Origin of the sequence: Pseudoalteromonas phenolica (assembly GCF_005886345.1) — a bacterium.
Lineage (GTDB): Bacteria > Pseudomonadota > Gammaproteobacteria > Enterobacterales > Alteromonadaceae > Pseudoalteromonas > Pseudoalteromonas phenolica_A.
This window is the reverse complement of sequence record NZ_PNEC01000021.1, coordinates 230,687-288,357: the sequence shown is the minus strand read 5'-3', so window position 1 is coordinate 288,357 and position 57,671 is coordinate 230,687. Positions and strand designations below refer to the sequence as shown.

44 protein-coding genes, 1 tRNA gene and 2 pseudogenes (1 of these 47 cut by a window edge) are annotated in these 57,671 nt (G+C 40.8%); 39 read left to right on the top strand and 8 right to left on the bottom strand.

Going from position 1 to position 57,671, the window contains the following annotated elements; all coding sequences use genetic code 11:
* Positions 1–229 precede the first annotated feature (229 nt).
* From CWB72_RS10965 to CWB72_RS10935, 7 genes and pseudogenes are all read left to right on the top strand, one after another.
* Positions 230–850 carry an MlaC/ttg2D family ABC transporter substrate-binding protein gene (locus tag CWB72_RS10965; RefSeq protein WP_138631339.1) on the top strand — a complete coding sequence of 207 codons (621 nt, stop codon included), beginning with the start codon at positions 230–232 and terminating at the stop codon, positions 848–850.
* 297 nt (positions 851–1,147) lie between these two features.
* Positions 1,148–1,948, top strand: a complete 801-nt coding sequence (locus CWB72_RS10960; RefSeq protein WP_138631337.1) for a PhzF family phenazine biosynthesis protein — start codon at positions 1,148–1,150, stop codon at positions 1,946–1,948.
* A gap of 283 nt (positions 1,949–2,231) precedes the next feature.
* Positions 2,232–2,593 (top strand): annotated as a pseudogene (locus CWB72_RS21135) (cache domain-containing protein); the annotation flags it as partial.
* Between the two features lie 66 nt (positions 2,594–2,659).
* Positions 2,660–3,715 carry a methyl-accepting chemotaxis protein gene (locus tag CWB72_RS10950; protein WP_252371535.1) on the top strand — a complete coding sequence of 352 codons (1,056 nt, stop codon included), beginning with the start codon at positions 2,660–2,662 and terminating at the stop codon, positions 3,713–3,715.
* 82 nt (positions 3,716–3,797) lie between these two features.
* Positions 3,798–4,344, top strand: a pseudogene (locus CWB72_RS10945) (TIGR00645 family protein).
* A 269-nt stretch (positions 4,345–4,613) separates the two neighbouring features.
* Positions 4,614–6,614, top strand: a complete 2,001-nt coding sequence (locus tag CWB72_RS10940; protein ID WP_138631330.1) for a methyl-accepting chemotaxis protein — start codon at positions 4,614–4,616, stop codon at positions 6,612–6,614.
* Between the two features lie 126 nt (positions 6,615–6,740).
* Entirely contained in the window at positions 6,741–8,762 is a 2,022-nt protein-coding gene (locus CWB72_RS10935) for a S9 family peptidase (RefSeq protein WP_138631328.1), read from the top strand.
* 36 nt (positions 8,763–8,798) lie between these two features.
* Here CWB72_RS10935 and CWB72_RS10930 read toward each other — a convergent pair whose 3' ends face one another.
* The 4 genes from CWB72_RS10930 to CWB72_RS21025 all read right to left on the bottom strand — a co-directional run bounded on the left by CWB72_RS10930 (position 8,799) and on the right by CWB72_RS21025 (position 10,837).
* A complete protein-coding gene (locus CWB72_RS10930; protein WP_138631326.1) occupies positions 8,799–9,752 on the bottom strand; it encodes a GGDEF domain-containing protein in 954 nt (317 codons plus the stop codon).
* Positions 9,753–9,762: 10 nt separating this feature from the next.
* Complete coding sequence (locus tag CWB72_RS20730; protein WP_212747886.1) at positions 9,763–9,987, bottom strand: hypothetical protein; 225 nt, start codon at positions 9,985–9,987, stop codon at positions 9,763–9,765.
* Positions 9,988–10,528: 541 nt separating this feature from the next.
* Positions 10,529–10,693: a hypothetical protein gene (locus tag CWB72_RS20725; RefSeq protein WP_212747885.1), complete on the bottom strand. Its 165-nt coding sequence runs from the start codon at positions 10,691–10,693 to the stop codon at positions 10,529–10,531.
* Between the two features lie 18 nt (positions 10,694–10,711).
* Positions 10,712–10,837, bottom strand: coding sequence for a hypothetical protein (locus CWB72_RS21025; RefSeq protein WP_289508447.1), 126 nt, complete (start codon positions 10,835–10,837; stop codon positions 10,712–10,714).
* A 315-nt stretch (positions 10,838–11,152) separates the two neighbouring features.
* On the opposite strand from CWB72_RS21025, the gene CWB72_RS10920 reads away from it, so the two are divergent.
* The 3 genes from CWB72_RS10920 (at position 11,153) to CWB72_RS10910 (ending at position 12,582) form a co-directional block, all read left to right on the top strand.
* Positions 11,153–11,428: a hypothetical protein gene (locus CWB72_RS10920; RefSeq protein WP_138631324.1), complete on the top strand. Its 276-nt coding sequence runs from the start codon at positions 11,153–11,155 to the stop codon at positions 11,426–11,428.
* Positions 11,429–11,662: 234 nt separating this feature from the next.
* Positions 11,663–12,115 carry an Hsp20 family protein gene (locus tag CWB72_RS10915; protein WP_130254521.1) on the top strand — a complete coding sequence of 151 codons (453 nt, stop codon included), beginning with the start codon at positions 11,663–11,665 and terminating at the stop codon, positions 12,113–12,115.
* A gap of 125 nt (positions 12,116–12,240) precedes the next feature.
* Positions 12,241–12,582 carry an HIT domain-containing protein gene (locus CWB72_RS10910; protein WP_138631322.1) on the top strand — a complete coding sequence of 114 codons (342 nt, stop codon included), beginning with the start codon at positions 12,241–12,243 and terminating at the stop codon, positions 12,580–12,582.
* On the opposite strand, the gene barA is transcribed toward CWB72_RS10910, so the two are convergent.
* The gene (gene barA / locus CWB72_RS10905; RefSeq protein WP_138631320.1) at positions 12,572–15,340 is read right to left on the bottom strand and encodes a two-component sensor histidine kinase BarA; all 2,769 of its coding nucleotides are present in this window, start codon (positions 15,338–15,340) and stop codon (positions 12,572–12,574) included. The genes CWB72_RS10910 and barA overlap by 11 nt on opposite strands.
* Positions 15,341–15,421: 81 nt before the next feature.
* Here barA and rlmD point away from each other — a divergent pair, with 81 nt between their 5' ends.
* The 12 genes from rlmD to CWB72_RS10845 all read left to right on the top strand — a co-directional run bounded on the left by rlmD (position 15,422) and on the right by CWB72_RS10845 (position 36,340).
* Entirely contained in the window at positions 15,422–16,735 is a 1,314-nt protein-coding gene (gene rlmD / locus CWB72_RS10900; RefSeq protein ID WP_138631318.1) for a 23S rRNA (uracil(1939)-C(5))-methyltransferase RlmD, read from the top strand.
* Positions 16,736–16,740: 5 nt separating this feature from the next.
* Positions 16,741–18,897, top strand: coding sequence for a GTP diphosphokinase (gene relA, locus CWB72_RS10895; protein WP_138631316.1), 2,157 nt, complete (start codon positions 16,741–16,743; stop codon positions 18,895–18,897).
* A 69-nt stretch (positions 18,898–18,966) separates the two neighbouring features.
* Positions 18,967–19,767 (top strand): nucleoside triphosphate pyrophosphohydrolase, encoded by an 801-nt coding sequence (mazG, locus tag CWB72_RS10890; RefSeq protein WP_138631314.1) that lies wholly within the window; start codon positions 18,967–18,969, stop codon positions 19,765–19,767.
* Between the two features lie 165 nt (positions 19,768–19,932).
* Complete coding sequence (locus CWB72_RS10885) at positions 19,933–21,567, top strand: CTP synthase (protein WP_058030295.1); 1,635 nt, start codon at positions 19,933–19,935, stop codon at positions 21,565–21,567.
* A gap of 228 nt (positions 21,568–21,795) precedes the next feature.
* Positions 21,796–23,088, top strand: coding sequence for a phosphopyruvate hydratase (gene eno, locus CWB72_RS10880; protein ID WP_130254514.1), 1,293 nt, complete (start codon positions 21,796–21,798; stop codon positions 23,086–23,088).
* 136 nt (positions 23,089–23,224) lie between these two features.
* A complete protein-coding gene (locus CWB72_RS10875) occupies positions 23,225–24,355 on the top strand; it encodes a sensor histidine kinase (RefSeq protein WP_138631312.1) in 1,131 nt (376 codons plus the stop codon).
* Positions 24,348–25,181, top strand: a complete 834-nt coding sequence (locus CWB72_RS10870) for a LytR/AlgR family response regulator transcription factor (RefSeq protein ID WP_138631310.1) — start codon at positions 24,348–24,350, stop codon at positions 25,179–25,181. The genes CWB72_RS10875 and CWB72_RS10870 overlap by 8 nt, the downstream gene beginning before the upstream one ends.
* A gap of 533 nt (positions 25,182–25,714) precedes the next feature.
* The gene (locus CWB72_RS10865; RefSeq protein WP_138631308.1) at positions 25,715–28,381 is read left to right on the top strand and encodes a glycoside hydrolase family 16 protein; all 2,667 of its coding nucleotides are present in this window, start codon (positions 25,715–25,717) and stop codon (positions 28,379–28,381) included.
* Positions 28,382–28,448: 67 nt separating this feature from the next.
* Positions 28,449–31,406 (top strand): TonB-dependent receptor, encoded by a 2,958-nt coding sequence (locus tag CWB72_RS10860; RefSeq protein WP_138631307.1) that lies wholly within the window; start codon positions 28,449–28,451, stop codon positions 31,404–31,406.
* A gap of 125 nt (positions 31,407–31,531) precedes the next feature.
* Positions 31,532–32,779: a sugar MFS transporter gene (locus tag CWB72_RS10855; protein ID WP_138631305.1), complete on the top strand. Its 1,248-nt coding sequence runs from the start codon at positions 31,532–31,534 to the stop codon at positions 32,777–32,779.
* Positions 32,780–32,783: 4 nt separating this feature from the next.
* Complete coding sequence (locus CWB72_RS10850; protein WP_138631303.1) at positions 32,784–35,330, top strand: glycoside hydrolase family 3 protein; 2,547 nt, start codon at positions 32,784–32,786, stop codon at positions 35,328–35,330.
* Between the two features lie 2 nt (positions 35,331–35,332).
* Complete coding sequence (locus CWB72_RS10845; RefSeq protein WP_138631301.1) at positions 35,333–36,340, top strand: glucokinase; 1,008 nt, start codon at positions 35,333–35,335, stop codon at positions 36,338–36,340.
* Between the two features lie 7 nt (positions 36,341–36,347).
* On the opposite strand, the gene mutH is transcribed toward CWB72_RS10845, so the two are convergent.
* Both mutH and CWB72_RS10835 read right to left on the bottom strand, forming a co-directional pair.
* Entirely contained in the window at positions 36,348–37,022 is a 675-nt protein-coding gene (gene mutH, locus CWB72_RS10840) for a DNA mismatch repair endonuclease MutH (protein ID WP_138631299.1), read from the bottom strand.
* A 96-nt stretch (positions 37,023–37,118) separates the two neighbouring features.
* Positions 37,119–37,928 (bottom strand): sulfite exporter TauE/SafE family protein, encoded by an 810-nt coding sequence (locus CWB72_RS10835; RefSeq protein ID WP_138631297.1) that lies wholly within the window; start codon positions 37,926–37,928, stop codon positions 37,119–37,121.
* A 476-nt stretch (positions 37,929–38,404) separates the two neighbouring features.
* Between CWB72_RS10835 and CWB72_RS10830 the strand changes: the two genes are divergently transcribed.
* The 15 genes from CWB72_RS10830 (at position 38,405) to CWB72_RS10760 (ending at position 53,674) form a co-directional block, all read left to right on the top strand.
* Complete coding sequence (locus CWB72_RS10830) at positions 38,405–39,379, top strand: DUF1852 domain-containing protein (RefSeq protein ID WP_138631295.1); 975 nt, start codon at positions 38,405–38,407, stop codon at positions 39,377–39,379.
* Positions 39,380–39,459: 80 nt separating this feature from the next.
* Entirely contained in the window at positions 39,460–40,488 is a 1,029-nt protein-coding gene (locus tag CWB72_RS10825; protein ID WP_138631293.1) for a methionine synthase, read from the top strand.
* 535 nt (positions 40,489–41,023) lie between these two features.
* Positions 41,024–41,551 (top strand): RNA pyrophosphohydrolase, encoded by a 528-nt coding sequence (gene rppH / locus CWB72_RS10820; protein WP_130254503.1) that lies wholly within the window; start codon positions 41,024–41,026, stop codon positions 41,549–41,551.
* A 15-nt stretch (positions 41,552–41,566) separates the two neighbouring features.
* The gene (gene ptsP / locus CWB72_RS10815; RefSeq protein WP_138631291.1) at positions 41,567–43,840 is read left to right on the top strand and encodes a phosphoenolpyruvate--protein phosphotransferase; all 2,274 of its coding nucleotides are present in this window, start codon (positions 41,567–41,569) and stop codon (positions 43,838–43,840) included.
* Between the two features lie 85 nt (positions 43,841–43,925).
* On the top strand, positions 43,926–44,738 hold the full coding sequence (locus CWB72_RS10810; RefSeq protein ID WP_138631289.1) for a sulfite exporter TauE/SafE family protein: 813 nt from the start codon (positions 43,926–43,928) through the stop codon (positions 44,736–44,738).
* Positions 44,739–44,747: 9 nt separating this feature from the next.
* Positions 44,748–45,536: a prolipoprotein diacylglyceryl transferase gene (gene lgt / locus CWB72_RS10805; protein ID WP_138631287.1), complete on the top strand. Its 789-nt coding sequence runs from the start codon at positions 44,748–44,750 to the stop codon at positions 45,534–45,536.
* 45 nt (positions 45,537–45,581) lie between these two features.
* Complete coding sequence (locus CWB72_RS10800; RefSeq protein ID WP_138631285.1) at positions 45,582–46,433, top strand: thymidylate synthase; 852 nt, start codon at positions 45,582–45,584, stop codon at positions 46,431–46,433.
* Between the two features lie 217 nt (positions 46,434–46,650).
* Positions 46,651–47,274, top strand: coding sequence for a FlgO family outer membrane protein (locus CWB72_RS10795; protein ID WP_130254498.1), 624 nt, complete (start codon positions 46,651–46,653; stop codon positions 47,272–47,274).
* 13 nt (positions 47,275–47,287) lie between these two features.
* Complete coding sequence (locus CWB72_RS10790; protein WP_138631283.1) at positions 47,288–47,962, top strand: FlgO family outer membrane protein; 675 nt, start codon at positions 47,288–47,290, stop codon at positions 47,960–47,962.
* 9 nt (positions 47,963–47,971) lie between these two features.
* Positions 47,972–48,634, top strand: coding sequence for a FlgO family outer membrane protein (locus CWB72_RS10785; RefSeq protein WP_138631281.1), 663 nt, complete (start codon positions 47,972–47,974; stop codon positions 48,632–48,634).
* 95 nt (positions 48,635–48,729) lie between these two features.
* A tRNA-Arg gene (locus CWB72_RS10780) sits at positions 48,730–48,804 on the top strand.
* 75 nt (positions 48,805–48,879) lie between these two features.
* Positions 48,880–49,464, top strand: a complete 585-nt coding sequence (locus CWB72_RS10775) for an ABC transporter ATP-binding protein (protein WP_138631279.1) — start codon at positions 48,880–48,882, stop codon at positions 49,462–49,464.
* A gap of 5 nt (positions 49,465–49,469) precedes the next feature.
* Positions 49,470–50,543 carry a DUF6136 family protein gene (locus CWB72_RS10770; protein WP_138631277.1) on the top strand — a complete coding sequence of 358 codons (1,074 nt, stop codon included), beginning with the start codon at positions 49,470–49,472 and terminating at the stop codon, positions 50,541–50,543.
* 154 nt (positions 50,544–50,697) lie between these two features.
* The gene (locus tag CWB72_RS10765) at positions 50,698–53,205 is read left to right on the top strand and encodes a TonB-dependent receptor (protein ID WP_171037274.1); all 2,508 of its coding nucleotides are present in this window, start codon (positions 50,698–50,700) and stop codon (positions 53,203–53,205) included.
* 79 nt (positions 53,206–53,284) lie between these two features.
* Positions 53,285–53,674: a MerC domain-containing protein gene (locus tag CWB72_RS10760; protein ID WP_138631273.1), complete on the top strand. Its 390-nt coding sequence runs from the start codon at positions 53,285–53,287 to the stop codon at positions 53,672–53,674.
* Positions 53,675–53,758: 84 nt separating this feature from the next.
* On the opposite strand, the gene fadE is transcribed toward CWB72_RS10760, so the two are convergent.
* Positions 53,759–56,209: an acyl-CoA dehydrogenase FadE gene (gene fadE, locus CWB72_RS10755; RefSeq protein WP_138631271.1), complete on the bottom strand. Its 2,451-nt coding sequence runs from the start codon at positions 56,207–56,209 to the stop codon at positions 53,759–53,761.
* 213 nt (positions 56,210–56,422) lie between these two features.
* Here fadE and CWB72_RS10750 point away from each other — a divergent pair, with 213 nt between their 5' ends.
* Both CWB72_RS10750 and CWB72_RS10745 read left to right on the top strand, forming a co-directional pair.
* The gene (locus CWB72_RS10750; protein WP_138631269.1) at positions 56,423–57,547 is read left to right on the top strand and encodes a 4-phosphoerythronate dehydrogenase; all 1,125 of its coding nucleotides are present in this window, start codon (positions 56,423–56,425) and stop codon (positions 57,545–57,547) included.
* Positions 57,548–57,558: 11 nt separating this feature from the next.
* On the top strand, positions 57,559–57,671 hold the start of the coding sequence (locus CWB72_RS10745; RefSeq protein WP_138631267.1) for an aspartate-semialdehyde dehydrogenase. It continues 904 nt past the right edge of the window; 113 of the gene's 1,017 nt are visible here — the first part of the coding sequence; the start codon lies at positions 57,559–57,561; the stop codon falls past the right edge of the window.

Here is a 57,671-nt window from a genome sequence, read left to right as displayed (position 1 = left end):
ATGTGAACCTCATCATTTCAATGAGCGTATTTTCACAAAGCTATTTGTGTTTATATGCAAACAAATGTGCACGATATTGATGCTGAAAACGAAACAAAAGTAAAACTAATTGAAATACATAGACTTTTTATTAGTGTGCATTTTTGGCAACAAAAGAGTGCAAAAGTGTGTCTTTTTCATCATTAAACAAACTCGTATCATGCACTCACTAACTAAACGGGGACACATTATGAAAACTGCAATACAGTATTTATTCTTTTCAGTATTAATTTTATTCAGTGCATACAGTGCTGGCGCGGGTTCTAAACAAGCAAATACCGAGACACCTTATACATTAATCAAATCAGTCGGTGATCAGCTGTTTATCGATATTGGTAAGTTGAAAGGTTTAGACGAAGACAAAAAACGTGCTGAACTTAAAAAGCTGGTGAGTGCTCAGCTGATGCCGCATATCGACATTAAATTTGTCTCTTTTAAACTGCTAGGCAAACACGTTAGAGAAGTAAAACGTGAGCAAGCGGTGAGTTTTATAGATGCGGTTGAACAATATCTGACGGGCACGTATGCCAATGTGTTAATGAGTTACAAGGGCCAAAAAGTACGCTTTATTGAACCCGTTTTAGACAGCAAAAGTAAGTTTGCCTCAGTTAAGTCTGAGATTGTAGAGCCGGGCGCTCCGAGTATCGACATTGTATTTAAGTTTAGAAAAAACAAGAAAGGCGAATGGCAAGTTTATGATTTAGTTGCTGAAAGTATTTCACTGTTGAATGCAAAGCAGAAAGAAATTGTGTCTCGCATTAGTGAAGTGGGTATAGATAAAGTAACTAATGAATTGATTGCTAAGAGCTAATTCAGTTTGTAGTCAGAAATAAGTGAGTATATTGAACTTGATTTTACAGAGTCAGTTACTTCTCATTAAGCCAGTTACTTATAAATTAAGTAACTAAATGAACTTAGTTCCATAGTTGTTATTTAACAACACTCTTCAAGCGGGCAGTCCCCTTTACTTGCACCCTTCGCAGTTTTGCCCGCTTATTTTCTTTTAATTTCTCATAATCATCAAAATTGTATGCATAACACTTAATCACTTCACTTGCCTTTTAATCTCAGCTAGTTTCTAGGTAATTAAAATAAAGTGAATGGAATTATGAAGTTAAATATCGACATTGTGGATGCTTTTACATCCACTCAGTTTGGTGGCAATTCAGCAGCAGTGATCATCACAGACACTTGGTTAACCGAGAACTTAATGCAGGCTATCGCTGCAGAAAATAACTTATCTGAAACAGCATTTTTAGTGCCTGTTGAAACGGGTATTTATGATATTCGTTGGTTTTCCCCACTGACCGAAATTGCATTTTGTGGTCACGCAACTTTAGCATCCGCGTTTGTGCTTTTTAATAAAAATCTAACTTTTCAGCAGGTAACACTGAGCGCGCCTGCGGTAGGCGCTATGCAGATCAACAAGTTGGATAATGGCTATATTGAAATGGACTTTCCGAGTTTTGCACCAGAAACCATTGCAGAGATACCCGAAGCGCTCATTGCTGGTTTATCGATAAAGCCTCAACAGGTATTAAAAAATCAGCAGGCCTATTTTGCTATATATAACAGTGAGTTTGACGTTAGAGCTGTCGAACAAAATACTGAGCAACTTAAACAATTGGCACCGTTGGATGTGGTTGTGACTGCACCAGGCGAAAAACATGATTTTGTGTCACGTTATTTTTGGCCGGCGAATGGCGGCGATGAAGATCCGGTAACGGGCTCTATTCATACGGGGTTAGCACCTTACTGGTCTCAAAGGCTGAATAAAACTGAGTTAAAAGCCTATCAGGCATCGAAAAGAGGTGGTGAGCTTTTATGTGTGATTGAAGGCGACAGAGTGAAGCTACGAGGGCAGGCTGTGCATTATTTATCGGGTTCAATTACAGTCGATGAAAGGTAAAATTTGTCATAAGTCAAAAGATGGGTTGATCACGCTTGTCGGAACAATCTAAGAGCTGTTAATTTAGTTTTCGTGTAGAAAAACATGCTATTAGAGCTACATTGAGCTCAGGGATTAATGCTTAAGGAAAATCATGGAAACAACACTGCGACAGCTCTCTGTTAAAACGCGACTGTGGGCGCAAGTTAGCGCTTGTTTTGCCGTTATTCTTGTCATTACTTTCTTAATGCTTAATTCGTTGTACAGTGAATTAAAGTAGTCTAAACAGCTTGAAACACAACACATTGTTGAAACTGCTGATGGCATAGTAAGTTTTTATGCAGAGCAAGTGGCAAGTTCAAAGATGACGCTGGAAGAGGCGCAAACTGAAGCCAAGCAAGTTATTGAAGCAATGCGTTACGCTGATGACGAGTATTTGTTTATTTTAGATAACCAGCACACCATGCTGATGCACCCGATTAAACCAAGCTAAATAGCACTAATTCTGCTGCTATGAAAGACCCCAATGGTGTGTATTTTATTCGAGAAATGGTCAGTGCAGCGACGCGCTTTGGGGAAGGCTCTGTGCAATACATGTGGCCAAAAACACCGAATTCGACGCCGATTGATAAAATCTCTTATGCAAAACAGTTTTCTCCTTGGGGTTGGGTGATTGCCACAGGTATCTATATCGATGATGTACAGGCGACGTTCTGGCAAGAAGTGTCGACCATGGTGGTGCTGATCATTGTTATTGCCGTCATATCAATCATTATCACAGTCAATGTATTACGCAGTATTATCAGCCCATTAGACAGAATAGGCAGCACCATTCATCGTCTTGAAGAGACGGGGGACCTTACGCTCGCGGTGGATACTCAAGGTAAAGATGAACTCACACAGATTGCTTTGGGACTGAATAATATGCTGTCCAGTTTTAGAGATATTGCCTTCAACAGTAATGCATCTGTCGAGCAATTGAATGTTTCTACTCATAGCCTAGAAAGTGTCGCCAACGATACCAAGCAAGCAATGGCCAATCAACAAATTGAAATTGAACAAGCCGCCACAGCCATGAACGAGATGACGGCGACCGTATCTGAAGTGGCGCATAATGTGGTTAACACTGCCAATGCCGCGCATAAAGCTCATAAAGAAGCGTGTGAGGGCATGGCGCTTTTAAATATTGCTATTGAGGCCATCAGCGGTTTAGCAAATGAAGTTGAAAAAGCGGCGGCGGTGATTCATAAACTGGGCTTGGTAAGTGAAGAAATTGGTAATGTAACCACAGTGATTAACGGTATTGCAGAGCAAACGAATCTACTCGCACTTAATGCTGCAATTGAAGCTGCAAGAGCAGGTGAGCAAGGTCGGGGCTTTGCGGTAGTTGCTGATGAAGTTAGGGCGCTTGCACAAAGAACCAAAGAATCGACTGAAAGCATTCAAGGCATGATTGAACAGTTGCAAAAGTATTCTCACAACGCCGTAGTCGTGATGGAAGAAGGCCAGGTTTATGCTGAGCGAACAGTTGAACAAGCTCAAAATGCTGATCATGCGTTAAAAGAAATTGTAGAAGACATTGCAGTTATAAATGAAATGAGCACGCAAATTGTGACGGCTTCTGAAGAGCAATCGGCTGTTGCTGAAGAAATTAATCGCGGGATAATTACGGTGAGCGATCATACTTCTAGCACCGTCGAAGCTACGCAGGAGATAGCGCAAGCAGGCTATGAGTTGAAGGCATTAGCCGTGGACTTACAGAAAAATGTGTCTAAATTTAAAGTTTAGGCATGGATAAATAGTAACACGGTCTAAATTATCGTATTCGTTACATTATCAAGTTTTATTCCAGTATGATATCTGCCATAGAATGAAAGGGGGAATAATGAGAAAGCACACCTCAATAGGAAATAAACTTGAATACAAATTAGAGTCAACTCTATTTAAAGGGGCGCTGGTTATTAGCGCCTTTCTTTTTAGGTTTGTTATTTGCTGTCTTACTTTTGCTAATTAAATTTTTCAAACAGCTATTTGTTATGACAATGACGGCCTTTGATACTGCTAATAATGATTTACTGGTCGGCATATTAACCTTAGTTGATACGGCTTTATTAGCCGGTCTATTATTAATTATAATTTTTAGTGGCTATGAAAACTTTGTTTCAAAACTGGATATTGATGATCATAAAGATAGACCCGCTTGGATGGGTAAAGTCGGCTTTTCGGGTTTAAAAATCAAACTTATTAGTGCGATCGTTGCGATTTCAGCTGTAGAGCTATTAAAAGTCTTTATTAGCTCGGAAACATTAACAAATACAGAGTTGGCTTGGAAAGTGGGTATTCACCTAACGTTTGTGATATCTGGCGTACTCTTTTCAATTACCGATTACATCAATAGCAAAACACATAATCATTAGTAAACAATTCTTAAAAACTGATCTTAGGCCACTTACTTTCAGTAAAGTTGAGTTGCCTTCCTAAATTTATCATCTTTGTATTTTTTGTTTATAAATTATTCATACAGAGCTGGTTTTTCTACCCTTTTTAAGTTTCTGAAGTAAAAGGCTTTACTCTTTGCTCGACTAAATACTAATATTATTTCATTAGGAATAATTGCTTCTAAATTGTGAGTTTAGCCTCTATATTTTAAAGCAGTTAACTTTTTATTAATAAATAAGTTGTCTCTATGTTTGTAGCTGTAGCCAAAAAGATATCAAGTCATCTCACGTTAGTTGTTCTTTTACCTTGCATTTTACTTGGTGCGATAATTACTTATGACATGAGTATGGCGTTCAAGAAAATGAATAATGCTTATGATGCTGAATATAACGCTTTTCTCAGTCACGCAGTGTTGAGCATTGTTCATGAGACACAAAAAGAACGTGAGCTATCAGGCTTTTATCTACAAGATAAGCAATCAAGACAGAGCGCTCAATTTAATAGTCAACAACGGTCAACGGATAATTTAATTCAAGAATTAGTCAAAAAGAAAGAAACATGGTCCTTAAGCAGTGCGATGCAGCAAGAGCTAAATGAGTTTTTACAGTTATTAAATAGAAGAAACTCGGTTAGAAATGGGGTTAATTCATCTTCAATTTCACCCGCAAACGTTGCTCAATATTACACAGATATCAGCTTGAAGGGTCTACATATTGTTATAAAGGCTTCAAGACTCAGTAATGATCATCTGATTGCAAAAGAATTGGTATCAATTTATAACTTTTCTAATGCCAAAGAGTCGGCCATGCTTGAAAGAGCGACGCTTTATGATGTGTTTAAAAAAGATAAAATGGCATATACAGATAAAGCGCTCTATATCAGGCTGCTCACTAAGCAAAGCGTTTATCTTGAAGAAGCCCTAGAGGCTGCACCTAAAGAGATGAAAGCTCTGTTTGATGAGGTAGTTTCTTCATCATCGTTTTCTAGTGTTAACCGCTTTAGACAGATTATTAAAAATAAAGATTCGGGTTATGAAGTAAATCCACAAACTTGGTTTAATGCAGCAACAACACGTATTGAAACGTTGAAACAAGCTGAAGAAAATGCACTAACCTTAGTTGATAAAACCGCCATCAAGATTCAACAAGATGCGGTTACTGTACTCGTAATCGAAGCAATCATATTTGTGGTTGGTTTTCTTATCACAGCGGCATTATTTTTATCTATTCAACTAAGACACCGTCAGTCAGAATTAATAACCAAAGGCATTGAGATAGCCATAAATGAACGTGATTTAGCTGATGAGATTGAAGTAGTCAGCTCTGATGAACTTGGTGAATCTGCAGACAAAATCAATGCACTAACTAAGCAGTTTGAAGAGGATTTAATTGAGCTTGGCTTAGTTTCTAAAAAAATCACAGTATCAATTCATGAAACCGCAGTGGCTATTAGTCAAAGTCAAGAAAACTTGGTTGAACAACAAATGGGGATCAAAACAATTGCCTCGGCTTCAGAGCAAATGACTGCGAATATTCAAGTTATTGCAAGCTCTATGTCTGATAATTCACAAGCTGCTAAAACAGTTGCCAATGAATCTCTAAATGGTCAAAAGGTGGTCAGTGAAGCGGTTGATGTAATACAAAGTGCATCAGACGATATGGCGCGCTCAGCACAATCGGTTGATACCTTAAATGAACGAGTAGGCAGCATTTCGAGTATGGTCAATATGATCCGAGAAATCGCAGAGCAAACGAATTTATTGGCGCTTAATGCGGCCATTGAAGCAGCTAGAGCAGGTGAGCAGGGAAGAGGCTTTGCGGTTGTGGCTGATGAAGTTAGAAGCTTAGCTAGTCGAACGCAAAAGTCGACTGAAGAGATATCCTCTTTAGTGGCAGAGCTTCAAACAAGCTCAAAGGAAGCATCAAGTATTATTACCCAAGGTAAAGACAATGCATTAGAGGCTGCTAATCGAGCAGAAGAAATTAAACAGGCTTTAGCAACCATAGTAGAACAAGCAAAGCAAGTTGAAGCGGTGACAGAAGCAGTTTCTTCAAATACTCAACAGCAGAGTAACGCGATTGAAGAAGTAAGCAAAAATATTGTTGATATTTATCAAAAAGCGACTGAAAACGTTGCTGGTGCAGAGGAAATTGCTAAGGCGGCAACCAATATAGCGGGCTCAGCAATCGATATGGATGAAATGATTGAACGCTATAAGGTCAGTAAAGAATGTAATTACGAGTATTAAATAAAACTTAGTCATTTAAAGATGCCCCGCTAGTGGGCATCACTTTTATTCACTTCATCGCTAAACCCATGACATTTCCTGCTGACTTTAGTATTCATAACCTAAATTTATTAATTAGGGATCACTATGGGTATTGGGATCAGAAAGACACTTTCAGCACTGGCGTTATTGCCTGTTTTTGCTCAGGCAAATTCAACATTTAATGCCAATGATATCTTCGCATTAGAGTATGCAAACGACCCACAAATTTCGCCAAACGGCAAGCAGGTCATTTATGTCAGAAATTCAAATGACATAATGAAAGACAGTACACGCCGTAATTTGTGGTTAGTAGACGTAAAAAGTGGTGAACAAACGCCGTTATTTTCAAATGAAAACCAATACCTTCACCCAAGATGGTCGCCAGATGGTAAAAAAATAGCATTCATTAGTAATGTTTCTGGTAGTTACCAAGTGCATGTGCATTACATAGAGCAAAATCGCACAGCGCTTCTAAGCCAGCTTCAATCAAGTGTGAGTAATTTAACCTGGTCTCCGGATGGCAAGTGGCTTGCTTTTAGTCAGCAGATTAATGAAAAGCCTTCTGTAATTGCGAAAATGCCAGCCAAACCAAAAGGTGCGACATGGTCAGAGCCTGCAATTGTTATTGATAAGGCCTATTACCAAGCCGATGGCAGAGGATTAGTTAAACCTGGCTACCGTCAAATATTTATTTTACCGAGTGATGGCGGCACGCCGCGTCAACTGACTTCAGGCAATTTTCATCATGGAGGTCAGCTTACTTGGCACAGTAACTCAGAAGAAATTGTATTCTCAGCGAATAAAATTAAAGATTGGGAATATAAGCGTTTAGAAGGTAATTTATTCAGTGTAGATTTAAAGGGCAAGCTAACTCAGCTCACTACTCAACCTGGTCGAGAGCATTCTCCGAGTTTTTCTAGAGACGGTAAGAAGCTAGCTTTCTTAAGTGCTTCTGGCAAGTTGAATCCTTATCGAAATCACAAGCTGAATATCATGGATTGGTCAGATAAAGAGTTTGAAATGGTGGGCAAAGATTTTGACCGCTCTATTCAAAACCCAACCTGGATCAGTAATTCAAGATTGGCAATTGCTTATGATGATTTCGGTAAGCGTAAGCTTGCAGCGATTTCTTTAAGCGGCAATATCAAAGACCTAGCTGACAGCTTATCAGGCACAACACTGGGTAGACCTTATATTAGCGGTCAATTCAGTGCGAATTACTCTGGTAAAATCGCCTTTACCCATGGCACAGCGCAAAGGCCAGCGGATGTAGCAATAGCATCGACTAAGGGGAATACCAAACAGTTAACTTCTTTAAACGAAGATTTACTTGCTCATAAAACACTAGGTAAGGTTCATGAAGTTACCTACAAGTCTTCCTTTGATGGTGAGCAAATTCAAGGTTGGTATATCACGCCCCCTAATTTTGACCCTAAGAAAAAGTATCCGCTATTGATTGAAATTCACGGTGGCCCACATCTCGCTTACGGTTCTCACTTTTCTGCTGAGTTACAGCGCTATGCAGCACAAGGGTATGTGGTGTTTTACGATAACCACCGAGGCAGTAGCTCTTATGGTGAGCGTTTCGCGATGCTGTTAAAGTATAAATACAGCTCGAAGGAAGACTTTGCTGATCACAATTCAGGCGTTGATGCCATGCTAGCTAAAGGCTTTATAGATAAAGACAATCTATTTATTGCTGGTGGGTCAGCGGGGGGCATTGCAACAGCTTACGCGATTGGCCTAACCGACAGATTTAATGCTGCTGTCGTCGTAAAACCTGTTATTAACTGGCTCAGTAAAGTACTGACCGCGGATAGTGGTTTAGTACAAATACCAACGCAATTTCCGGGTATGCCTTGGGAGCATGTTGAACATTACTGGCAACGCTCTCCGTTATCGTTAGTTGGCAATGTAACAACACCGACGATGCTAATGACAGGTGAGGAAGATTTACGAACGCCAATGGCAGAGACAGAGCAGTATTATCAGGCCCTTAAACTTCGTAAAATTGATACTGTGTTGGTAAAAATTCCTGGAGCCCCACATGGTATTGCCGGGAAGCCATCGCGAATGGTGAGTAAAATCGAGCATACTCTTGCTTGGTTTGAGAAATATAAAAAGTAGGACAATTCGATATAGTGTGGTTAGCTTGGTTTCAATTTAACCACACACAACCAAATTACGGCCAGATTGCTTTGCCTTATACATAAGTTCGTCGACTCGAGTGAGTATGGTTGTAAAGTTATGGTCTCTCTTGAATTGCGTTACTCCAAAACTGGCCGATAAAAGCTTATTGTTTGGAAATATAATGGTGTTTAATGTATTTTTGATGTGTTGAGCGATGTTGCAAGCATCTGTTAATGATATGTTTTTGACCACGATAAGAAATTCTTCACCTCCCCAGCGACCATACTGTGCGTAACTAAGTAAAAATTTCCTCATAATGTCTGTTGTTGCCATAAGCATTTCATCACCAAAAGTATGCCCAAATACATCATTGACTCTTTTAAAATGATCAAAATCGAACAGCATAACTGAGAAAGGCATGTCAGTATTTGCTGAATCGTTAATTAGTTCGCGCAAAGAGCGATTTATTTTCCTTCGATTATATAATTTAGTTAACTCGTCAGTGATTGCTTGTCGTTCTAGTTCTGTTGCTTGGTTAAACTCTTCAGTAATTTCTTGAATAAGTCCGACTGTTCGTAGTGGTTGTCCAATGCTATTTGTAAACGTATGACTAAAATGCTTAAAGTGGCGTTCTAATAGTTTATCGTCTAAAAATGTATGAACAATCGCAGGGTGTTCAACGTCTTCAAGTTGGATTAATTGTGTTTCAAGCGCCAAACATTTTTCAGGATCGATTAGATTAACGAACTCATTCCATTTTAATTTACAAGACGTCTTTGTTAACCCCAACATGTTCAATAGCTCGGGAGAGAGGCATACGTCATAGGTGAGGTGATTAAGTTTCCAGGTATCTACCTTCGCGACTTGCTGTATCTTAGACAAGGTAAACTGCTCAAACTGCCTTTGTCTAAGGTCTTTTTTGAGTTGGTGATTCTCCATCTCAAGATTGAGTTGATGTTGGTTAAAACTTGGCTCTATACTCGTCATGTTTGTTACTTTAACTTAACCCAAGTTTCATTTCTGCCAGTTTGGTTCCTTCTAATCTAGCTTTTATCTTTTGATATGCAACTTCTCTAGCTGTTGATATATCGTATGCAAAAGGAGAAAAGCCACAGTCATCTGTAGAGCCCAACTGTTCCACAGGAATATATTTCGCAGCAGTGAGCAATAACTCGTATACCGATTCAGGTGTTTCTATTTCTTTGCTGATAGGGTCTGTCACGCCTATAAAAACTCTTTGGTCTGGTTTTATCACATTTCCGAGTAAATAAAGTGCTTTTTCAGGTTCTTTCTCACCTCTATTTGCAACATAAAAGTTACCCGCATTGATTTCAAATAAAGAGTGTAGTAAATACTTGTAGTCGACTTCTGCACTGTGTGTTGAATCAATATCGGCTCCAGGGCAAGTGTGAACTCCTATACGCGCGATCTCGTCTTGATTGAAATGTGAAAGACATTTTTGATTAAATCGACAAATGAATTGAGTAACTCACCAGAGGGATCTAACTTCAGAGATAACCTTGCTTCTGTGAAATCGATCTGTACTTTGTGTGCTCCAAGCTCTAAACAGCGTGTCACTTCTCCTATGTGCTGTTGAACTAAGTCTTCGATGAATTGTTGATGGTTGTAATCTTTTAAGCCTGTATTCGGATAGACTTAGCATCGAAGGAGGGTCACAGCTTGTTTTACAGGTACGTTTGCGTGTTTTAACGCAAATTGCAAAAACTCATCTGCGGTATGCTCGTATTTAAATGGCGCAATTTTTAGATGGGGGCAAATACGCGAGAGTGACCATCTGAAAAATCAACGAATAAACCTTCGGAGTCGTAGCAACAAGAGTTGTGTAAGCAATAATGCGCAAAGCCATCAAACTTTCGCTGTTCGCCATCACTGATCACATCACAGCCTAAAGCCTCTAAGTCTTTCATTACTTGGATTGTTTCTGACTAGGCGATATCACATAAAGCATCATAACTAAGTTCGCCACATTTAAACAACTTATAGGCATCGATGAGCTCAGCAGTTCTTGGGATCGAACCTATTTGTTCAGAAGGAATTGCTAATTTATCCATGTATAACCTCATTAAAGCACTTCAAGCTAACAGGATTAAAAATATGTTTAAAACAGTTATTGAGCGCATATCTATAAATTTAGATGACTGAGATGAAAGCGCTAGTCGAATGCTTAGTTTTTGAATTTTAATATTGTTAATAGTTAAACAGTGAAATTTTTTATTCGAATGCATGAATGTATGATTATTTTCATAATATTCAATAATAGGTGGTGTTATCGTTACTTTTTAAACATTTTATTAACTTGATTCTTGATTTGTAAATAAAATGCAATTAACTTTAACAAAGTGATTATTACGTTTTTGGAATTGTATATGTTAAATGGATTTAGATTTATTTTACTTATAGGTGTGTTTTTAGCGATAGCTGGTTCAGTACAATCTGGTGATTGGCGTTATTCAATATGGATCTTAATTGCTCTTTTAAGTGTGTTAGGAGTGACGTTTAGAAACCCCAAATCCATACAGACTGCTGAAGAATCAGATAGCCTTAAAGATTCTTTTGTGTTGCTTTTATCTTCTAGCTCTTATTTTTCGGTTAATAAAGAAAAAAGTAGGTCAAGTCACTCACTCAATATAAAACGTTTATAATTTCAATAGTATTCCAACCAACAGTAAGTACACAAAGCCTGGGTTAAAGCTCAGGCTTTTTCTTTTAAATCAATCAATAAAAAATAATTCAAATCTATCTCTTGAAAAAATATGGCTTGGCCCTATTTATTATTGTGAAGGCGCCTTACAGGGTTTTCATCATTTTAAGTAATAGGCTTTCTTGCTCAATAGAGGAGAAGCCATCAAATTTATCGCTTTAAGAGGATATTTATTATGCGTACTGTAGATTTATCACCACTATACCGTTCATTCATCGGCTTTGATCACCTAGCACAGCTAATGGACAATGCTAGCCGCAATGCGAAACAATCAAGCTTCCCACCTTATAATATTGAGCTTCTAGCCGAAGATAAGTATCAAATTACTATGGCTGTTGCTGGTTTTATTGAGTCTGAATTAGAAATTCAAACTGAGAAAAATACATTAGTTGTAAAAGGGCTAAAAGAAACTAAGTCAGTTGATGGTGAGCGTTCATTTATTCATCAAGGTATTGCAGAAAGGAATTTTGAGCACAAATTTCAGTTGGGCGACCATGTGAAAGTCCGTGGAGCCTCATTAGAAAATGGTTTATTGAATATAGCTTTAGAGCGTGAGATCCCCGAGGCAGATAAACCTCGCACGATTGCAATAAATGGTTTGAATCAAGAGCGATTAAAAAGCGCTTAATCTTTTTAAAACATAGTCTCCCAATTAACGGCTTACCTTGGTAAGCCGTTTTAGTAGTTAAAATACCTAAGCTTACAGTAGCTGCTACACTATTCTTAATCGTAGTTTTAAGAAAAGAGAGGGCTATGGATAATTACACAGGTAAAGATTTTTATTGTGACATTGCGCTTGCAGGTAAAGTCGAGTTAGATGTTGTGTTTGAAGACGATCATGTATTAGCTTTTCATCATACCAGGCCTTTTTGGCCAGTTCATATTGTTGTTACTCCCAAAAAGCACATTCCTTCATTCACTGATTTAGGTGAACACGAACCCGAGCAATTAGTACATCTAATGATGGTTGTACAACATATTACACGAGAAGTAGAAAATGAATATGGGGCAGCCAGAGTGCTAACTAATCTTGGTGAGTATCAAGATAGTAAGCACTTGCACTTTCATGTTAATTTTGGGGGGCCTAAATGTTAGCAGTAGACTTTGAAACTTGTTTAAAGCTAGTAAGCTCGTCTAGTAGTTCAAAAATCTCAGGTTCTACATCGGCAATCGTCTGAGTGCGCTTTAAACCAGTTTCGATGGTTTCTGAAAGCAGCTTAAGTTTAGGCACGCCTGTATAGCAACAGGCTCCATGAAATTTGTGTATTACTGAAAGTAATAATGCAAAGTCATTGTTTTCCAGCGCCTGTTCGAGTTGCTCATGGGTGTCAGTTAGACTCTCTAACAACATATTTAGCATCTCTAGTGCTAGGTCGTTCTTACCTCCAGCGTGTCGAAGTGCCAATGGCCAATCTAACAAATGACTTTCAAAAGGGGGCGGACTAATAGGTTGCTCTTGAGTTCTTACTTTATTGTTAGTATTGACATTTGAGTTGCTGTAATCACAAATGGTTTGTTTAAGCATGTCTTCATCAATTGGTTTTGTTAAGTAACCGCTGAAACCATCTTTAAGTAACTGATCTTTTTCACCACTTAATGCGTGTGCAGTCACAGCGATAATAGGTGTATCTTCATTGAGAGAAGAGTCCAATATGGTCTTGCATGCAGTGATACCGTCCATAATGGGCATTTGAATATCCATAAAAATCAAATCATATTTATGTGTTTTACACAGTGCCACAGCTTGTGCACCATTATGCGCGGTATCAATTCCTTCGATTTGCTCTGATAAAAGAGTAGAAAGTAGTTTTAAGTTGGCATCATTATCATCTGCAATAAGTGCTTTCAATGGCAATATAGGTTGGTTATGTTCGTCGGTAGATACATCTGGGTGGTCTAAACGATATGGGGCTGCGAGCATTTCACACAGTTTACGATAATGAAGTGGTTTACTTGCACAAGCATCTGCTCCGCTCCCCACTAATGACTCGCGCATATTATGTGAAATGGTGCTGACCATAAGATATAAATAGTCAGCTAAAGGACGGGCTTTAGCGATATAGTTTTTAAGTACTGGCATTTGTTCTACATCAGCGGTATTGCCGATTAAACATATGTCAAAACTAAAATCTTGTTCTAGTGCTTGATAAAAAGTCTCTTCTGTTAAACATGGTGTTACTTGCATTTGCCATTCATGCAACTGCGCCAGAATTGCGTAATGAGTATGCTCCTGAGGCTCGAAAAATAGAATTCGTTTGTTTTCTATACTGTAGGTTGGTAAATCATTATTGAATGCACGTTTTGGCAATTCAAAAATAGCGTTGAATGTGAAACAGGTTCCTTGCCCGGGAGCTGAATTGAGGCTAATACTACCGCGCATAGCCTCAACAATGTGTTTGGTGATGATAAGGCCAAGACCTGTACCACCAAACTTTCGAGTGATACTTGAATCTGCTTGACCAAATGGGGTGAACAAAGCGTCTTGTTTTTCCATCGCAATCCCCACACCAGTGTCACTGACTGAAACGAGTAATGAGGCATAAGTTTGTTTGATAACCCTGTGCGTGATGTCAATTTTAACCGAGCCTTTTTCAGTAAACTTAATGGCATTACTGATCAGGTTTATTAGCACTTGTTTTAATCGGGTTGGATCTCCGACTAAGTTTTCTGGTACATGTGGGTGGACTGAAATGGATAGTTCAAGCTTTTTCTCATATGCACTTGGTGCTAATAATGTCATTACTTCGCTGATCACTTCCCGTAATGGAAAATGGATGCTTTCTAATTCCATCGCACCCGCTTCTAATTTTGAGAAGTCTAAAATATCACTGATGATAGTCATTAAACTATTCGCAGAAAGCTCAATGGTATCAAGGTATTCTTTTTGATGTTTATTTAGTGGAGTTTTATAAAGTTGCCTTGTGAAACCAATAACACCGTTTAAAGGTGTTCGTAACTCATGACTCATTTTTGCTAAGAAATCAGATTTAACACGGTTGGCATCTTGCGCTTCTTTTTTAGCAATGTTGAGCTGTATATTTTGTGTTTCGTACTGCTCTAGTGTTTCCCTGTAGTCACTGGTAGCTTGGTCGATATGTTTTTGCATTTCGTCGCGCTGGTTTGCCATCGCACCATTGATGGTATGCAGACCTTGACGCAGCAGTTCGAATTCTCCTTGCATTGGTGTTTGAATACCAATGTCTTGTTTACCTTCAACTAATTTATCTGTAGCAAGTAGTAGCTTAGATAGCGGCGCTACCAGTACTTTACTTATCCTTAGCGATAACACGCCACTTAATATTAAGGCGATCACGATAATACTGATGCTCATAATTAAAGTATGCTGTTGAGCAATAACGGCTTGGTCTTGACTCACTTCAATCGCTAATAGAGCCACAGGTGTAGCGTGAGTCTGTTGCCATTGTTCTGCAGGCTGAGAATGAAACTTAACTGGCGTGAAAAATACAAAAGTATCTTCTTTTTTGACCATTTTTGTGTGATGTAAAGTTTGAATATCGCCTTGAAAAGTTAAGTTTTTAAATTGCTCATGATAATTACTGGTTATCAATAATTCTTTGTCAGTGTCAAAAATTGCGATACTTTTTATAAGCGGAGAGTGCTTATTGTGCGTGGTGCTAACAATACGATTAAGTTGGGCTCTATCTTCTCTTAAAACAGGTTGCTCTAATGCGATTGCCAATGGTTCTGAAATACTACTTCCACGTTGGAAGAGAATTTCTTCAAGCTCAACATAACGATTTACTGTAAAATACCCTCCAAGAATTAAACCAATCAACATGGTAGGGATTAAAGTTAGAACGAGAATGCTATCGCGCAGGCCTAATCTGGTCATGAATGAACTATTTCTTATTAATATTCTAGCTTTAAGAGTATCGACTTAGACACGGGTTGGCAAACATTAAGGGGCATTCGTATGGCACAGATATTTCGTGCTAAAAAAACGTCAAATAAAGGCAAAGTACTGACTTTGGATGTAAAGTCACTTGATCATCAAGGTCGAGGTGTTGCAAATCACAATGGCAAGGTGTGTTTTATCGATGGTGCATTACCAAACGAGCAAATAAAAGCGCAAATTCTCGATGAAAAATCAAAGCTCATTGAGGCAAAACAAGTCAAAGTACTTACATCGAGTGAAGAGCGTGTCGCACCTTTTTGTCAGCATTATGGCGTATGCGGCGGGTGTCAGTTGCAGCATTTAAAAGTTGACAGTCAAATCACTTATAAACAACTAGCCGTCAGTAAACTATTTGAAAAGTTTGCTAAAGAAACGCATATAGCTTGGCAGCCAGCTATCATCAGTGATGATAAGCACTACCGTCGCTCAGCCCGAGTAGCTTGTATTGCAGATAAAAAAACGAAGCAATTTAAATTAGGCTTCAGAGCGCAAAAGAGTAAGCAAATAGTAGAAGTAGAAAGTTGCCCAGTTTTAAGTATTGCTTTTAAAGAACTATTTACGCAACTAAGACTTGCCATCACAGACAATGCTAAGCTTCACTCAATTAGTCATGTGCAGCTTTGTAAAGCGGATAACGGTGTGTTTGTACTAATAAGACATACCAAAGCCATTGATGACAATACGAAACAGACATTAGCGACAGCGCTGAACGACTCTGGAGTTCAGCTTTTATGGGATGATGGTAAAACGCCTGTGGCATACGAACAGCTTCCAAATTATCAAGTTGATGGGGTTAAGTTTGGTTTTCAGCTCAATAACTTTATTCAAGTTAATGGTGAAGTAAATGAGAAAATGTTGATGCAATCACTTGATTGGTTAGCGCTCAACGAACAAGACATCGTATTAGATTTGTTTTGCGGTATTGGTAACTTTTCTTTGCTTGCAGCCAAACATGCTAAACGTGTTGTCGGTGTTGAAGGGGTAGACAGTTCAGTACAAAGAGCCAAGTCAAATGCAGCACAAAATCAGCTTGAAAATGTATCTTTTGAATGTTTTGATCTGACGGATGATATCTCAAGTGCCAAGTGGTTCGATAAACATGCCAATGTATTAATTCTAGACCCATCTCGTACTGGTGCTTATGAGGTATTGAAGCAATTACCACTTAAGCAGTTCGAAAAAATCCTCTATGTATCGTGCGATCCAGTTACTTTAGCGAGAGATAGTGCTTTAGTACTTGAAGCTGGCTTCACAATCAGTAAAGTGGGGCTTATGAATATGTTTCCTCACACGGGGCATATAGAGACAATGGCGTTGTTCCAAAGGAGGTAATGCAAATGGTTGCAACCCGCCAATCACATCAAACCCATTTACCAGCCGATTTTTCGGCTCGGCTAGATCTTCTGAATCTGTCAGAAGATAAATTCTCATATTTAGACCGAGCCCATGCTTTATGTCCTTCTGATGTGAATGCAACGACCTTGAATAAAGCCGTTGAGATGGTGGAAATCCTTGCCGAGCTGAATTTTGATCCTGAATCTTTGGCATCCGCTTATTTAACGCCTTATTTTCTTGAAGAGTTAATCAGTTTTGACAATGTAAAAGAAGAGCTCGGCGACAACGTTGCTTTACTGTTACAGGGCGTTGAGCAAATGGCGACGATCAGTACTTTGGCACATCAAGGTAAAGGTAATGTACAGATAGATAACATTCGCCGCATGTTATTAGCCATGGTAGAAGATGTTCGTGCCGTTGTTATTAAATTAGCCGAACAAATTTGCCATTTACGTGAGGTAAAAAACGCGGATGAAGAAGAGCGTGTGGTAACAGCAAAAGCCACTGCAAATATTTTCGCCCCACTTGCTAATCGTTTAGGTATAGGCCAGCTAAAGTGGGAACTCGAGGACTTATCATTCCGATATTTGCATCCAGAAACTTATAAGCGAATAGCAAAGCAGTTGTCTGATAAGCGTTTAGACCGTGAATCCTATATGGAAAATATGGTCAGCCTAGTGTCTAGCAAGCTTGCAGAAGCAGGCGTGAAAGCACAGGTTTATGGTCGTCCGAAGCACATTTACAGCATCTATAAAAAGATGTCGCAAAAGAACTATGAATTTGATCAGCTTTTCGACATTCGCGCTATGCGTATTGTGGTGGATGAAATTCAAGACTGTTATGCAGCGCTAGGTATTGTGCATACAAATTGGCGACATCTACCAAAAGAGTTCGATGATTACGTTGCCACACCAAAACAAAACGGTTACCAGTCTATTCATACTGTGGTGTTTGGTCCAGAAGGTAAAACAGTCGAGATCCAAATTCGTACTGAAGAAATGCACCAAGATGCTGAGCTAGGTGTTGCAGCGCACTGGATGTACAAAGAAGGTGCTTTACCTGGGCGTGGCTCAGGTTATGAGCAGAAAATTAGCTGGTTGCGTAAGCTTCTTCAATGGCAAGAAGAAGTGGTTGATGGCAGTGACTTAGCCGATGAATTGAAAAACCAAGTGGTTGAAGACAGGGTTTACGTGTTTACACCTAAAGGTGATATCTTTGACTTGCCACTTGGAGCTACGCCACTCGACTTTGCCTATTATATTCACTCTAATGTCGGCCACCGCTGCGTGGGTGCTAAAGTGTTCGGTAAGATAGTCCCGTTTACTTATAAGCTTAAAACTGGCGATCAGGTTGAAATCTTAACCCAGAAAAATCCGGCGCCAAGTCGTGATTGGTTAAGCCCAAGCCTAGGTTATATTTTCTCATCGCGTGCTCGTAGCAAAATCCATCACTGGTTTAAGCAGCAAGACAGAGATAAAAACCTACAAGCGGGTAAAGAGATGCTAGACTCGCATTTGTCGAAACTAGATCTTACCTATAAAGATTTAGAGCCAGCGGTTGAGCGTTTTAACTTTAGAGAGCTTGACGACTTAATGGTGGCATTGGGGGCGGGTGATGTACGCATCAACCAATTCTTAAACTTCATTCAAGCTAAGCCAGAGCCTGAAGATACGCTCAAAATTACTTCTCGCAAAAAGGTGAAAGGTGACAAAAACGGTATCGTGGTCGATGGTGTGGGTAGCCTACTGAGTCATGTCGCCAAATGTTGTCAGCCTGTTCCGGGCGATGAAATTGTTGGTTATATCACCCAAGGCCGTGGCATAGCTGTACACCGTAGCGATTGTGAATCGTTTGCGCATATTTGCGAGCAACATCCTGAGCGCGAAATTGCCGTCAGTTGGTCAGATGACATCAAGTCATCTTATGCGTTGAACTTAAGAATTGAAGCGCAAGACAGACAAGGCCTTATTCGTGATATCAGCTCAGTGTTGGCCAATGAAAAAGTGAATGTATTAAACATGAACTTACAAACTAACTATGAGCAAAATACTGCTGTATTCCTTATGCAAATAGAGGTTTCTAATCTGTCTTCAATGAATCGCTTGATCACTAAGCTGGTTCAAATTGACGGCGTGTTTGAAGCTAAGCGACAGCATTAATCGCTAAAAATATCAATTTAATAAAGTCGGCATTAGCCGACTTTATTGTTTTAAAAATAAGTGTTTAAAATGAATCAAACTGAAATCGATAAATTGCTCAACATCATGCAAACACTTCGTGATCCTAAAAAAGGGTGCGATTGGGATAAAGCACAAACATTTAAAACTATTGTGCCGCATACTCTAGAAGAGGCCTATGAAGTGGCTGATGCCATAGAGCGCAATAATATGGTCGATCTCAAAGATGAGTTGGGTGACTTGTTGTTCCAAGTTATTTTTTATGCGCAAATGGCGAAAGAACAGGGTAAGTTTGATTTCAACGAGGTTGTTGAGAGTTTAAACAACAAGCTGGTTCGCAGGCACCCTCATGTATTTTCAGAGCAAAAAACATTAACCGATGAAGAGCTCGAGCAACAATGGCAGGCGATTAAAGATCAAGAAAAAGCCGCAAAGGCGAACTCATCTGAGCAAACTCTATGGCATGACATTCCAAAAGTGCTCCCTGCATTAACGCGTGCCAAAAAAGTACAAAAACGCGCTGCAAATCTGGGCTTTGATTGGCCAGATTACCATGGGGCACTTGAAAAAGTATCTGAGGAAGTGGCTGAAGTGAGCGAAGCACTAGCAGAAAACCCTCATTCCGATCACTCAGCTGAAGAAATCGGTGATTTATTGTTTGCGACAGTCAATGTGGCTCGTCATGCTAAACACGACCCCGAACAAATACTGAGAAACGCGACTGATAAATTTGTAGGCAGATTTGCCCAAGTTGAAGCCGTACTTAAACAACAAGGCAAGAGTTTAGACTCGTCAAGCCTTGAAGAAATGGATGAGGCTTGGGAACTTGTGAAGAAAAGCGCAAAAGAATAAGACGGTATTAGGTAAACAATAACGACGATTTTTTGAGGTCTTACTTGTGACTATTTAAAGCCCTTAAGCTAAATTTTTGTGGATTGATGTTAAGTGCTTTGCTATACTATCGCCCCGTCTTGATTCTTATTTAAAATTCCATTTTCCTGATATTCTAGGGTTCGCATGAGTACAAAATTTATCTTCGTAACGGGCGGGGTTGTTTCGTCTTTGGGTAAAGGTATTGCCGCAGCATCGTTGGCAGCAATATTAGAAGCCCGTGGCTTAAACGTAACTATTCTTAAGCTGGATCCTTATATCAATGTGGATCCGGGTACAATGAGCCCAATTCAGCACGGTGAAGTTTATGTAACTGAAGACGGTGCTGAAACTGACCTAGACTTAGGTCATTACGAGCGTTTCATTCGCACCAAAATGACAAAGCGCAACAACTTCACACAAGGTCGTGTTTTTGAAGACGTGCTTCGTCGTGAGCGTAAAGGTGAATACCTAGGCGCGACAATTCAGGTAATTCCACACATCACTAATGACATCAAGCGCCGCGTAATTGAAGGTGCAGAAGGTTATGACATCGCGATCGTTGAGATTGGCGGTACTGTAGGTGATATCGAGTCACAACCGTTCTTAGAAGCGATTCGTCAGCTTGGTACAGAACTGGGTCGTGAACACGCATTATTCATGCACTTAACGTTAGTACCATTCCTTGGTGCTGCTGGTGAAGTTAAAACTAAGCCAACTCAGCACTCAGTAAAAGAACTTCGTTCTATTGGTATTCAGCCAGATATTTTAGTTTGTCGTTCTAACTGTAAGCTGCCAGCTAACGAACGTGCAAAGATCGCACTTTTCACTAACGTAGAAGAAAAAGCGGTTATTTCACTGCAAGACGTAGACAGCATCTATAAGATCCCTGCGTTATTAAAATCACAAGATTTAGATAACCTAGTGTGCCGTCGTTTCTACATTGAAGCACCTGAGGCTGATTTAGCTGAGTGGGAACAGGTTCTTTATCAAGAGTCTAACCCAACTGGTGAAGTGACAATTGGTATGGTTGGTAAGTACATTGAACTACCAGATGCATACAAATCAGTAAATGAAGCGTTAAAGCATGCGGGTCTTAAAAACCGTGTAACAGTAAACATTCAATACGTTGATTCACAAGATATCGAAAGCAAAGGTGTTGAGTTATTACAAGACCTAGACGCTATTTTAGTACCAGGTGGCTTCGGTGGCCGTGGTGTAGAAGGTAAAATTTTAGCGGCAAAATATGCGCGTGAGAACAAAGTACCTTACCTTGGTATCTGCTTAGGTATGCAGGTTGCGCTAATTGAATATGCACGAAACGTTGCAGGTCTTGAAGGTGCAAACTCAACAGAATTCGACGCAGAATCTGCTCACCCAGTTGTTGGTCTAATCACAGAGTGGTTAGATTCAGAAGGTAACGTGGAAGTACGTGATGAAGCGTCTGACTTAGGTGGCACAATGCGTCTAGGTGCACAGCTTTGTCACTTAAAAGAAGGTTCAAAAGTTCGTGAAGTGTATGGCAATGCTGAAATCACTGAACGTCACCGTCACCGTTATGAAGTGAACAACAATTATATCGAGCGTCTTGAAAAAGCGGGCCTACACTTCACAGGCTTGTCTGAAGATAAGAAGCTAGTTGAAATTATCGAAAATAAAGATCACCCTTGGTTCATTGCAGCTCAGTTCCACCCTGAGTTCACCTCGACGCCTCGTGATGGTCACCCGTTATTTGAAGGTTTTGTGGGTGCAGCGTTTGCACACCAGAAAGCAGAAAAATAACTTGAAGAAGCCGTGCGTTTGCACGGCTTTTTTGTCTCTAAACCGACTACATGGATTTTGTTATATTCGGTGAGTAATAAACATTGCTGTGCAGCGTTACTTTTATTCAATTTAAACAATGCAGACCAATGGTTATTATGGGGTTTAATAAAACTGTTATTTAATCCCATACAGGAAAATAGCTATCAATAAAACATTATCACCACTATGGGAATAAGAGGAATCAAGATGTCAAAAATCGTTAAAGTGATTGGTCGTGAGGTAATGGACTCTCGCGGTAACCCAACCGTTGAAGCTGATGTACATTTAGAGTCAGGCGCTTGGGGCCGTGCGTGTGCACCATCAGGTGCGTCTACTGGTACTCGCGAAGCACTTGAGTTACGTGATGGTGATAAGTCACGCTACCTAGGTAAAGGCGTACTTACTGCTGTTAACTACATTAATAACGACATCGCATCAGCACTAGCTGGTAAAGACGCGACAGAGCAACGTGTTATCGATCAAATCATGATCGACTTAGACGGTACTGAAAACAAAGAAAAATTAGGTGCAAACGCGATCCTAGCTGTATCTCTAGCCGTAGCTAAAGCAGCAGCAGAAGATAAAGGTGTTGCGTTATACGAGCACATCGCTGACATCAACGGTACTTCAGGTAAGTACTCAATGCCAGTACCTATGATGAACATCATCAACGGTGGTGAGCACGCTGATAACAACGTTGATATTCAAGAGTTCATGATCCAGCCGGTTGGCGCGTCAAGCTTCCGTGAAGCACTTCGAATGGGTGCTGAAATCTTCCACAGCCTTAAGAAAGTACTTAATGCACGTGGTCTTAACACGGCAGTAGGTGATGAAGGTGGTTTTGCACCAGACCTTAAGTCAAACGAAGAAGCACTAGAAGTAATCGCTGAAGCTGTTGCTGCTGCAGGTTACGAGCTAAACAAAGACATCACACTTGCACTAGACTGTGCGGCGTCAGAGTTCTATGTTGACGGCAAATATGACCTGAAAGGTGAAGGTAAAGCATTCGACTCTGAAGGCTTCGCAGACTTCTTAGCAGACCTAGCTGCTCGTTACCCAATTGTTTCAATCGAAGACGGTCTTGACGAAAGTGACTGGGCTGGTTGGAAAGTATTAACTGACAAGATTGGTGACAAGGTTCAGCTTGTTGGTGACGATTTGTTCGTAACGAACACTAAGATCCTTAAGCGTGGTATCGATGAAAACATCGGTAACTCAATCCTTATCAAGTTTAACCAAATTGGTTCACTTACAGAAACACTTGAAGCAATTGCAATGGCACATGAAGCTGGCTTCACTGCGGTTATCTCTCACCGTTCAGGTGAAACTGAAGATGCGACTATCGCTGATTTAGCAGTTGCAACCTCTGCAGGCCAGATCAAGACTGGTTCACTATGTCGTTCAGACCGTGTAGCTAAATACAACCAACTTCTTCGTATTGAAGAAGCACTAGGTGACAAAGCTGTTTACAACGGTCGTAGCGAAATCAAAGGTCAGTAATTTTTAACTGATTTTATAAAAGCCGCCTAAAAAGGCGGCTTTTTTGTGCCTGTGTTTTATACATTTCGCTTTTCTGCTTGCCTATTTATTTCTATTGAATAAAGTAATTAAAGAATAACGATAAATAGAGCCTGTTTTGAACGTTTTCAATAAAGCCCATCTCACAGAAAACAGCCCATTGGAACTAGAATCTTCGGCTTTTAAAAGGTTGTCTAAGCAATTTTGGAGCTTACAGATAGGCGGCTGGCTTGGTTACATGCTTGTGGTATTTATTGCCATTATTCGCCCGCAATTTGATTCTCCCGACTTTAACTTAGTTGGTCAGATAATTAACTTAATTGTCGAAACACTCAGTGGTTTTTGCCTCTCTTTATTGCAGTGGTTGTTTATTCAAAGAGTCATTCATAATACTTTGAAGCAAACTTTAATAATGAGCTTTTCATCGGCTGCAGTGCTTGGTTTACTTTATAATATTATTAAGTTAGGTAGTTACAAAGTAATAGTACATAGCCAGCAATGGAATGAAGCATGGAACATGCTTGAATTCGGTGGTTGGTTATTGTTCTCTTTAGCAACCATGTTTGTGTGGACATCAATCTTCTTCATCATGCTTTATAACAGCAAGCTACAAAGAGAGCATGAGCAATTATTAAGAGCGCAGACTTTGGCAAAAGACGCGCAACTTGAAATGCTAAGATATCAGCTTAATCCGCATTTTATGTTTAATACAATGAATGCGATATCGACGCTGATTTTAAAAGAAGAAAATGACACAGCATCAGAGATGCTAGACAAATTATGCGACTTTTTTCGTCACTCGTTAGAAGCGACTAAGCAAAATAAGAGCACGCTAAAGGATGAGCTTGACTTGCTAGAACTCTATTTATCAATTGAAAAAGTCCGTTTTGGTAAACGCCTCAGAGTAAACTTTGACATCGATAAAGACGTAATACACTGTGTTATGCCCAATATGCTTTGTCAGCCAATTATCGAAAATGCGGTTAAGTATGCGGTAGAGCCAAGTAAAGAAGGCGCTGAGATCACTTTTAAGGCATATAAAAGCGACGAGTGTTTAATCATTAAAATAACGGATACGGGCCAAACTGCAAAAGAATTACAAAGTAAAGGGTTTGGTATCGGTTTACAAAATACACGCTCAAGACTAGATGTGATGTTCAACGGCGAGTGCGAGGTGACTTTGACACCTAATCAAGAAAGAGGAAATACAGTGACCATGACGATGCCTTATGAGGTGAATAATGACTAAACAATTAACGGCTGTCATTGTTGATGATGAACCATTGGCCCTTGAGGGGCTCAGTCTCCGTCTGGCGAAAATTCCTGAAATAATAGTAATTGGGCAGGCTGAAAATGGCGATGATGCAATCAAACTTTGCCAAACTTTAGAGCCAGATGTGTTATTTCTTGACTTACAGCTACCCGGGTTGAATGGCATTGAAGTCGTGCAAGCGATGCAAGCCGATACACTGCCAATGATCGTCTTTGTTAGTGCCTACAGTGAGTATGCCATTGAAGCATTTGAACTTAATGCCATTGATTATGTGCTTAAGCCGGCAAATTTGGGTCGCTTGCAAAAAACTGTATCGAGAATACTTGAACGAAAAAATCCCCATCAAGCAGAAAAAGAAAAATTTAAACTGCTTAATGCGCTAGGAGAGACGTCAGGTATAGAAGTGAGTGAATTAGAGGAATGGCTTGAAACCGATGAACCGCTTCCCACCGCTATCAATCAAGAGATAGTGATAAAGAACAGTGATAATGAAAAAGTGCTCGTCCCAGTTAAAGAAATCAAATGGGTAGATGCGGCAGGTGATTATATGTGTGTCCACACCGAAAAAGACACTCATGTGCTACGTATCACTATGAAGAAATTACAGTCATTATTAGATGAAAAACAGTTCGCACGAATTCATAAATCTACCATAGTTAATTTAAACCACGTCATAAGCATAAAGCCGCTTCGAAATAACGAGAGTATAGTCACTTTGAATGATGATATTGAGTTAAAAGTTAGCAGAAATTACAGCCCTGTGTTGCAAAATTTTATTGCTGAAAAACCAGTCATAAATTAAACCTGAAACAATATTGACCCTACATTTATTTCTCAGTTGCATCAGATCAAAGCAATTCATCAAAAAAGTGCGCCAGCATGGCGCATGACCCGAATATAAAAACACCTCATTAACCCAAGCAACAAAAGGCTTGCATATTTCATCGTAAATTTGTTTCGCTTTGTCGCGCACTATTTTGATGCATGGCACGGGCGTCTCAGCTCTATTTCATGATACCGAATCTGCATTGTAACAATAAGGTTAATGGAACAGGATAAAGTCAGGCGCAGTTTACTTGCTTGTCTGTTTACTGCACACCAGGCGCAGTTTACTTGCTTGTCTGTTTACTGCACACCATGCGCAATTTGTGAGAGATCATTAATAATTAACCTGAGCTTCGGATAAATAATAATTCTCTAGCTAGACGAGAAAGTAAGGTAAAAAATTTTAACAACAAATGTTTATCTTATTTCTTATCCCAACCTCAGGCTATAAATGACAACGGGTCTCATGAATTGTTATGACAACAAAGTCGCATATTTGGAACACACATTATGATAAAAGTTGCAAAGCATTTTTCACATGTTGGTGCCTTAATCGCAGTATCTACCTTAGTGGGATGCGGCGGTGGTGCTGAGACGAAAACAGATCCGACACTAATTAATCCTCAAGCTCCAGTGAGTGACTGGCAGTTGGTTTGGAGTGATGAGTTTGATGGCACATCAATCGATGGTCAAAAATGGACTCATGAGGTTAATTGTTTAGGCGGTGGTAACGCCGAGAAACAGTGCTACACAGAAGATGAAGCAAATTCATTTGTCAGTGACGGTACACTGAAAATTGTTGCATTACCTGCCGCTGAAGGTGCTCAACAGCCTTATACCTCAGCAAGAATGGTTACCAAAAATAAAGCTGATTTTAAATATGGCCGCTTTGAGATCCGTGCAAAGTTACCAAGTGGTCAAGGCAGTTGGCCGGCATTTTGGTTGCTTCCTACTGATGAAGTGTATGGTGGTTGGCCGAAATCTGGCGAAATAGACATAGTTGAAGCGGTAAATTTAAAAGCCAAAGATGCCGAGGGCAACCCTGAGAGTCACGTATATGGCACGTTGCATTATGGTAAAGATTGGCCAGATAATGTGAATTCAGGCAAAGCGTACAAATTACCAGATGGTGCTAACCCAGCTGATGATTTCCATACGTATGCAATCGAGTGGCAAGAAGGAGAAATACGTTGGTATGTAGATGATTATCTATATGCAACACAGCGTCGTTCTGAAATTCGAACTAATTCAAAGGGCGAAACTGTTGGTTTAAAACATCGTGGTTGGTTTGCTGAGTATTTTGACCAAGTAAGTGGTGAGCTAACGACACATTATGGTGATGCACCATATGACCAAGAATTTCATATGTTATTGAACTTTGCGGTAGGTGGTAACTGGCCAGAAAACGTCAATGAAACGGATGTTGATCCTACAGCGTTTGCGAATGGCCAAACATTCGAAATCGATTTTGTACGTGTTTATCAATGTCAGCAGAACCTTGATACAGGTAAAGGCTGCGAAACAGTTCGTGCTGGTTATGACTCATTGGAAGATGCGCTTGTAGAGGGTAAAGCGCCCATTCCTTCTCCGCCATCAACAGGTGTTGCTCAAAATTTAACGATTTTTGATGGTTCGTTTAATCCTAATTGGCCTGCATGGGATTGCTGTGGCGGCTCAACACCACAGATTGTTGTAGATGAAACTAAAGGTGATGTGGTTGAGTTTGTTGTTGGTGCTGCGCCGACTGTAAATGGCTTTATTACTCGTGAGGAATTCATTACTGATGAAGCGGGTAAACCTTCGCCATTTGATGCATCTCCTATGATTGAAACAGGCCAACTTAGTTTCGATATGAAAATCGTGACAGCACCGAATAATGCAGATTCGACTTGGATGCTTAAGATAGAAAGCTCAGAAGGTACAACCGCCGTCGAAATCCCTCTTTCGCAAAATATATCAGGTACTGAACCTGTTGTTGGGCAGTGGCAAACCTTCGAATTTTCTCTTCAAGCATTAGCAGATGGTGGCCTTGATTTAAGTGCTATCGATGTGGTGATGATCTTTCCTACCTGGGGCTCCGGCGAAGGTGCACAGTATCGTGTAGCTAATTTAAAAATTGAGGATTCAGGCGCTGTTGCTTCACCTAAGCTAACAATTTTTGAAAATGATCAAAATCCGAGCTGGCCGTTATGGGACTGTTGTGGTGGTTCAACACCTACTGTTGAACTAGACGATGATGCGCATGGTAATGTAGCTGAATTTAAGATTGGTGATGCACCGACGGTAATGGGCTTTATTTCTCGCACTGACAATGTACTGGATGGCGGTGCTGTAAGTCCTTTCGATGCAACGTCAATTCTGTCTAATGGTGTGATTGAATTTGAGATGAAGATCACCAATGCACCTGACAACACTGAGGCCCCTTGGCTATTTAAAGTCGAGTCGGTGGATGCAGCTTCTTTTGCCGAAGTTGATTTATCAACCAGTGTTGAGCAAGCAGCACCTGTTGTAGGCGAGTGGCAAAAATACACATTTAAGCTATCTGATTTAGCGAATGCGGGTTTAGATGTAAGCGCAATAGACGTGTTAATGATTTTCCCTGCATGGGGTCAAGGTGCTGGTGCGATTTATCGTGTTGATAATGTGAAAATCTACGATCCTAATGCATCTGATGCATTCATGGGCCATGTATTATTTGCTGATGATGTGAAAGAGAAATGGTCACTGTGGGACTGCTGTGGCGGTTCAACACCAACACTCGAAAACGACGATACAGCGCATGGTATGACAGCAGAGTTTAAAGTGGGTGCAGAGCCTACTGTAATGGGTTTATTTGCTGAAGATGAGCACTTTATTGATGCATCAGCACTATTTGAAACTGGCGTAGTGCAGTTTGATCTAAAAGTAGTGACAGCGCCAAATAATGCTGACGCAGCTTGGTTATTCAAAATTGAATCTCTGGGTGCTAGCAGCTTTGCTGAATTACTTTTAAGCGCAAGTCAAGAAGGCAAAGCACCAGTTGTCGGTGAATGGCAAACCTATACTTATTCTTTAAAAGAATTATCAGATGCTGGTTTAGATATCAGTGCCATCGATATCTTAATGTTCTTCCCTGCTTGGGGAGCGGGAGAGGGTGCGGTCTATCGCGTAGATAACGTGATGATCAAAGCACTTTAACACTAACCGATAAGGTAGAGCGTGGTTATTCACGCTCCTCACTGAGCAAGATTTTAGTAGGGTAATTATGAACACATTCAAATTCCAACAATCAAAAATCGCACTTTATGTATGTGCGGCATTAAGCACAGGCTTTACCGCCAATGCGTATGCGAACGAAGCTGATGAAGAAAAAGACGTAGAAGTCATTGAAGTACGTGGTATCAAAGGCAGTTTGATCCGCTCGATGAATATAAAACGCGACATGTCGGGTGTTGTTGATGCCATTTCTGCTGAAGAGATGGGTAAATTTCCAGACACTAACTTGGCTGAGTCACTTCAGCGTATTACGGGTGTTGCTGTTAGCCGTAGTAATGGTGAGGGGAGTCAAATCACGGTGCGTGGTTTTGGCCCTGATTTTAACCTAGTAACCTTAAATGGCCGTCAAATGCCAGGTACGGGTAATTCTCGCTCATACAGCTTTGAGAACTTGTCATCTAGCGGTGTATCAGCACTAGAAGTCTATAAAACAGCACGAGCAGAAAACCCAACAGGTGGTCTGGGTGCAACGGTCAACATTGTGACAGCAAAACCACTTAGTAGCGCAACTGAAAAACTTTCAGTGTCTGCTAAGGCTATTCATGATTCATCAAATGAAGCGGGAGAAGATGTCACACCAGAGTTCTCAGCGCTTTACTCAAACACGTATTTAGATGATACGGTAGGTTTTGCTATTTCTTTTAATCATCACCGTCGTGATTTTCAACAGCAAGGTGCCAACATTCAAGGTTGGCAAGCGAATGTCGATTTACCCAGTAACTTAGACGCTGATAAGGTTGTCGATCCGCGCCCGTTAGATGATGAAGGCAATAGAGTAGGTGACCACTTTTTTCCTCGAGATATGAACTACGGTATTGCCGATTTTCAACGAGAGCGCACCAATGGTCATGTAGTCTTCCAATATGCGCCAGTCGATAATATGGTCTTCACATTAGACTATGTGGGTACCAAAGCCGTGACAGGTATGAACTCTATCGGTTGGGGTATGTGGAACGACTATGGTGGTAATATCAATGCGTATGAGTTAGATGATAATGGCACAGTGGTTTATGCAGATATTAGCGGCAATGATGGCTCGTTTACAGCCTCGCGTGCGACGACAGAAGTAGAAGAGCGTTCATTAGGCTTTAACTTTGATTGGCAGGTTTCAGATTCTTTAAAACTGACCTTAGATTATCATGATTCTCAAAGTGAGACGGATAATGGTGCAGATGAGGGGTTAGGCAGCCATGGTTCTTTGGTTTTAGGGTCAGACCAGCTTATTACAAAAATGTACGACTACCGCTCAGGTGAAGTACCTCATGCTAATATCCTTTGGAAAAATGGCACAAACGAATTGCTAGCCAGTGAAATGGACTCCCATTTTAGTCAATTTATTCACTCTCCAGGTAAAGCAATTGTAGAGCAAATTCAATTAGATGGTGTTTGGGATGTTTACTATGACGATATTGGCCTGGTAAACATTAAATTTGGTGCTGCCCGAACCGAGCAAGAAATGAGTGGTTCTAATGCTTGGAGTGGTCTAATTGGTGGTTTCTTGTTTAATCCATCTTGGCCAGAAATGTTCCCTGATGGCATGTTTACAAAGCATGATACCAGTGACTTTTTAGATGCATTTGCAGGTGGTGGGAGTGATTTAAATCCGCACTATTACTATACGTTTAATTTTGATGAAGTGGTTGCACGTTCAGAGGCATTTTTGACCAATGAGCTGTTAGGTGGTGATGACTATTTTGCGACAACGGCCTATCACGATATGGGGACTTTCTCTAAGGGAGCGGTAACCGAAGAAACCACCAGTGTTTATTTATCAAGCTTCTGGGAATTTGAACTTGCTGATTTTCCTGTACAACTAAACCTAGGTGTACGTTACGAAGAGACAGAAGTAACCAGTGATGTATTTCAACCTGTGCCAACAGCGGTTTGGTGGAAAGGTGGCAGTGAGTGGCATACACAGTACTTGCCTGGAGATAATAACACTCTCACAATGACAGGTGAGCATGACGTATTGTTACCTATGCTCGATATTAAAGTTGAGATAACAGATGAATTAGTTTCACGTGTTTCGTGGGGTAAAACTATTTCTCGTGCGCCTTTAGGCGATTTAGCTGGTGGTCGTAGTTTATCAGGTAGTCCAAAAATTGGCTCGCGTAATGCCAGTGAAGGTAATACGAATTTACAGCCTTTTGAATCAACAAACTTCGATTTAAGTCTCGAGTATTACTACGCCGACGGTAGTTATGCATCGATTGGTTACTTCGACAAATCTGTTAAAAACTTCATTGGTAGTCAGATTGTATCTACCACAATTGAAGGGTTTAACGATATTTACAAAGGCCCGCGTTGGAATCAAGCGGTCACTGACATTGAAGCGCGCGGTGAGCAAGCTACCAATGATGCGATTTTTGCTCAAATACAAGCGAATGGTTCAACATTAAACGAGCAAGGCTATATTACACCGAACGCAGATGACCCTTTGATGGTGTGGGACATTACGCGTCCATTCAATGCGCCAGATACTAAGTCAGTTGATGGTATTGAAGTTGCTGTTCAACATCTTATTGGTGAAACAGGCTTTGGTGTTGGTGTTAATGCCACTTTCGTAAACGGCGATGTTGAATTCGATGTAAATAGTCTAGAGCAACAGACTCCGTTAACGGGTTTAAGTGATTCAGCAAACTTCCAAGCTTTCTATGAAAAAGATGGGTTATCAGTCAAGTTAACTTACGCATGGCGTGATGAGTATCTGATTGGTGTTGGTCAAGATCAGGGGTCTTCAGATAATCCGCCGCAATTTGCTAAAGCATTTGGGCAGTGGGATATGAGTGTGAACTATGACGTGAACGACCAAGTAACCGTGTTCTTTGAAGGCATCAACTTGAATAACGAAACAGAGCAAGGCTATGGCCGTTACGAGCGCCAGTTCTTATTTGCGAGAGAATATGGCCCTCGTTATGCGGTGGGTGTTCGTTACTCATTCAATTAATTCAATATAACTCATAACAAGTGCTTACCTCTTCTATGAGGTAAGCCATTCAAGATTAATTAAAACTCTGGTGCTAGCAATTTCAAAATGTAAGCGCTTTGGGTTCGGCATGCTGGAATATGACTATGGCAAGCTCAATAGGTACTTTTGATACAAACAATCAGGTTGAACAACCGCAGAATAATACTTTTGCACTGATCACCTTAACCACTTTGTTTTTTATGTGGGGGTTTATTACCTGTCTAAATGACATTCTGATCCCTTATTTAAAAAACGCTTTCTCCCTCACTTACACCCAGGCTATGTTAGTGCAATTTTGTTTTTTTGGCGCTTACTTTATTGTGTCTATCCCAGCGGGCACTTTAGTGAGTAAGATTGGTTTCAAAAAGGGCATAATCACGGGCCTTGCAATAGCCAGTCTTGGGTGCTTTTTATTCTATCCTGCAGCGGCTTTTGGTGTGTACGCCTTATTTTTAGGGGCGCTATTTGTACTGGCTGCAGGTATCACGGTTTTGCAAGTGTCAGCGAACCCATTTGTCAGTGCACTTGGGCCTGCAAAAACTGCTTCTTCACGTTTGACTATGACGCAAGCGTTTAACTCTTTAGGTACAACTGTTGCGCCATTTTTCGGTGCTTGGCTGATTTTCTCAGAGACAAATGCAGCTGCGCAAACTGATGCAACGGCAGTACAAGTGCCTTATTTATTTTTAGCGCTGACGCTATTGGCTTTAGCTGTGGTATTTGCTTTTATTAAGCTGCCAGAGCTGGGTAAAAGTGAACAATCAACCCCGTCAATTAAAACCGCACTGAAATATACGCACCTTAAACTCGGCGCGATTGGCATTTTTTTATATGTGGGTGCGGAAGTCGCCATTGGTAGCTTTTTAGTTAACTTTTTACACGACCCAAATATTGCAGGCTTAAATGAAGCGCAAGCCGCAAAGTTAATCGCTTATTACTGGGGCGGCGCTATGATCGGCCGCTTTATCGGTGCTGTGGTGATGCAAAAAATCGCAGCGGGTAAAGTACTGGCATTCAATGCTGTGATGGCCATTGTCTTGCTTGTGGTTGCAGTGATGTCAGACGGCGCTGTGGCGAAGTGGTCAATTTTGGCTGTTGGTTTATTCAATTCAATCATGTTCCCAACTATCTTCAGTTTAGCAATCAATAAATTAGGCGATGCTGCGAGTCATGGCGCAGGCTTACTTTGTCTTGCCATTGTTGGTGGTGCAATCGTGCCATTATTCCAAGGTATGCTTGCCGATGTCGTCGGCGTGCAACTGTCTTTCTTATTGCCAGCACTGTGTTATGTGTTCATTGGCTACTTCGGCTTCAAAGGCCATAAACCTGTAAATGGCTCTTCTGAGAGGTAATAAAATGAAGCGTTTAAAGAAATCATTAGTTGCAGTGATGGTCACAGGTTTGCTGGCATCATGTGCAAAACAAAACGACACTGTTGAAGTAGAAAAGTCTGGCTTAGATATTTGGCCGACAATTAACTCTGAAGTTAAAAAAGACCCAGAGATCGAGCGTCAAGTCGCTGAACTGTTGGCAAATATGACGCTAGAGCAAAAAATAGCGCAAATGATCCAACCTGAGATCCGCGACATCACAGTAGAAGATATGCGTCGCTATGGCTTTGGTTCATACCTCAATGGCGGTGGTGCGTTCCCAAATAATAACAAACATTCCAGTGTGAAAGATTGGGTTGACTTAGCAGAGGCCATGTATCAAGCGTCGGTTGATGATTCACTAGATGGCATCAACATTCCAACCATGTGGGGCACCGATGCGGTACATGGTCACAACAATGTGATTGGCGCGACGTTATTCCCGCATAATATCGGCTTAGGTGCGGCAAATAATCCAGACTTGATTGTAAAAATTGCCGAAGTAACCGCTAAAGAAGTGATGGCAACCGGTATCGATTGGGTATTTGCGCCAACCGTCGCTACGGTTCGCGATGATAGATGGGGCCGAACCTATGAAGGTTACTCTGAAGATCCTGAGATAGTGAAAGAATATGCTGCTGCAATTGTTCATGGGTTACAGGGGACACAAGGCGATAATTTCTTAGGTGATGACCGCGTGATTAGTACGGTTAAGCACTTTGTGGGTGACGGCGGCACGGTAAAAGGCGACGACCAAGGTAATAACATCGACTCAGAGTTGGATTTATTCAACATTCACTCGCAAGGTTATGTGGGCGGTTTAACTGCGGGTGCACAGTCTGTAATGGCGTCTTTCAATAGCTGGAATGGTGAGAAAATTCACGGCAATAAATATTTACTTACCGATGTCTTAAAAGACAAAATGGGTTTTGATGGCTTCGTGGTAGGTGATTGGAACGGTCATGGTCAAATCAAAGGGTGTAGCAATCACGACTGTCCACAAGCGGTGAATGCAGGTCTTGATGTGTACATGGTACCAACGGATGCATGGAAGCCTTTAATGGAAAACACCATTAAACAAGTGCGTGCTGGGGTTATTCCAATGCCACGCATTGACGATGCGGTAACGCGCATTTTACGTGTGAAATTCCGTGCAGGCTTATTCGATAAAGCAAGCCCTGCAAATCGTCCATATGCCAATAAAACAGAATTGATCGGTCACGCTGAGCACCGTGAAGTTGCAAAGCAAGCGGTGCGTGAATCTTTAGTATTACTCAAAAATAACGATAACTTGCTGCCACTTTCTCCTAAGCAAAATATTCTGATTGCGGGCGATGCGGCGAACAATATTGGTAAGCAATCAGGTGGTTGGACAATTACATGGCAGGGCACCAACAATGAAAATGCCGACTTTCCTGGTGGCTCTTCAATCTACGACGGTCTTGCCGAACAAATCAAAGCTGCTGGTGGCAAGGTTACGCTTAGCGAAGGCGGTAGTTTTGAAAACAAACCTGATGTTGCCATTGTGGTGTTTGGTGAAGAGCCATACGCGGAAGGCCATGGTGATAAAGAAAATCTCGTATATCAACAAGGTGATAAACGTGATTTAGCCTTATTACAAAAGTTAAAAGCGCAAGGTATACCGGTCATTTCAGTGTTCATCAGTGGCCGTCCACTTTGGGTCAATCCAGAGTTGAATGCCAGTGATGCTTTTGTCGCTGCTTGGCTACCGGGCTCTGAAGGCGATGCAGTTGCAGATGTGCTGCTGACAGATAAAGCGGGTAAGTTGCAAAATGACTTCAAAGGTAAATTGTCATTCTCTTGGCCTAGTCACCCAAGTAAGCCGGTAAATCGATTTGACGCCGATTATGCACCATTACTGCCTTATGGCTTTGGTTTGCAGTATGGTGATAAGTCTGTGTTATCAAATAGCTTGAGTGAAACAGTTGAGCTTGATAACGGAGCAGATGCAAACAGCTATGTATTCAAAGGGAAGACTTTCGCGCCCTGGCAAATGCGTTTGTTCTCAGGGGCAAACAATCAAGCTGTGATGTCGAGCAGTATCGCTCTAAAAGGCCTTGAGTACCGCACAATAGATAAACATATCCAAGAAGACGCTTTCAAACTGGTTTGGACTGGTCAAGAGAATGCGGGTATGGAATTTGTCAGCAAAAGTTGGTTTAGAGAAGACTTATCTATGATGCAAGCCGGTAATGCCGCACTAGTGATTGAGCTCATGCGCGATGGCCTTGCAGAGCAGCCTGTGATTATTTCAAGTCATTGTGAAAGTGAAGGCGATAAACCAGGTAGCTGTCGAGCACAGGTAGACATCACAGAGCAGCTGAATAGATTACCAGACACGCAATGGCAGAATTTATCAATTGACTTAAATTGCTTTGCTAAACAAGGTTTGAAATATAGCCAAGTGATCATGCCATTTGCAATTTCTACAAGCGGTAAGGCAAATCTATCTATCAGTGACATTCACTTTGCGCCTGAGCAAGGTACGTCCGCAAGCATTCAGTGTGAGTGATTATGGATAATGTAACTGAAATTAGACTTGTTGCGGATATTGGTGGTACCAATATCCGCATTGCGCAAGCAACGAAAAACAATCAGTTAACGCATGTCAGCACATATAAATGTGCTGACTTTGCTGAACTGTCAGATGTACTTAAGTTGTATATTGCTGAACAAGAAATCGCAGGTAAGGCTTTACATGCTTGTCTTGCGATTGCATGTCCGACTGATGAAGATTGGATCTCAATGACAAACTTGCCATGGGCGTTTTCGCAAACTGCGCTTAAGGCAGAGTTGGGCTTACAAAGCTTGTATTTAATTAATGACTACAAAGCCATCGCGATGTCAGTACCTTTTTTAAATGATAAGCAAAAGTGTCATATTCGAGGGCCACAGCAGGGCAGAGCTAATAGCACCATTTCGATTTGTGGGCCAGGTACTGGGCTTGGGGTTGCGACCCTCACACCGGTTACAATGCAAGGCAATCATTTCTGGCATTGTATTAACTCAGAAGGCGGGCATATTGATTTTGCGCCGGTAGATGAGCTGGACTTGATCATTTTCACCTACCTCGATAGCAGAAAACCACGGATCTCTTATGAGCAACTATTATCAGGCTATGGGTTAGAGCAGATCTATAGTGCGATTGTAGATTACCAAAACACTATAGAGGGGAGTCATGCCGCGGTAAACAAAACCAGTTTGAGCGCGGCTGAGATTTCGCATAATGCTATTACATTAAATTGTGGGTTATGTCGTTTGGCACTTCAACAATTTTGTAAAGTGCTAGGCAGCTTTGCAGGTAATCTTGCATTACTTAATAGCAGCTTTGGTGGGATCTATATCGCTGGAGGTATTGTGCCTAGGTTCATCGAGTTTTTAAAACAAGGTGACTTTTGCGAACGTTTTATTGCAAAAGGTCGCCTTTCTCATATTGCAGAGCAGACGCCAGTGTTTGTGATCACAGAGCCACAACCGGGCTTGTTAGGTGCCGCTGTATTCTTGAATCAGGAAATAAACTAGCTGAGCCTTAAAGACCAAACTGCTCCGCTAGGATCTGCGTGGTAAATGGAATTTTTAAATAATAGCCGCGTGGCAAAGTTTGCGTCATTGTACCGTTTGGCCCAATGACATCAGTCAACGCTTTGCTGTTCGCGGCTTTTGGCCTAATTTGCATCACCTCACCTAAATGGCCAGAGATTTCGTCTATGCGGCCAAGTGCAATTAGCTCCATTTGCTCTTCCCAGTCTCTTTGTAATTGATGCTCTTGTATTTCGCTGGGTTGCCATAAAAACCCAGAGCCTATAGTTCTGTCTATGGGTTGAATGGTTTTTTCAGCTAAAATGGGCAGCCATAAAACATGGGTGAGCTTTTTCTTTACGGTACTCGATTGCCAAGTCATACCGGTGAGGTTAGTTAGTGGAACAACCGATACATAAGTCGTTTCAAGTGGTTTGCCATTAAAGCCTATAGGTATGGTTTTAAGCTCGATGCCTAAGTGCTCAAAGTCTGGCACAGGTTTTGAGCCTGCGGTGGCACCCAACACATATTCTAATAATTGACCTTGCCAGCCTTTTTCACGTAATAAATGCTCAGGTGTTTTAAAGTTAAACTCAGCTGCAATCTCGCCTAGGGTCAGCCCTGCAATTTGCTCAACGCGTTGCATGAGTTCATTAATAGTGAGTGGCGGAGAAGGTTTTAGCATGGTGAGCTCTCGTTACAAAATCAGCGATATTGTAACGAATGAGCGCGTGGGCGGCTACCAAGTAGAGATACAAGAACTTTGCTTAGTAGCGAACAATTAATTCAGCATCATGTTTGCAGCCATAGCGACCAGCAAAAATGAAAAGAATTTCTTTATAGTGGTAACGGGTAGGTGTTGTGTTGCTTTGGCACCTAAGGGCGCGGTGAACCAAGACGTGCAAACAATACCAAGCAGTGCAGGTAAATACACAAATCCGGCGAAGCCATCAGTCAATGCAAAATGGCTACTGCCTGAACTGATATAACCAATTGAGCCAAATAGAGCGATAACGATACCGCAAGCTGAGGCGCAGCCAATGGCCTTTTTCATATCGACCGAGAAAAAGCTTAACAACGGTACTAAAAGTGCACCGCCGCCAATTCCTATCATGGCTGAGAGACCACCAGTTATAGTGGTTAACGTGGTTAATACACCTTTATTCGGTAAAGTGCGCTCACTAGGCGTATCGGTTTTACTGCTTAAAAACATTTTTAGTGCAATAAGTACAACACTCACTGCAAATACAATTCTGACAATGTGTTCAGGTAAAAGTGCAGCCATAAAGCCGCTTATTAGGGCGCCAAGGGCGACACCAGTCATGATCCAAGGAGCTAATTCCCATGGCACGTTACCACTTTTATGATGTGCAATAGCCGAAGAAGTCGAGGTGAACAAGATTGAAGCCAAAGAAGTCGCAATGGCTGCAACAACCACTTGCTCAACAGGCAACACCTCAAAATGCAGTAAGATAATACTCAATATTGGCACGATAACTAAACCGCCACCAATACCTAATAATCCCGCTAAAAAGCCCACAACACTGCCAAGTAATGCGCAGTACAACACCAATAGTATTAATTCACTCATTCCATTTTCTCTTATTAAAGTTAACCATTGCTTAGATGTGATTGATAAATAGACATCCAGACTTCTCGCGAGTATATCAACATCTCAATGGCTTGTTTTTCTTAAATGAGAGATAAGCTTTGAAAAATCCTCACGTTTTGTATGAAAGAAATAGATACAAGAGAAGAGCGGCTTTAGACGTCTAGATTTCTATTTTGGTTTTCTAAATAATTTGGCTTTTCATTGTTCAACATTGGTAAGTATGACTCCTGCAACGTGAATCAAACTCATGTTTTAGGTGAAATTAAACCGTTTTTATTCAAGTTATAGAATCCGTATAACTATTAGTGCTCCGAACGCAAGACCAAACGAATTTAAGTATTCCTTAGTAAGTCTGTACAAGATAAACATGATTTACTTAGATATTCAGTAAAGGCTAGGTAAGTGAAGGGAGCAGCAATTTACTATTTATCTCATTAAAAAAGGGTACAAAGTACATGAGTCACGATTTTAACTTCAGCATTAAAACGCAGCGCCTGGACGAACATTACAAGCCGTCAACAAACACACGTATCACCACTAACTTTGCAAACTTAGCCCGTGGAGAAAGTCGTCAGTCAAACTTACGTAATGCCTTAACCATGATCGACAGCCGCTTTAATGCACTAGCCCATTGGGATAATCCCAATGCTGACCGTTATGCTGTTGAGTTAGAAATTGTGTCAGTAGATATGGATATTACGTGTAGTGAAGAAGCATTCCCGTCGATTGAGGTGCTGAAAACCTACATTTTAGATAAGCAAACAAATGAGCGCATTGAAGGCATAGTGGGCAACAACTTTTCGTCATATGTTCGTGATTACGACTTTAGCGTGCTGCTTTTAGAGCACAATAAAGATAAGTCGAAATTTAGTATTCCTGAAGACTTTGGCGATCTGCACGGTAAGTTATTCCAGTATTTTGTAAATTCACAGACTTATAAAAACAACTTTAAAAAGCCACCAGTGATCTGTTTATCAGTATCAGATAACAAAACCTATCGTCGAACAGAAAACCAGCATCCAGTTCTAGGTTTTGAATATTTACCGAATGAGTCGTCACTGACAGAGCAATATTTCCAAAAGATGGGCTTGCAAGTGCGTTATTTTATGCCGCCAAACAGTGTTGCGCCTTTTGCATTTTACTTCTTTGGTGACTTATTAAACGACTATAGTAACCTAGAGCTTATAAGCACCATTAGCACGATGGAGACGTTCCAAAAGATCTATCGCCCAGAGATTTATAACGCCAATGCGCTTGCGGGTAAAGTATATAAACCAAACTTAAAAAACCTTGATCACTCGCTGACACAAATCATCTATGACCGTGAAGAGCGTAGTCGCTTAGCTAAAGAGCAAGGTAAGTTTGCTGAAGAGTATTTTATAAAGCCTTACCAAAATATTCTGGCTCAGTGGTCGGCAAACTTCGCTTAATTATTTATTTACTTAAAAAATAACGACCTTACACATAGGTAAGGTCGAGTGCTTAATAACCCTAGAAAAGAATTAGTAAAATGAAAACATTATTACCGACATCAACAGCAGGCAGTTTGCCAAAACCATCATGGTTAGCACAACCAGAAGTGCTTTGGTCACCATGGAAGTTATCAGGACAAGAATTAATCGATGGCAAACACGATGCATTACGTGTGTCATTACAAGAGCAGTATCAAACTGGTTTAGACATTGTCAGTGATGGTGAACAAACCAGACAACACTTTGTAACGACTTTTATTGAGCATCTTGATGGTGTTGATTTCGAAAACCGCCGCACAGTTAAAATCCGTGACCGTTATGATGCCAGTGTGCCGACTGTTTATGGGCCTGTTTCACGTCAAAAACCTGTATTTGTAGAAGACGCAAAGTTCTTACGTGCGCAAACAGATAAGCCGATTAAATGGGCATTGCCAGGTCCAATGACCATGGTTGATACTTTATTTGATGACCATTACAAAAGTCGAGAACAATTGGCTTGGGAGTTTGCTGTGATCCTTAACCAAGAGGCCAAAGAACTAGAAGCGGCTGGTGTCGATATTATCCAGTTTGATGAGCCTGCTTTTAATGTTTTCTTTGAAGAAGTAAATGAATGGGGCATTAAATGTCTAGAACGTGCCATTGAAGGATTAAACTGTGAAACGGCAGTTCATATTTGTTATGGCTATGGCATTAAAGCCAACACTGATTGGAAGAAAACTCTGGGTTCAGAGTGGCGTCAATATGAAGAGGTATTCCCTAAGCTTCAGCAATCAAACATAGATATTATATCTCTTGAATGTCATAACTCTCGAGTGCCAATAGAACTGCTTTCTTTGATCCGCGGTAAAAAAGTCATGGTTGGGGCTATTGATGTGGCAACAAACACCATTGAGACACCTGAAGAAGTGGCCAATACATTACGTGAAGCGCTACGTTATGTAGACGCTGATAAACTTTACCCCAGTACAAATTGTGGTTTAGCGCCGCTTGCTAGAGAAGTCGCAAGGGGCAAATTAGCAGCACTTGCTAAAGGCGCCGAAATTGTTCGAAAAGAATTACAAACTTAAATTAGTATCAATAGATAAAACCTTTCTTATTATGTGAGAAAGGTTTTTTAATTTTTTGAACTTTCTAGTCCAACATACCTCTCAAATCTCTTGTTTTATCTCACCAAATAATGCTAACAACTTACTGAAAGGTTTGATTTTTAACTTACATGAGATGTTTGTTTAAAAAGCGAGCAGGGTTTTAAAAGTGCTATTTTTTTGATTTTTGCTCAATAATAAACCGCTTGTTTATACAGTGGTTTGTTCTACCCGCATGAAATATATAGATTTTTTTTGAGTGTTTTTTTTTCTTATTGTGTTGCTTTAGCTCGTACCTTTGGATAAATACAGTAATATAAACATAATTATCCACAGAATCTGTGGAGAAAGTGAGTTTTATACAGTATTTTTGTGGATTTAATTTATTAAAATTTAAAGTTGTTCAACTTTAAGATTAACCTGTGGATAAGGTGGTAGAAAGCTGGAATTATATTTGCTGTAGGCACTAAGTTATGGAACAATCAAAAAATATCGACTTAATAAATGAGGCACTAAGGTGATTGATGCCGAAGGATTTCGTGCCAATGTCGGAATTGTGATCTGTAATAATCAAGGTCAGGTTTTTTGGGCACGACGCTATGGACAACACTCATGGCAATTTCCACAAGGTGGAGTAGACGATGGTGAAACCCCAGAGCAAACAATGTATCGCGAGTTACATGAAGAAGTTGGGCTGAAGCCAGAAGATGTTGAAATAGTAGCAAGTTCTAAACATTGGCTCAGGTATAAACTTCCTAAGCGACTTATTCGCAGAGACTCGAGTCCAGTTTGTATCGGCCAAAAGCAGAAGTGGTTTTTATTGAAACTCCGCTGTAAAGATGAAGATGTAGACTTATTACATACTCACCATCCTGAGTTTGATGATTGGCGTTGGGTGAGCTATTGGTATCCGGTTCGTCAGGTGGTCTCTTTTAAACGTGATGTATACCGTCGAGTTATGAAAGAATTTGCGCCATTTGCAATGCCGTTTAATAGAAAAGAACATACACCAAAAGAGCAAAATCATTGGCGACATCGCCGTTAAATTAAGGAGAAGATTGTGCTTGCGACATTACGAGCCATTGTTGAAGCGGTGGCGCAACAGCCCACATTAACTGAAGCATTGAATCGTTTTGTCGCCATGGTCAAAGAAGCACTCGCTACAGAGTGCTGCTCTATTTATTTTGCTGATTACAGCCAAGATAACTTTATCTTGATGGCCAGTGATGGACTGAATCCTCAGGCAATCGGTAATTTTAGAATTGGCTTTACAGAGGGCTTGGTTGGTTTAGTTGCGCAACGTGAAGAGCCTATCAATATCGCCCATGCTCAGTCTCACCCAAGATTCAAACTCTCTCCTGAAGTACATGAAGAAGGCTACAATGCTTTTTTATCGGTGCCGCTTGTTCACCAAAGAAAAGTTATTGGCGTTATTGTTGTACAGCAAAAGCAAGCGCGTTCATTCAGCAACGACGAAGAATCTTTTCTAATCACTTTATCTGCTCAATTAGCATCTCAACTAGCTAACACCGAAGCAAAATCAATTTTGTCTGTTGAAACAACGGTAAAAAAAACCTCTGTGTTAAAAGGGGTTTCGGGCTCTCCGGGTATTGCTTTAGGACGCGGTTTTGTTGTGATCCCAAAGCTTGATTTTGAAAGCATAGATATGCAAAAAAGCGATAATGTGGAGCAACAGAAAAAGCTTTTTGCGCAAGCGGTTTCTGCGACACGGCAAGATTTTCATATTATGGCTTCAACATTTAGTGATTCTATGCCTAAAGAAGCCGTCGCGGTTTTTGAAGTGTATCAGCAATTATTGGATGCCCGGAGCTTAGGTCGACAGGTCGAAGCGCAGCTTGAGCAAGGCTGGAGTGCAAAAAGTGCATTAAAATATGTCATTGAAAGTTTGGTGAGCCAATTTAATGCTATGTCTGACCCTTACATAAAAGAGCGGGCAATAGACGTAAAAGAAATAGGGTTACGTGTTTTGCATCACCTTATGAGTACAGAGCAAGCTGTTAAATCCTATCCAAAAGATACTATTTTAATTACGCACACATTGACACCGACCATGTTGGCTGAAGTGCCAAAAGAGAGTTTAAAAGGGGTGATCAGTGTGAATGGCTCTGCCAACTCACACGCTTCTATACTTACCAGAGCAATGGGTATTCCGGCTGTTTGGGGTATTGAAGATATTCCGTTATTACAATTCGAAAACAAAGATATCATTCTAGATGCTTATGCGGGCCGAGTGTATATCTCGCCAACGCCTGCGCTTAAAAAAGAATATAAACAGCTACACCTTCAAGAAAGTAAACTACACGATAAATTTGAAGCTGAACATCATCTAGAGGCAGTCACGCTAGATGGTGAACATATCAGCTTGTTATTGAATGCAGGTTTGGATTTATCGACAGAGCAAGAAATAGCAAAATACTGTGATGGCGTTGGTCTTTACCGAACAGAAGCTTGGTTTATGCAAAAAGGACAGTTTCCAACGCAGGCTGAGCAAGAGCAATGGTATAGAGCCGTGTTAACTCGTTATCACCCAGAAAACGTGGTAATGAGAACCCTCGACATTGGCGGTGATAAAGTACTCGATTATTTCAATTTTACAGAAGAAAACCCATTTTTGGGTTGGCGTGGGATCCGGATTTCTCTAGATCACCCTGAGCTGTTGTTAGATCAACTTAAAGCCATGTTAAAAGCGAATACCGGCTTGGGTAACTTAAAAATTATGCTACCTATGGTGAGTCATACCGAAGAAGTGGATGAAGCACTCAAATTGCTCGAACAAGCTTACTTTGAATTACAAGAAGAGTGGGCTGATCAATTCATCCAAATCGAAAAACCAGAAATTGGCGTTATGCTTGAAGTGCCTTCTAGTATTTATTTACTGCCTGAGTGGGCTAACAAAGTCGACTTTTGCTCGGTCGGTAGTAATGATTTAACCCAATACTTGCTTGCCGTTGACAGAAATAACGCCCAAGTAGCTGATCTATTTGACCCATTCCACCCAAGTGTACTTCGTGTTCTCAACCAAGTGGCATCGCAATGTCAAAATTTAGAACTGCCCTTTAGCTTATGTGGCGAGTTGGGTGGTGAACCCGAAGGTGCTATTTTATTGATAGCTATGGGCTACCGCCGTCTAAGTATGAACATTTCGACAATGAGTAAAGTGAAGTGGGTATTAAGACGCCTAAAAGTTGCTGATATGGAAAAGCTTTTAAGTGAGTGTTTGAAGCAATCGACAACGAAACAAGTGCACCGATTACTTAAGAGTTTCATGATTGATAATGAATTTAGTGAATTGCTTTATCAATCTAAACACTAAGTTAAAATCTTCGAAGTATTTGCAGGTGTTTAATTATTTTCAATCGGTTAATATAGCGCGCGAATTATAATAAGAGAATGCGTTCATGAGTGACTTGTTGTTGGTTATCCTCTACTGTGCGGTATTAGGCAGTGGTGTTGGCTTTTTAGCTGGACTTTTGGGGATAGGTGGTGGCCTGATCATTGTGCCTGTTTTAAGTGCTATTCTACTTCAATTTAATATATTACCTGCAGAGCAGGTTGTTATTGCTGCGATTGCGACTTCTTTGGCTTCTATTCTATTTACCTCTACCTCTTCAGCTTTGGCACATCATAAAAACGGTAACGTACCATGGCAAGTTGCACCTTGGATAATGTCAGGTGTGGCCTTGGGCGCATTGATAAGCGGCTTTATGGCCTCTTTTCTTCCTGAAGCGGTGGTTAGAATTATTTTCTCTGTCTGTGTGGTTTTAATCGCATTGAAAATGCTCTATAGCAGCAGAAAAACAGCAACAGCCCCTTCAAGAAGATTACCTAATGGTCCTGTACTGACGTTTTTCACCAGTATTACTGGCGGACTTTCTGCGATGATAGGCATTGGAGGGGGGGCATTACTCGTTCCATTACTAACCTTTTTCTCTATGGATATGAAAAAAGCCATCGGCTGTGCATCGGCTTGTGGTATCGTGATCGCGTTATTTGGGTCACTGGGTTATATCAGTGCAGGGAGTAAACATTTCGAATTGGCACAAGGTTTTGCTGGGTTTGTTTATTTACCGGCTTTACTAGGCATTGTTTCGACGTCTTGGTTTATGGCGCCCATTGGTGCGAAATCAACCCAATATTTGCCTGTTTCAACAATAAAAAAAATCTTTGCGGCGCTGCTTTTAGTTATCGCTGCTAACATGTTAATTAATTAAGGAAAAGCTATGGAGTTTCCACAAATCGATCCCATTATTTTCTCAATAGGACCGTTAAGTGTTCGCTGGTATGGTTTGATGTATCTGATCGGCTTTGCATTTGCCATGTGGTTAGCTAATCGTCAAGCAGAGAAACCAAACTCGGGTTGGACGAAAGACGAAGTCAGTGACCTATTATTCTATGGCATGCTAGGTGTGATCTTAGGCGGTCGTATCGGATATGTACTGTTTTATCAATTCTCCTACCTATTAGATAATCCTTTGTACTTATTTAAAATTTGGGAAGGTGGAATGTCATTCCATGGTGGTGCCTTAGGTGTGATTACTGCCATATTTGTTTTTGCTTGGCGTACTAAACGTTCGCCTTTTGCAGTAGGCGATTTTGTCGTGCCACTAGTTCCAGTTGGTTTATTAGCAGGCCGTATAGGTAACTTTATCAATGGCGAACTGTGGGGACGAACCACGGATGTTTCATGGGGTATGGTATTTCCAACAGGCGGTCCTTTACCGCGCCACCCATCGCAATTATATGAAGCTTTCTTTGAAGGTTTGGTATTATTTATTATGTTAATTTGGTTTGCCAAAAAGCCTCGTCCTGTTGGTAGTGTTGCTGGCTTATTCTTATTTGGTTACGGCTTCTTTAGATTCTGTATTGAATATTTCCGTGAACCTGATGCCCATATAGGTTTATATGGTGGCTTAATTTCACAAGGTCAAATCTTATCAATGCCAATGATCATCGCTGGCCTTGGTATTATGTTTTGGGCATATAAAACCCAGCCAGTCACTCAAAAATAAATGCTTGCAGATTAAAGATTAAAGATTAAGATTTAAGGTAATTTTATGGATCAGTATTTAAAGTTATGCCGTCGCATCGTTGATGAAGGTGTATGGGTTGAAAATGAAAGAACCGGTAAACGTTGCTTATCAGTCATTAATGCTGATTTAGAGTACAACGTGGCTGCAAATGAATTCCCTTTAGTTACAACAAGAAAAAGCTATTGGAAAGCAGCCATAGCTGAATTACTTGGGTATCTTCGTGGTTATAATAGTGCTGCTCAATTTCGCGCTATCGGATGCAATACTTGGAACGCCAATGCGAATGATAATGAAGCCTGGTTGAAAAACCCACACCGTAAAGGTGAAGATGATATGGGGCGTGTTTATGGAGTACAAGGTCGCAACTGGCGCAATTCAGAAGGTCAAGAATTCGATCAATTACGAAAAATTTACAACGATTTACGTAATGGCATTGATGACCGAGGTGAGATCTTAACATTCTATAATCCAGGTGAGTTTGAAATGGGGTGTTTACGTCCATGTATGCATACTCACACGTTTTCCTTACTAGGTGGTACTTTATATTTGACTTCATCACAACGTTCGTGTGATGTGCCTCTGGGTCAAAATTTTAATCAGATACAAGTGTTTACTTTGCTAGCATTGATGGCGCAGATCACGGGACACAAACCAGGTAAGGCGTACCACAAAATTGTTAACGCGCATATTTATGAAGATCAATTAGAACTTATGCGTGATGTACAGCTTAAAAGAGAGCCTTTCCCTTCGCCTAAATTACATATTAATCCTGAGATCAAAACGTTAGAAGATATTGAAACTTGGGTCACACTCGATGATTTTAATGTCGAAGGTTATCAATATCATGAGCCCATTGCTTACCCCTTCTCTGTGTAATGAATACTCTATTGGCCCCTATTTTTAGTTTTAATTGAATAGGGGCAATATTGCTTTGATCATTGTTAAATACATTCGAGCTGTTCCCTTCCTTTAATTTTTATTTTTACCTTAAGTTATCTAGAGTGTGTCCGATAAATTAACTAATTAGTTTAAGTGTTGAATTTGCTTGGCGTGATTCTTGCTTTTTAATAGAAAAGAGTGATGCGGAGTTGACATGCGCCTGTTTATTTTAGTTCTACTCACTATGCTGAGTGGCTGTCAATTAATGAATGAAGTAAAGCGAGAAGAAGATTTAGCCAAACCCAAGGGGGTTGAAGGCTCAATTCCTATGGAAGTAAAGGGAATGTCTAGTTTTCCTTTACATAATTACACGGCAAACCTAGCTCAGCAGCTTTACCGAGGTGAAGCAGGAAGGCTAAGAAATGCACATATTGGGGTAATGAGTTTTACATTAGCAACTGAGTTAGGGCAAGAAACTGCCGCTCAGCAAAGCAGTGGCCTGAGTCAACAGATCCAAGAAAGCTTAATGACCCAAATGACTCAGCTTGGATACAGTATTGTGGAACACCGAATGAGTGACACAATCACGATAAGCGACCAACACGAAGACATGTTAACTCGAGATATAAGCAAACTGCGAACTCGTCAAAACATTGACTACGTTATTCTAGGCACAATTACACGTCAAGAGCATGCAAATATGATCAATGCAAGGTTGGTAAATGTGTTAAATGGGCAGGTTATTTCAGCGGCATTTACAGAAGTACCTATTAATGTCATGTGGACGAGTGAAAAGATCCAAATGCGTAATAACAAGTTATATCGATCAGAGTATTAATTAGGAGCAGAACATGAGAACACTGTTAACCACATTATTAGCATTTTCACTCACTGGCTGCACCATGATGCAAGACAATTTAGAGAGTAATGCACAAACAGTTCATTCAACAAAAATAACGCGAAGTATTCAATCACCTTTAAATACCAATCAGTTCTTTCAAGCTGAAGCGCCAGACCAAAAGCAAATGTTTGGTGCTCACAATGGTCCTAAGAAAAATATTAACCATTATGTTCGCGGTATGATGCAAGACTTAGCGTCGAACTTAAAATATGTAAATCAAAATACGCCGTTGGCTGTTGCCAGTTTTGTATTTTTGGATGATAAGTACGACGAGGGTACGTTACTGGGTAACCAGATCTCAGAGAGCTTTATGCATGAACTTTATCAATACGGCATTCCTGTGATTGACTTCAAAACAACTGGCTACATGCGCGTGACGCCAAAAGGCGATTTCGTATTTAGTCGTGATTATCTAGAGCTAGATGAAGAGCAAAACTTTCAGTACGTGATGGCTGGCACTCTAGTCAATCATAAAGGCGGTGTATTAGTAAATGTCCGTGTGGTTGGCTTGCAAAGTAAAGCTGTTGTGGGTTCAGCGCAAGGTTTAATACCTCAAGCCGTATTAGATGCATTAGGTAGTAGCGAACGCACTGACGGTATTATGTTGAAATCGAGTGCACGATAGGGGGCCATGATGAAATCTCTCACTTTGCTTTCAGTGCCAATTGCATCACTTATGCTATCTGGCTGCAGTTTATTAATGGGACAGCCAACCATGAGCCAATCAGTCGTTGTGATGAATGAGCAGTCAATGGCCATTGATGAGATAACTGTTCAAATGCAGCCTGAGCCTGAACTCGAAGAAATGCAGCAAACCAAGCCAGACTATGTGCCAATGAATCATTTTGTAAAACTCGATAATTACGTAGAGCAAATGGCCATTGAGCTATCTGATTTGCTTAACGAAACACAAAATATATCGACAGAACTCGCAGTGGCTTCATTTGTTCGTTTAGATGGCACGTTGCAAACCAGTGATCAGTTAGGAAACCAACTTGCTGAGACATTTATGCATCAACTACATCGCTTTGGCTATCAAGTTGTCGATACTAAACTAATGGATAGTGGACATATTTCTCGTATGGGTGATTATGTATTTAGCCGAAAGTCTAAAGCAAGGTTTAACTCTGATGATGCTGAATACGTGCTGTCAGGCACCATGCTTTATCGTGAGAAAGGGGTACTTGTGAATGCCCGAGTTATGTCGCTCGAAAGTAAAAAAGTCATCGCGACATCAAGTAAGATGATCCCTTGGTACGTTCTAAGATCTGAAAATATTTTGGTGTCTTCGCGATAATTTAAATTGAATTCTCGTCGCTTAAATTCTAGTTTAGTAAGCCCCGTGGGCTTGAATCTGAGCGATTAGCTATATATGATAAATATCAATGGCTTGGCCTCTTAGTTAAATGGATATAACGACCCCCTCCTAAGGGGTAGTTACAGGTTCGATTCCTGTAGAGGCTGCCAGTAAACTTCTTTTATTCTTCCCGTACCTTTATCCCGAAATATGCTACAGTCATGCTCTTCAAAAAGGAGTACCGTGTGATTGAAGTAAAAAATCTTACCAAGAGCTTTGCAAATAAAATCGTTTTTCAAAATTACTCAAACATTTTTAATGCAAATAAGTTGTGTGTTGAAGCCGAAAATGGCTTGGGGAAAACAACATTATTTACCATTATTGCTGGCCTCGACCCACATTACAGTGGAGACATACTATTAGATGGCGAAAAGGTTGCGCAATTACAGAATCAGGTTGCTATTGCCTCAGATAAAATCCCTTTTCCTAACTTTTTAACAGCGAAACAAATATTGACGCTCACACAATCTAGTTGGCAATGTGAATGGCCGGATACGCTTTGTGAAATGTTACACTTCAAGCAGTTTCTCGATACTAAAGTGGGTGAGTTGTCATCGGGTAATCAAAAGAAACTGCAATTAATTAATGCCATAATGCGTCACTGTCATTATTTAATTTTAGATGAGCCGAGCGCAGCGCTTGATGCTGAGAGTGTAAAAGCGCTACTTGCTTGGATTGAGCAGTATAAAGGGCAATTATTAATTAGTTGTCATGAGCCAGAACCCTTCGTTGAAATTGGCTTTGATAAGCAGCCTTTGTTTGCAGAGTAAGCGTTATGAAGCATTACTTTTCTTACCGTCATCAGGCATTTAGTCTTGCCATAAATGAGTTATTTAAACAGCTTCAGCAGTTTGTGCTTATGCTCATGACGATGTTTTATATTTTTTTACCAGGGCTTATTGCGGGCTTATTTTTTGGCTTAGGTAAAATTGTACAAAGCAGCAGTGCAGTGATCAGCATGCAAGTCGGTTTGGCATACTTAATTTTTCAGTCCTTGTTACTTACGGTATTAAAACCTGCGATTTTAGACCTAAAACATCGCAGTTTTCATACTACATTACTCAAAAATAAGTTACCGCAAATACTGAGTGATATTAAAGCTTTAATGATGTGCCACCTTTTGTTTGGCTTGAGTGTGTTCTTAATGATATCAATGGGGGCAGACAAGCTAAGCCGTGCACCACATTATATTGCATTTGCCTTTACTCAGCTTAGCTTTGCGCTTATATTAATGTATAGACCTGCAGCAGTCATCTGGGCAAGTATGCTCGCATTTTCTGGCCTATTCGTTTTTGAATCAACTTTGGCATTCTTTTTAGCGTTAAATGCATTGCTATTACTCTCACTTTATTTACCGAAACGGTTCAATTTTTCTTATCACATAACTATCACACCTTGGTCGTTTTGGCTGAGCTATTTCAAAGATAATATTTGGTCACTCACTTGGCGCTTTACTATGAGTGGTCTAGTGTTTTGGGCGGTCTTTATCATAGTGACTGAGCGCTCTGATCTTGTGCATTGGTATGCATTAGGTGGTGCGTTAATAAACCAATTATGGTGGTCAAGTTTATTTATAGAGACGAACCAGCATGTTCGAGAGCATCAGCTATTTTGGAAGAGTTTAAATCAGTTCACGCAAATAAAACGAACTCAGTATATGTACTTGATTGCGCTATCGAGCATGTTTACTTTACCTATGCTTAGCCTTTTCTCATCGCATTTGAGTATGTGGATGAGCTTATTGATCACGCCTTTTGTGCTGATATTTTGTAAGAATAGGCCGCAATTTATAGCTGTGGTCTGGGCTTCATTGGCAATTAGTTTCATCATGCTAATGGTCATCTTCTAATATGAATTTATGCAATTGATTTTAAGGCCCGAAAGGGCCTTTATTGTTTTTAAATAATAATAATTCTTAAAACGGGTTTTAGCAGCTCAATAAATAGTGTATTTTAGGTATGTTATATTGTATCAATTTCAAACCTATTCTTCTTGAGGCACTGATGTTTAAGTTATCACCCGTAATGTTGCTACTTTCAGCGGCACTTCCTTATACTGCAATTGCAAACCAAGTTTCAGGCACTGTTTTAGATAAGAATAATCAACCAGTTGCTAAAGCTAAAGTTTCTATTATGGGCAGTTTGCAAACTGTTGAAACTAACTCAAAAGGTGAATTTGTTTTAGCTGACATAAAACCTGGAAAAGTAGAATTACATGCAGCAGCTTCTGGCTTTGCACATTTTAACTCGAGCTACGACTTAACTGAGTCAGGCCTTCAAGATATAAAAGTATCTTTAACGCCTTCAGCCATTGAAGTTATTGATGTAGTTGCAAGCCCATTTCATGCGTCAAATATGGAATCAGCAACACCTGTGAGTGTTTTATCAGGCGATGCGCTGCGTAATCAACAGTCAGCAACTTTAGGTGACAGTTTAGCCAAAGAGGTGGGTGTACATACTAACTTTCATGCTGGCGTGGCAAGTACTCCAATTATCCGCGGCTTAAGTGGCCCTCGTGTTTTAATTACCCAAAATGGCTTAGATGTCAGTGATGCATCTCGTGTTGGCCCTGATCACTCAGTGTCATCAGAAGCATCAACAGCTGAGCAAATTGAAGTGCTTCGAGGCCCTGCAACCTTGTTTTACGGTAGTGGCGCAATAGGTGGTGTTGTCAATGTTGTTGATAAGCGTGTGCCAAGAGATATCGAGCAATCTGGCGAGTGGCTTATAGAGCATGACTCAGTAGATAATCAGAAACTAGCATCGGTAAATATTAATGCTGGTAGCGATAATATCGCTGTGCATTTTGATGGTTTTTATAGAGAGTCAGATGACTACAAAGTACCAGTAACAGATGAGCAAGGCAGCGATAAAATTGCCAATAGTGGCGAAGAATCAAAAGGTGCTACAGCAGGTGCAAGTTATATCCTAGATAATGGTTATGTGGGTGTATCTGTTGGTAAGCTAGAACGTGAATATGGCATTCCTGGACATAGCCATGGTGATGAAGAAGTGCCTGTGTTTGCTGAACTTGATCAAGACCGGTTCCAGTTATTAAGTGAGCTGCAATTTACAGATAGCCTCATTGATAGCTTACACACACGTGTTGCTTACACAGATTATGAACATGCTGAAATAGAGCATGGAGTAGTGGGTACTATTTTCGCTAATGAAACAGTTGAAGCAAAGTTTGATGCACTTCATCGTGATATGAATGGCTGGCGAGGTGGCTTTAGTCTTCATTATAAGCGCAGTGATTTTTCAGCGCAGGGTGCTGAAGCATTTACGCCGCCTTCAGAAACTGAAACTCTGGCATTTGCTTGGATGGAAGAGCGTCATTTTGACGATGTTTTATTACAGCTAGGAGCACGAGTTGAGCGTGTAACTATTGATGCACCAAAAGTAGTGTTGCCTGAAGTCGAGCTACATATGCATGATGACCATGACCATGACCATGACCATGACCATGGCGACCATGACGACCATGACGACCATGGCGCCGAGGGTCGCGTTTTCGCAGTCGATCAAGAGTTTAATCCTGTTAGCCTGTCTGCAGGCTTAGTGTGGGACTTTACGCCGGGGTATAACTTAGGTGTATCGGTTTCTCGCTCTCAACGTGCACCTTCAGCTGCTGAACTATTCTCATTTGGGCCTCACATCGGCACTCGTACTTTTGAAGTTGGTGCAATGTTTGATTTGCACGAAACAGAAAATGTGCACTTTGATTTTGATACAAAACAGAGTGTTGAGCTAGAAACGGCGAACAACATCGATCTAACTTTTAGAAAGCTTGAGGGAGATTTTGGTGTTGTAGTCAATGTGTTCTTTAACAAAGTTGATAATTACTATTATCAGACACCGACAGAATTTTTTGCGCCAAGCGGTCATGAACATCATGATCACGGTGAACATGGTGAACATGGTGAACATGGTGAACATGGTGAACATGGTGAACATGGTGAACATGGTGAACATGGTGAACATGGTGAACATGGTGAACATGGTGAACATGGTGAACACGACCATGGCGATCATGAAGGTCATGATGAACATTCTGATGAATTACCTGTATATGTATTCAAAACAGATGATGTCACCTTATATGGTTTCGAAGCACAATTTGCTTGGCAAGTAACGAGCGAGCTAAAAACTGAGTTCTTCACTGATTATGTGAATGCGAGTTTAGATAAAGGTGGTGATTTACCTATGATCCCACCACTGCGTTTTGGCACTAAATTTAACTATCAGACAGGTCAATTCAGTGCAAACCTAGACGTTATTCGCTATCAAAAGCAAGATAAGATCGCCTACCTTGAGACAGCCACAGATGGATACACTATGGTTGATGCGTCTATTGCCTACCATTTGCCAGTTGGTGAGCATGAAGTTACTTTCTATGCAAAAGGTCACAACCTGACAGACACAGAAGCGCGAGTACATAGCTCGTTCTTGAAAGAGTTAGCGCCACGACCTGGCAGAAGTTTCGCTCTGGGTGTTAGAGGCGTCTTTTAAGTAAACTATCGATTGCGGTACCTAGTGTAAACTCAACCGCTAGGTATCGTTTTTAGAAAATAGGACAAGGCAATACACAATGAGAGATTTAACCAGTAAATTAGACAAGTTTGCGATCAGTTTTTCTGCACTCTGTGTGGTGCATTGCTTGCTACTTCCTCTAATTACGGCACTTTTACCAGCAGTGAGCGCGATGTTTTTCAGTGACGAGTCGTTCCATCGTTGGTTACTTTTGGGGGTTTTACTGACTAGCTTAGGAGGCCTTACTTTAGGGTGTAAAAAGCACAAGCAGTGGCAGCTATTTGGATATGGCTCTTTAGGTATAACTGTCCTTTTATTTGCTGCTTTTTTTGCACATGATTTAATGCCTGCAGAAGGCGAGAAGTTACTGACTATTTTTGGCAGTTTAATTATCGCTTTCAGTCATTATAAAAACTTTAATGCGTGCCAAACTGGAAAGTGTCACTAATCTGAAACCAGACCTACAAGTAAACGAAGAATTAAATATAAAAAACGCCAGCATTTGCTGGCGTTTTTTATATTAGTAGCAAACTTATGCTGCGCTTGAGTTCGTCTCAGTCACGCGAGCTTTGCCAGCTAATAAGTCAGCTGGGTCAAAGTCATCTACGTTAATAACTGCAAGACGTTTAACTTCAACAGCTGCAAGCTTGTCAGCTTCATCTTTAGAGATAATACCTGCTTCGAGTGCATCTGCAGCCACTTTGTCTAATTGCATGAATGGTATTTTCTGACCTTTTGCACGACAAATCTTATCGAACAATGGCTCAATATCTAAGATATCTTTGAGCGTTTGTTCTTGTTTGCCAATAAGGTTTAACGGTTCATCAGTTGTGTAGATGTGTGCTGCTAAACGATTACGAGCATTATTTGGTGTTTGCAGTAAATGCGCTATTTTTTGCTCCAGTTTATCAGTCGGCTTGCGAACAGGGCGACCGAATGGGAATAACATTAATTTAAGCGCAAAACGCAGCGGTGCAAATGGCATGTTGTTAATTAGATCCGCCAGTGCACGCTGACAAAGGTACAAGTGCTCCTGACAACTCCACTGGACAAATGGAAGATCTTCAATTTGACGGCCTTCATCGTTGTAGCGTTTTAGTGTTGCAGATACTAGGTATAAATAGCTGAGTAAGTCACCTAAACGAGCCGAGATACGTTCTTTACGTTTTAGTGAGCCGCCAAATACTGCCATACAGATATCAGACATGAAGGCTAAAGCTGCACTGAAGCGCGCTGCGTTACGATAGTAATCAGATGTTTCGTCATTGAAAGGTACTTTCGTAAAACGAGCACCAGTTAATGCAAGCCACTTAGTACGTACAAGGTTCGAAATCGTGAAACCAATATGGCCCATTAGCGATTTATCAAAGCTGTTAAGTGCTTCACGTTTGTCTTCCATTGATACCGCATTAAGCTCAGCAAGCACGAATGGGTGACAGCGGATAGCACCTTGACCATAAATGATCATATTTCGAGTAAGGATATTTGCGCCTTCAACGGTAATCGCAATGGGTGCGCCTTGGTAGCCACGGCCTAGATAGTTGTTAGGACCTAAACAGATACCTTTACCACCATGGATATCCATCGCATGCTTGGTAGAGTCGCGCATCTGTTCAGTTAAATGGTATTTAAGAATAGCTGAAACAACAGATGGCTTTTCACCTAGATCGACAGCACCTGTCGACATGGTAACTGCAGCGTCAGTGCTGTAGGCATAACCACCTAATTTAGCCAATGCTTCTTCGATACCTTCCATTTTACCGATCGGTAATTTGAACTGGCGACGAATACGGCTGTATGCACCACTTGCAAGCGCTAATGACTTGATACCACCTGTAGAGTTTGAAGGCAGTGTGATAACACGACCCACAGATAGACACTCAACCAGCATGCGCCAGCCTTGACCTGCCATTTTTGCGCCACCGATGATGTAGTCGATAGGAACGAAAATATCTTCACCTTGCGTTGGGCCATTTTGGAATGGAACGTTCAGTGGGAAATGGCGTCGACCAATTTTAACACCTGGCGTAGCAGTTGGAATTAGCGCACATGTGATACCAGGTTCTTTATCATCGCCTAGTAAACCATCAGGGTCACGCAGCTTAAATGCTAAACCTAAAACAGTCGCAACTGGGGCTAGCGTAATGTAACGCTTATTCCAAGTTAAACGAATGCCTAAGGTTTCTTCACCATTCCATTCGCCTTTACAAACCACACCAAAATCAGGGATTGATGACGCATCAGAACCCGCTTCAGGAGACGTTAATGCGAAACATGGAATTTCATCACCTTTTGCAAGGCGGGGTAAATAATGATCTTTTTGCTCTTGCGTTCCATAGTGTTGCAGTAGCTCACCCGGGCCTAAAGAGTTTGGAACACCCACAATTGAAGATAAAAGAGTAGATTTACTGGTTAGCTTTTGCAGCACACAAGATTGTGCATAAGCTGAAAACTCAAGACCGCCATATTGCTTCTTGATAATCATCGCGAAGAATTTTTTGTCTTTTAAATATTGCCAAACATCTTCTGGTAAATCAGTTAATTCATGCGTTGCTTTCCAATCGTCAAGCATGGCACATACTTCTTCAACCGGACCGTCTAAGAATGCTTGTTCTTCAGGCGTTAAGCGTGGCTTAGGGTACTGGTGAAGTTTACGCCAGTCAGGGTTACCGCAGAATAAATCTGCTTCCCACCAAGTAGTACCCGCATCGATTGCAGACTTCTCGGTTTCTGACATAGTTGGAGTGACCTTTTTAAATGCTTTGAAAAGCGGGCCACTGATATACTGTTGACGAATATTGCTTAGTGATAAAGGCAATACGATGGCTAAGAAAATAAGCCAAGATATGGCACCAAATGCACCCGCAATAGTACCGACTAGCAAGGTTGCCCCAGCTACCGCTACGCAGCTATGCCAGCTAGCTCTATGATAGCTAGCGACACTGAGTAGCGCGATTAAAATTAATACAAAAATCAGAGTCATATTGTTTTCCTTGTTATGGTGGTCTGACCACTAAATCTTAGACTAGCTCTAACCGCTTATGATTGCAAGTCGTCTGGCGTGGTTGAAATTTGCACGATTTAGCGGTTTTGTCCAGTTATCTGGCCAATAAAGCTGCCTAATCAAAGTCACTGAGTCGCAATTTATTGATACCGCGGTTACAATGCGCTTTTGCAGTTACCACGGAAAAAATAGATGAAAATTTTGGCAGATCAAAATATGCCTTTAGTTGAGGAGTATTTTGCTGATTTAGGCAGTGTAACGCGATTTGATGGGCGCAATGCCAAGCCTGAACAAATCGAAGACGTTGATATTTTGCTGACTCGCTCAGTAACGAAAGTAAACGCTGAGCTATTACAGTATGCTAAAAAACTAAAATTTGTGGGTACTGCAACCATAGGTATCGATCATATTGATACTGAATTACTTGATGACAAAGACATAGCGTTTAGCAGCGCACCTGGCTGTAATGCCATTGCTGTTGCAGAATATGTGATCAGCGCGCTTTATGCCTATGCACAAGAAACATCAACAAGCTTGCAAGGTAAGACTCTAGGTATTGTCGGAGTAGGCAACATTGGTCAGTGTTTACGTGAAAAACTGCAAGGCAGTGGCATCAATTTATTGTTATGTGATCCAATCAAGTTTGAAAATGGTGAACTTGAAGAGCATATTGAGTTAGACGGCCTATTAGCGCAATCTGACATAGTGTCATTTCACGTGCCATTAGTTAAAACAGGTAAACATAAGACCCTGCATTTAATTGATTCAGCGCGTATTGCGAAGTTAAAAGATAATATGCTGGTGATCAATGCGTGCCGAGGCGAAGTCATCGATAACCAAGCATTACTCGAAGCTTTGCAAGATGGAAAGCAGTTAGAGCTGGTGTTAGATGTATGGGAAAATGAACCAAACATCTTAACTGAGTTATTGCCTTTTGTGCGTTATAGCAGTGTGCATATCGCAGGGCATACTCTTGAGGGCAAGGCTCGTGGTACGCAAATACTTTATCAAAAAGTGTGCGAGTTATTAGGCATCCCAGCAGAGAAACAGTTAAGTGACTTTTTACCAAAACCAGTGATCACAGAAGTCACATTACAAGATAATTTAATCCAAGGCGACTTAGGTCGACTTGTTCATCTGGTTTACGATCTTAGACGAGATGATGGCATTTTAAGAAAGTCACTGTCAGAGAAGGGTTTTGATCACCTTCGCAAGTCTTATCCAGTAAGACGAGAATTCAGCACAGTAACAGTAAAAAATAATGGTAGTCAGTTTGCGGAACAACTCGCAACACTTGGCTTTAAAGTTTCAGAATAGGATGAGGTCAAATGTCTCAGAAATTTAATGTCGCCGTGCTTGGCGCAACAGGCCTTGTTGGTCGTCAAATCATCGAAACATTGGCAGAACGTAAGTTTCCAGTTGATCAGCTTTTCCCACTTGC

Coding starts and splice junctions, on each gene's coding strand:
- CWB72_RS10825 (WP_138631293.1), top strand. CDS start 39,460: ATGAAAACATTATTACCGACATCAACAGCAGGCAGTTTGCCAAAACCA.
- CWB72_RS10960 (WP_138631337.1), top strand. CDS start 1,148: ATGAAGTTAAATATCGACATTGTGGATGCTTTTACATCCACTCAGTTT.
- CWB72_RS10800 (WP_138631285.1), top strand. CDS start 45,582: ATGGATCAGTATTTAAAGTTATGCCGTCGCATCGTTGATGAAGGTGTA.
- CWB72_RS10765 (WP_171037274.1), top strand. CDS start 50,698: ATGTTTAAGTTATCACCCGTAATGTTGCTACTTTCAGCGGCACTTCCT.
- mazG (WP_138631314.1), top strand. CDS start 18,967: ATGAATCAAACTGAAATCGATAAATTGCTCAACATCATGCAAACACTT.
- CWB72_RS10885 (WP_058030295.1), top strand. CDS start 19,933: ATGAGTACAAAATTTATCTTCGTAACGGGCGGGGTTGTTTCGTCTTTG.
- CWB72_RS10920 (WP_138631324.1), top strand. CDS start 11,153: ATGTTAAATGGATTTAGATTTATTTTACTTATAGGTGTGTTTTTAGCG.
- fadE (WP_138631271.1), bottom strand. CDS start 56,209: ATGACTCTGATTTTTGTATTAATTTTAATCGCGCTACTCAGTGTCGCT.
- CWB72_RS10835 (WP_138631297.1), bottom strand. CDS start 37,928: ATGAGTGAATTAATACTATTGGTGTTGTACTGCGCATTACTTGGCAGT.
- CWB72_RS10950 (WP_252371535.1), top strand. CDS start 2,660: ATGGTGGTGCTGATCATTGTTATTGCCGTCATATCAATCATTATCACA.
- CWB72_RS10850 (WP_138631303.1), top strand. CDS start 32,784: ATGAAGCGTTTAAAGAAATCATTAGTTGCAGTGATGGTCACAGGTTTG.
- relA (WP_138631316.1), top strand. CDS start 16,741: ATGGTTGCAACCCGCCAATCACATCAAACCCATTTACCAGCCGATTTT.
- CWB72_RS10915 (WP_130254521.1), top strand. CDS start 11,663: ATGCGTACTGTAGATTTATCACCACTATACCGTTCATTCATCGGCTTT.
- CWB72_RS10860 (WP_138631307.1), top strand. CDS start 28,449: ATGAACACATTCAAATTCCAACAATCAAAAATCGCACTTTATGTATGT.
- eno (WP_130254514.1), top strand. CDS start 21,796: ATGTCAAAAATCGTTAAAGTGATTGGTCGTGAGGTAATGGACTCTCGC.
- CWB72_RS10930 (WP_138631326.1), bottom strand. CDS start 9,752: ATGACGAGTATAGAGCCAAGTTTTAACCAACATCAACTCAATCTTGAG.
- CWB72_RS10935 (WP_138631328.1), top strand. CDS start 6,741: ATGGGTATTGGGATCAGAAAGACACTTTCAGCACTGGCGTTATTGCCT.
- CWB72_RS10845 (WP_138631301.1), top strand. CDS start 35,333: ATGGATAATGTAACTGAAATTAGACTTGTTGCGGATATTGGTGGTACC.
- rlmD (WP_138631318.1), top strand. CDS start 15,422: ATGGCACAGATATTTCGTGCTAAAAAAACGTCAAATAAAGGCAAAGTA.
- CWB72_RS10855 (WP_138631305.1), top strand. CDS start 31,532: ATGGCAAGCTCAATAGGTACTTTTGATACAAACAATCAGGTTGAACAA.
- CWB72_RS10750 (WP_138631269.1), top strand. CDS start 56,423: ATGAAAATTTTGGCAGATCAAAATATGCCTTTAGTTGAGGAGTATTTT.
- CWB72_RS20725 (WP_212747885.1), bottom strand. CDS start 10,693: ATGAAAGACTTAGAGGCTTTAGGCTGTGATGTGATCAGTGATGGCGAA.
- CWB72_RS10770 (WP_138631277.1), top strand. CDS start 49,470: ATGAAGCATTACTTTTCTTACCGTCATCAGGCATTTAGTCTTGCCATA.
- barA (WP_138631320.1), bottom strand. CDS start 15,340: ATGACCAGATTAGGCCTGCGCGATAGCATTCTCGTTCTAACTTTAATC.
- CWB72_RS10795 (WP_130254498.1), top strand. CDS start 46,651: ATGCGCCTGTTTATTTTAGTTCTACTCACTATGCTGAGTGGCTGTCAA.
- CWB72_RS10865 (WP_138631308.1), top strand. CDS start 25,715: ATGATAAAAGTTGCAAAGCATTTTTCACATGTTGGTGCCTTAATCGCA.
- CWB72_RS10830 (WP_138631295.1), top strand. CDS start 38,405: ATGAGTCACGATTTTAACTTCAGCATTAAAACGCAGCGCCTGGACGAA.
- CWB72_RS10760 (WP_138631273.1), top strand. CDS start 53,285: ATGAGAGATTTAACCAGTAAATTAGACAAGTTTGCGATCAGTTTTTCT.
- mutH (WP_138631299.1), bottom strand. CDS start 37,022: ATGCTAAAACCTTCTCCGCCACTCACTATTAATGAACTCATGCAACGC.
- CWB72_RS21025 (WP_289508447.1), bottom strand. CDS start 10,837: ATGGATAAATTAGCAATTCCTTCTGAACAAATAGGTTCGATCCCAAGA.
- CWB72_RS10785 (WP_138631281.1), top strand. CDS start 47,972: ATGAAATCTCTCACTTTGCTTTCAGTGCCAATTGCATCACTTATGCTA.
- CWB72_RS10910 (WP_138631322.1), top strand. CDS start 12,241: ATGGATAATTACACAGGTAAAGATTTTTATTGTGACATTGCGCTTGCA.
- CWB72_RS10810 (WP_138631289.1), top strand. CDS start 43,926: ATGAGTGACTTGTTGTTGGTTATCCTCTACTGTGCGGTATTAGGCAGT.
- lgt (WP_138631287.1), top strand. CDS start 44,748: ATGGAGTTTCCACAAATCGATCCCATTATTTTCTCAATAGGACCGTTA.
- CWB72_RS10870 (WP_138631310.1), top strand. CDS start 24,348: ATGACTAAACAATTAACGGCTGTCATTGTTGATGATGAACCATTGGCC.
- CWB72_RS10965 (WP_138631339.1), top strand. CDS start 230: ATGAAAACTGCAATACAGTATTTATTCTTTTCAGTATTAATTTTATTC.
- CWB72_RS10940 (WP_138631330.1), top strand. CDS start 4,614: ATGTTTGTAGCTGTAGCCAAAAAGATATCAAGTCATCTCACGTTAGTT.
- CWB72_RS10790 (WP_138631283.1), top strand. CDS start 47,288: ATGAGAACACTGTTAACCACATTATTAGCATTTTCACTCACTGGCTGC.